The 57,671-nt window shown below is 46.0% G+C and carries 43 protein-coding genes and 2 tRNA genes (1 of these 45 running past the window's edge); 23 read left to right on the forward strand and 22 right to left on the reverse strand.

From position 1 onward, the window contains the following. Positions 1-338 precede the first annotated feature (338 nt). Positions 339-3,029 carry an Ig-like domain-containing protein gene (locus tag BIW15_RS10830; protein ID WP_077280995.1) on the forward strand — a complete coding sequence of 897 codons (2,691 nt, stop codon included), beginning with the start codon at positions 339-341 and terminating at the stop codon, positions 3,027-3,029. Between the two features lie 104 nt (positions 3,030-3,133). Here the strand turns inward: BIW15_RS10830 and BIW15_RS10835 are convergent, their stop codons facing one another. Continuing rightward, the gene (locus BIW15_RS10835; RefSeq protein ID WP_017447501.1) at positions 3,134-5,383 is read right to left on the reverse strand and encodes a hypothetical protein; all 2,250 of its coding nucleotides are present in this window, start codon (positions 5,381-5,383) and stop codon (positions 3,134-3,136) included. A gap of 676 nt (positions 5,384-6,059) precedes the next feature. Between BIW15_RS10835 and BIW15_RS10840 the strand changes: the two genes are divergently transcribed. The 3 genes from BIW15_RS10840 (at position 6,060) to BIW15_RS10850 (ending at position 8,939) form a co-directional block, all read left to right on the forward strand. After that, positions 6,060-6,146 (forward strand) — tRNA-Leu (locus tag BIW15_RS10840). A 73-nt stretch (positions 6,147-6,219) separates the two neighbouring features. Further along, positions 6,220-6,293: transfer RNA gene (locus BIW15_RS10845), tRNA-Cys, on the forward strand. Between the two features lie 843 nt (positions 6,294-7,136). Beyond that, positions 7,137-8,939 (forward strand): Ig-like domain-containing protein, encoded by a 1,803-nt coding sequence (locus BIW15_RS10850; RefSeq protein WP_179115270.1) that lies wholly within the window; start codon positions 7,137-7,139, stop codon positions 8,937-8,939. A 79-nt stretch (positions 8,940-9,018) separates the two neighbouring features. Here BIW15_RS10850 and BIW15_RS10855 read toward each other — a convergent pair whose 3' ends face one another. Further along, positions 9,019-10,653 carry a hypothetical protein gene (locus BIW15_RS10855; protein ID WP_015313276.1) on the reverse strand — a complete coding sequence of 545 codons (1,635 nt, stop codon included), beginning with the start codon at positions 10,651-10,653 and terminating at the stop codon, positions 9,019-9,021. Between the two features lie 434 nt (positions 10,654-11,087). Further along, the gene (rnk, locus tag BIW15_RS10870) at positions 11,088-11,495 is read right to left on the reverse strand and encodes a nucleoside diphosphate kinase regulator (protein WP_005480352.1); all 408 of its coding nucleotides are present in this window, start codon (positions 11,493-11,495) and stop codon (positions 11,088-11,090) included. 439 nt (positions 11,496-11,934) lie between these two features. On the opposite strand from rnk, the gene nirB reads away from it, so the two are divergent. From nirB to cobA, 4 genes are all read left to right on the forward strand, one after another. Continuing rightward, positions 11,935-14,499, forward strand: a complete 2,565-nt coding sequence (gene nirB, locus BIW15_RS10875; protein ID WP_025502003.1) for a nitrite reductase large subunit NirB — start codon at positions 11,935-11,937, stop codon at positions 14,497-14,499. A 13-nt stretch (positions 14,500-14,512) separates the two neighbouring features. Continuing rightward, the gene (nirD, locus tag BIW15_RS10880) at positions 14,513-14,836 is read left to right on the forward strand and encodes a nitrite reductase small subunit NirD (protein WP_005460996.1); all 324 of its coding nucleotides are present in this window, start codon (positions 14,513-14,515) and stop codon (positions 14,834-14,836) included. Between the two features lie 202 nt (positions 14,837-15,038). Beyond that, positions 15,039-15,887 carry a formate/nitrite transporter family protein gene (locus tag BIW15_RS10885; RefSeq protein ID WP_015313275.1) on the forward strand — a complete coding sequence of 283 codons (849 nt, stop codon included), beginning with the start codon at positions 15,039-15,041 and terminating at the stop codon, positions 15,885-15,887. A gap of 173 nt (positions 15,888-16,060) precedes the next feature. Further along, on the forward strand, positions 16,061-16,819 hold the full coding sequence (gene cobA, locus BIW15_RS10890) for a uroporphyrinogen-III C-methyltransferase (protein ID WP_025627285.1): 759 nt from the start codon (positions 16,061-16,063) through the stop codon (positions 16,817-16,819). 44 nt (positions 16,820-16,863) lie between these two features. Here the strand turns inward: cobA and BIW15_RS10895 are convergent, their stop codons facing one another. Beyond that, a complete protein-coding gene (locus BIW15_RS10895; RefSeq protein ID WP_005480278.1) occupies positions 16,864-17,304 on the reverse strand; it encodes a DUF4174 domain-containing protein in 441 nt (146 codons plus the stop codon). 117 nt (positions 17,305-17,421) lie between these two features. Here BIW15_RS10895 and BIW15_RS10900 point away from each other — a divergent pair, with 117 nt between their 5' ends. Beyond that, a complete protein-coding gene (locus BIW15_RS10900; RefSeq protein ID WP_005480252.1) occupies positions 17,422-17,910 on the forward strand; it encodes an NYN domain-containing protein in 489 nt (162 codons plus the stop codon). Positions 17,911-17,998: 88 nt separating this feature from the next. On the opposite strand, the gene BIW15_RS10905 is transcribed toward BIW15_RS10900, so the two are convergent. After that, positions 17,999-19,330, reverse strand: coding sequence for an anaerobic C4-dicarboxylate transporter (locus tag BIW15_RS10905; protein WP_005460955.1), 1,332 nt, complete (start codon positions 19,328-19,330; stop codon positions 17,999-18,001). 418 nt (positions 19,331-19,748) lie between these two features. On the opposite strand from BIW15_RS10905, the gene BIW15_RS10915 reads away from it, so the two are divergent. Beyond that, complete coding sequence (locus BIW15_RS10915; protein WP_077280998.1) at positions 19,749-20,486, forward strand: siderophore ferric iron reductase; 738 nt, start codon at positions 19,749-19,751, stop codon at positions 20,484-20,486. Positions 20,487-20,576: 90 nt separating this feature from the next. Beyond that, positions 20,577-22,754 (forward strand): TonB-dependent receptor, encoded by a 2,178-nt coding sequence (locus BIW15_RS10920; RefSeq protein ID WP_077280999.1) that lies wholly within the window; start codon positions 20,577-20,579, stop codon positions 22,752-22,754. A 52-nt stretch (positions 22,755-22,806) separates the two neighbouring features. Here BIW15_RS10920 and BIW15_RS10925 read toward each other — a convergent pair whose 3' ends face one another. Next, entirely contained in the window at positions 22,807-22,989 is a 183-nt protein-coding gene (locus BIW15_RS10925; protein ID WP_005480281.1) for a DUF2986 domain-containing protein, read from the reverse strand. 72 nt (positions 22,990-23,061) lie between these two features. Here BIW15_RS10925 and BIW15_RS10930 point away from each other — a divergent pair, with 72 nt between their 5' ends. Both BIW15_RS10930 and BIW15_RS10935 read left to right on the forward strand, forming a co-directional pair. After that, positions 23,062-23,571, forward strand: coding sequence for a GNAT family N-acetyltransferase (locus tag BIW15_RS10930; RefSeq protein WP_020842178.1), 510 nt, complete (start codon positions 23,062-23,064; stop codon positions 23,569-23,571). 14 nt (positions 23,572-23,585) lie between these two features. Continuing rightward, positions 23,586-23,981 carry a nitrous oxide-stimulated promoter family protein gene (locus BIW15_RS10935; protein ID WP_065766216.1) on the forward strand — a complete coding sequence of 132 codons (396 nt, stop codon included), beginning with the start codon at positions 23,586-23,588 and terminating at the stop codon, positions 23,979-23,981. On the opposite strand, the gene BIW15_RS10940 is transcribed toward BIW15_RS10935, so the two are convergent. Further along, the gene (locus BIW15_RS10940) at positions 23,968-25,314 is read right to left on the reverse strand and encodes an MATE family efflux transporter (RefSeq protein WP_373270265.1); all 1,347 of its coding nucleotides are present in this window, start codon (positions 25,312-25,314) and stop codon (positions 23,968-23,970) included. The genes BIW15_RS10935 and BIW15_RS10940 overlap by 14 nt on opposite strands. A 90-nt stretch (positions 25,315-25,404) precedes the next feature. Between BIW15_RS10940 and BIW15_RS10945 the strand changes: the two genes are divergently transcribed. Further along, the gene (locus BIW15_RS10945; RefSeq protein WP_077281000.1) at positions 25,405-26,298 is read left to right on the forward strand and encodes a helix-turn-helix transcriptional regulator; all 894 of its coding nucleotides are present in this window, start codon (positions 25,405-25,407) and stop codon (positions 26,296-26,298) included. A gap of 53 nt (positions 26,299-26,351) precedes the next feature. Here BIW15_RS10945 and BIW15_RS10950 read toward each other — a convergent pair whose 3' ends face one another. Both BIW15_RS10950 and trxC read right to left on the reverse strand, forming a co-directional pair. Further along, the gene (locus tag BIW15_RS10950; RefSeq protein WP_005460918.1) at positions 26,352-27,512 is read right to left on the reverse strand and encodes an MFS transporter; all 1,161 of its coding nucleotides are present in this window, start codon (positions 27,510-27,512) and stop codon (positions 26,352-26,354) included. A 176-nt stretch (positions 27,513-27,688) separates the two neighbouring features. Further along, a complete protein-coding gene (gene trxC / locus BIW15_RS10955) occupies positions 27,689-28,123 on the reverse strand; it encodes a thioredoxin TrxC (RefSeq protein WP_005486290.1) in 435 nt (144 codons plus the stop codon). A gap of 166 nt (positions 28,124-28,289) precedes the next feature. Between trxC and BIW15_RS10960 the strand changes: the two genes are divergently transcribed. Continuing rightward, the gene (locus tag BIW15_RS10960; protein WP_025589303.1) at positions 28,290-29,384 is read left to right on the forward strand and encodes a ketoacyl-ACP synthase III; all 1,095 of its coding nucleotides are present in this window, start codon (positions 28,290-28,292) and stop codon (positions 29,382-29,384) included. An 88-nt stretch (positions 29,385-29,472) separates the two neighbouring features. Here the strand turns inward: BIW15_RS10960 and BIW15_RS10965 are convergent, their stop codons facing one another. The 10 genes from BIW15_RS10965 to BIW15_RS11010 all read right to left on the reverse strand — a co-directional run bounded on the left by BIW15_RS10965 (position 29,473) and on the right by BIW15_RS11010 (position 42,960). Then, positions 29,473-30,798 (reverse strand): DUF1501 domain-containing protein, encoded by a 1,326-nt coding sequence (locus BIW15_RS10965; RefSeq protein ID WP_077281001.1) that lies wholly within the window; start codon positions 30,796-30,798, stop codon positions 29,473-29,475. Between the two features lie 9 nt (positions 30,799-30,807). Continuing rightward, a complete protein-coding gene (locus tag BIW15_RS10970; protein ID WP_077281002.1) occupies positions 30,808-32,370 on the reverse strand; it encodes a DUF1800 family protein in 1,563 nt (520 codons plus the stop codon). 446 nt (positions 32,371-32,816) lie between these two features. Next, complete coding sequence (locus BIW15_RS10975) at positions 32,817-34,079, reverse strand: hydroxymethylglutaryl-CoA reductase (protein ID WP_077281003.1); 1,263 nt, start codon at positions 34,077-34,079, stop codon at positions 32,817-32,819. Between the two features lie 354 nt (positions 34,080-34,433). Beyond that, positions 34,434-35,669, reverse strand: a complete 1,236-nt coding sequence (gene manA, locus BIW15_RS10980) for a mannose-6-phosphate isomerase, class I (RefSeq protein ID WP_077281004.1) — start codon at positions 35,667-35,669, stop codon at positions 34,434-34,436. Positions 35,670-35,793: 124 nt separating this feature from the next. Further along, complete coding sequence (locus BIW15_RS10985) at positions 35,794-37,134, reverse strand: MFS transporter (protein ID WP_069538867.1); 1,341 nt, start codon at positions 37,132-37,134, stop codon at positions 35,794-35,796. A 6-nt stretch (positions 37,135-37,140) separates the two neighbouring features. Then, on the reverse strand, positions 37,141-38,643 hold the full coding sequence (gene uhpB / locus BIW15_RS10990) for a signal transduction histidine-protein kinase/phosphatase UhpB (protein WP_021487059.1): 1,503 nt from the start codon (positions 38,641-38,643) through the stop codon (positions 37,141-37,143). Beyond that, a complete protein-coding gene (gene uhpA, locus BIW15_RS10995; RefSeq protein WP_005394558.1) occupies positions 38,643-39,251 on the reverse strand; it encodes a transcriptional regulator UhpA in 609 nt (202 codons plus the stop codon). Before uhpA ends, uhpB begins: the two co-directional genes overlap by 1 nt. Before the next feature lie 139 nt (positions 39,252-39,390). Beyond that, positions 39,391-40,785, reverse strand: coding sequence for a hexose-6-phosphate:phosphate antiporter (gene uhpT / locus BIW15_RS11000; protein WP_077281005.1), 1,395 nt, complete (start codon positions 40,783-40,785; stop codon positions 39,391-39,393). Positions 40,786-41,191: 406 nt separating this feature from the next. Next, positions 41,192-42,022 carry a formate dehydrogenase accessory sulfurtransferase FdhD gene (gene fdhD / locus BIW15_RS11005; RefSeq protein ID WP_005479322.1) on the reverse strand — a complete coding sequence of 277 codons (831 nt, stop codon included), beginning with the start codon at positions 42,020-42,022 and terminating at the stop codon, positions 41,192-41,194. Between the two features lie 53 nt (positions 42,023-42,075). Beyond that, positions 42,076-42,960, reverse strand: a complete 885-nt coding sequence (locus BIW15_RS11010; protein WP_005460961.1) for a LysR family transcriptional regulator — start codon at positions 42,958-42,960, stop codon at positions 42,076-42,078. A 665-nt stretch (positions 42,961-43,625) separates the two neighbouring features. Here BIW15_RS11010 and BIW15_RS11020 point away from each other — a divergent pair. Beyond that, entirely contained in the window at positions 43,626-45,950 is a 2,325-nt protein-coding gene (locus tag BIW15_RS11020; protein WP_015313261.1) for an FdhF/YdeP family oxidoreductase, read from the forward strand. 106 nt (positions 45,951-46,056) lie between these two features. On the opposite strand, the gene BIW15_RS11025 is transcribed toward BIW15_RS11020, so the two are convergent. Next, positions 46,057-47,760 (reverse strand): FAD-dependent oxidoreductase, encoded by a 1,704-nt coding sequence (locus BIW15_RS11025; protein ID WP_077281006.1) that lies wholly within the window; start codon positions 47,758-47,760, stop codon positions 46,057-46,059. Between the two features lie 71 nt (positions 47,761-47,831). Then, positions 47,832-48,017: a DUF2892 domain-containing protein gene (locus BIW15_RS11030; RefSeq protein ID WP_005460908.1), complete on the reverse strand. Its 186-nt coding sequence runs from the start codon at positions 48,015-48,017 to the stop codon at positions 47,832-47,834. A gap of 178 nt (positions 48,018-48,195) precedes the next feature. On the opposite strand from BIW15_RS11030, the gene BIW15_RS11035 reads away from it, so the two are divergent. The 5 genes from BIW15_RS11035 to BIW15_RS11055 are packed head-to-tail and all read left to right on the forward strand — an operon-like array spanning position 48,196 to position 53,810. Further along, positions 48,196-48,504, forward strand: coding sequence for a metalloregulator ArsR/SmtB family transcription factor (locus BIW15_RS11035; RefSeq protein ID WP_005460911.1), 309 nt, complete (start codon positions 48,196-48,198; stop codon positions 48,502-48,504). Positions 48,505-48,532: 28 nt separating this feature from the next. Then, positions 48,533-48,952, forward strand: a complete 420-nt coding sequence (locus BIW15_RS11040; RefSeq protein WP_005479368.1) for a YeeE/YedE family protein — start codon at positions 48,533-48,535, stop codon at positions 48,950-48,952. A 10-nt stretch (positions 48,953-48,962) separates the two neighbouring features. After that, the gene (locus BIW15_RS11045; RefSeq protein WP_005460965.1) at positions 48,963-49,421 is read left to right on the forward strand and encodes a YeeE/YedE family protein; all 459 of its coding nucleotides are present in this window, start codon (positions 48,963-48,965) and stop codon (positions 49,419-49,421) included. Between the two features lie 28 nt (positions 49,422-49,449). Further along, a complete protein-coding gene (locus tag BIW15_RS11050; RefSeq protein ID WP_029839641.1) occupies positions 49,450-52,758 on the forward strand; it encodes an efflux RND transporter permease subunit in 3,309 nt (1,102 codons plus the stop codon). Continuing rightward, positions 52,755-53,810, forward strand: a complete 1,056-nt coding sequence (locus BIW15_RS11055) for an efflux RND transporter periplasmic adaptor subunit (protein ID WP_029804788.1) — start codon at positions 52,755-52,757, stop codon at positions 53,808-53,810. Before BIW15_RS11050 ends, BIW15_RS11055 begins: the two co-directional genes overlap by 4 nt. Positions 53,811-53,898: 88 nt before the next feature. Here the strand turns inward: BIW15_RS11055 and BIW15_RS11060 are convergent, their stop codons facing one another. Further along, positions 53,899-54,765: an endonuclease/exonuclease/phosphatase family protein gene (locus BIW15_RS11060; protein WP_179115271.1), complete on the reverse strand. Its 867-nt coding sequence runs from the start codon at positions 54,763-54,765 to the stop codon at positions 53,899-53,901. 309 nt (positions 54,766-55,074) lie between these two features. Between BIW15_RS11060 and nrdD the strand changes: the two genes are divergently transcribed. Both nrdD and nrdG read left to right on the forward strand, forming a co-directional pair. Continuing rightward, on the forward strand, positions 55,075-57,195 hold the full coding sequence (gene nrdD / locus BIW15_RS11065) for an anaerobic ribonucleoside-triphosphate reductase (RefSeq protein ID WP_020842161.1): 2,121 nt from the start codon (positions 55,075-55,077) through the stop codon (positions 57,193-57,195). Between the two features lie 84 nt (positions 57,196-57,279). Continuing rightward, positions 57,280-57,671, forward strand: partial view of an anaerobic ribonucleoside-triphosphate reductase-activating protein gene (gene nrdG / locus BIW15_RS11070; RefSeq protein WP_005394529.1) — the 5' portion only. It continues 79 nt past the right edge of the window; 392 of the gene's 471 nt are visible here — the first part of the coding sequence; it begins with the start codon at positions 57,280-57,282; its stop codon lies off the right edge, out of view.

Here is a 57,671-nt window from a genome sequence, read left to right on the forward strand (position 1 = left end):
TAGGAAAGAGGGGTAAATTTATTGCATACAAATAAATAATTTGTCTTGTGTTACTAATGCAAGTTTAACCTAAATAATAAATGACTATTTTAGAGTTTTGCTTTTTAATTTTTGTTAAAAGGCACGGCATCTTATTGACTAACTATTAGATGTCTTTGGGGTTCTAATTCTAGCATCTATTGCTTACCTTTAACGTTTATAGCTTTTAGAAATGAATGGAAATTCATACGTTTAGGCTAGTTATTTGCGCTTCCTAATCGTCAAGCGATCGACATGATTGCGGACTTCTGCTGCGCAAAAATTAAGAACCAAAGATAAAAATACATAAGAAATTAAGTATGTTTAATACCCATTTTAATATTGTTACTTCCAATACATTTAAACTATCAACAACGGCTCTTATCGGCCTCTTATCTCTGACATTCAACGCGACCGCGCAGTCGCAAGACATCCCACATGGACATGTGATTCAACAAGAAAAACTGGTTTCACCTACTGCTAAGGGAAAACGCCAACAGGCTCAAGATAATACCAGCGCATTAAAGCAAGCGATGGCTGATTATCGCGGTGCATCGGCGAAAAACAAACATCACTATTTAGAGCAAATGATTTCTCTTGCTCACGGTCGTCAAGCATTGCTTTCCGAGCTGTTTCAGTCAGATCCTAGCGCGGTAGCGCAGGTTGCTCTGACTGCAAAAGCTCGCAAAGGTATGCCTGAAAAAGTACAAGCTTTGCTAGAGCAGGAGCAAACGCTAGAAGGCGAACTGGAAGTCTTCTACGAAGATTATGAAGATCACAGCAAGAGCCGTCTTCGACACGTACTAAACACCTCAGAGGGCTTTATTGAGGTTCACGGTTCTTCTCAATCACCAATCAACGCGATTCAGTCGGGTGTAAAAGTACGTGCGCGTGGTTGGAAGTTTGATAATCAAAGTGCGCTAGTTCTGGAAGAATCACAACAAAGTCTACTTGTTTTGGCTGATGGCAGCACAGGTAGTGCATCGACGAGCACCTCATCTTTCACTTTGTCCAATACTTTAGGTGAACAATCGACTCTCGTGATGCTAGTGAATTTTCAGGACGATGTACAAGAACCATGGACTGTTGAAGAAGTAACCGATCTAGTGTTTGGCTCGGTGAATGATTTTTATAAAGAAAATTCAAATAATCAGACGTGGTTTGCTGGAGATGTTCTAGGTTATTACACGTTGCCTATTAACTCAGTTTGCGATACTGCGCAGATTTACACTGCAAGTAAAGATGTTGCTGCAACTAAAAATGTAGATATCGATAGTTACAGCCGAGTCGTTTTTGTTTTTCCTAAGATTGCAGATTGTGGGTGGACAGGAAAAGGTACAGTGGGGGGGACACCATCGAGAACTTGGGTAAATGGTTCTTTGACACTAAGGACTGTCGCTCACGAACTTGGTCACAACCTCGGATTACATCATGCTAAAAAGCTTGAATGTGGTGTCGATGTGATTAGTGGGGATTGTTACACGATTGAATACGGCGACAGCCTAGAGATCATGGGAGCGCCTGGTTTTACCGGACATTTCAATGCTTTCAATAAAGACAGTCTTGGGTGGTTTTCTACGGAGTCATCGTCAGTCGCAGGCAAAATTATTGAAGTCAGTTCCGATGGTAGCTACATATTAGAGCCTTATGAATTAGCTCCCGAAAGCGAAGCAAAGGCAATAAAAGTTCAGCGTGGCGTTGATTCGACTGGAAAAAAGCTATGGTACTACTTGGAGTATCGTCAGCCGACAGGTTTTGACAGCTACCTTGAGAGCTATCCATCTCTAACATCGGGTGTAACGATGCGCTTGGGTACTGAGTCTGATATGAATAGCAGCCAAATCATCGATTTAACACCAGCAAGCCAAGTTATGGACTGGAACGATTCTACATTGGCTGTCGGTTCAACCTATACAGATGCCGATGCTGGAATCACGATGACTACAGAATGGGCAGATAATACTGGAGCAAGTGTTCATATCAGCTTTACTCAGCCAGTATGCAACAAGAGTGATCCTGTTGTTACCGTTTCTCCTAGTCAAAATGTTGAAGCGGAATCGGGTAGCACACTTGGCTATAACGTTACGGTCACTAACAATGATGCGGCAGGTTGTGATGCGTCAGAATTTGAAGTTGACGCTTTGGTACCAAGTGGGTGGACTGCAACCTCGTCTACGCTAAATTTAGATCCTGGTGCTAGTGAAAGTGTGTTAATTGATGTGACTTCTGATGTTGCTGCGACGGATGGTAATTATTCAATACTATTTAATGTAACAAACAGCGCTGATACGAACTACTTCACGAAGGCGACAGAAAATTATGTCATCGAAACGCCAGTGGAAGCCTGCTTACGTGGAACGCCATTGTTGGTGTTATCGGCAAGTCAAACTGATGAGCTTGAAGCAGGCAGCACAGCGAGTTACACAGCGACACTGACTAACCAAGACAGTGCTACTTGTGACGCGAGTACATTTACCCTAGCGGCGAGTGTACCAAGTGGGTGGAGCGCCAATAGTGGGGCTATTACTTTGAACCCAAGTGAAACTCAATCGCTCACAATGAACATAACGTCAAGCACTGAAGCAACAGAGGGTACATATGATATTGCTATTACGGCTCAGCACTTGTCGGATTCAAGTCTAAGTGTTAGCAAAAGAGTGAGTTTCAGCATCTCAGCTCCAGTTCCAGTTCCGGTGAACACTGCGCCAACTGCTCAAACTGATCGAGTGGAAGTGACCTCAAAAGATTCAGTGAGCATTAATGTACTTGCAAATGATAGCGATCCTGAAGGAGATAGATTGACGATAACATCTGTGACTCAAGGTTCGAAAGGTTCAGTACAAATTACGTCAAATGGCCAGTTAATATATACGCCAGCGAAAAGCTTTAAAGGTAGCGATAGCTTTAGTTACACCATCAGCGATGGCTACCTTACTTCGACAGCATCTGTGTATATTAGTATGGCGAGCTCTTCTGGCAACGATTCAAGTAAAGGAAAGGGCCGAAAATAGTTCTGTTGTAAGTAAAGTCCAATCAAATGAAAAGGGGCAGTGGGTGATACCATTGCCCCTTTTATACAAAGATAATTCAAGATCTTCGTGTGGCTACCTAAAGGTTAAGGTGCCAATATCGCTTGTGCGTTGACTGAAATCACTGGCTCTACAGCAGGTCCGCCATCTTCATCGGCTACTGAGATTAGCAATAAACCACCTGAACCAGCAGATCTAAACAAATTATCTACCGAAGCATCAGGTGTTAATAAATCAACACTAAATGTACAGTTCATGTTGCCATTCGCTGCAATAGAGAATGGGAACGCAACCGGACAGTCACTTGCGGTAATCATGTAATGTGTATTACCTTGACCAGCCGCAATCGGTGTACCCGCAACACTAAGCGCATTTAAGTTGACCGCCTCATAACTAGAAGCATTGGCAATGTTGAGGTTCAATGTTAGTGACAGAGCGAAGCTCAAGTTAATGTCAGCAGGTTCATTGATAAATGCTACTTTACCGTTATCGGTGTCTGTGACTATTTCAGGAACCGCGTCATCTGTCTCACCAGTTACTTGAGCGGTGTTCATATGCGGTGCATCTGGCTCACCCGATAGGAAGGAACTAACAGTACAGAATCGAGTATCTCCAGGAGCTAAGACATCACCATAGAAGTCACAATCGCCTTGATAGCTTACTGAGTCGAACAATACACCAAGTTTGTCATCCGTCATTTCTGTAAGAGTGATACTGTCCACTGGGGATGTATTGGTAATAGTAAACGTGAAGTTTACATTGTCACCAGACTCTGTTACCGAATATGGTGGCTCGTCTAAAGCATTAGGAGTTTTTACCAAATCAATAGCACCAGGGCTGTTACTAAAGGACACACTCGCTTGACCAGAGTCTTCATCGGAGTCGTTTTCGTTGTCATAAGCCTTTGCAGTTACCGTGTTTACAAATGCAGGATCACCCACATTACCAGTAACATTTCGTGTGTAGCTGAATTGACATGATCCACCAGTTCCGAGTACTGCTCCCAGACATGTCGCCGCTTCAGCAGCAATATTGTACTGATCATCCGTTATAGAAGTGATCTCTACCGCGTCAACAGAAGAATTGTTGGTAATTACCACAGTGTATTCGACAGGTTCACCAGCAAGACTCTCTACAACAGTTGTTGGGTTAGCGGATTTAGTAACGGAAATTACCGGCGGTACATTTGTGAGTGTCACGACGACCTCATTACTACAGTTAGGATTTGGCGTACCAGCGGTACTCGCGACGGTACAAGTGTTATCCCCAACAGGTTCACCATATTCATCGACGATAGTAGAACGAACATAGTTTTCAAACGATTCCGCAGTAGGAATGTTTGGTAAGTCGTCATCACTAATCGCTATTTTGAATGTACATTCTAAACCAACGGCTTCTGGTGGGATCTCATAAGGTAGTACGAGATTTTCACAAGCATTCGCTAAGCCACTAGACATGAGAGTGTAGTGACCTTTTGTTATGCCAATTTCATTACCGCCACCTACACTATTTAGCAAGAAGGTTTGTGAATCAGAATCAGTACTAGAAGACACTTCATCTTCAATTTTTGTTACGAAGACACTATTGCCTGTACTGTCAGCTGGAACGATTTTAATCGTATAGATAAACTCGTCACCAGGTTCTGAGCCGGTTGTTTTATTAACAGACTTAGTTGATACAGGTGGATCTGGCTGAATAAAGATTGGGATGTTGTAATCATCATCACAATTACATTTTGATGGAGCGCCAGGGTAGGCATCATTACCATCCTCACAAACTTCATTTTTACCAGGTTGTCGCCAGCTTACACAGTTTGGCAGGTTGAGTTGCCCGTCACCGTCAGAGTCCTGACAAAGTGTGGTGATAGTTGTTGAGTGAACAACTACTGCAGCTTGTTCTACGTCCCAACAAGAGTCGCCATCTGTGTTCGATGCGTTGGTTGAGTGCTCATCGCTTAACGTGTAGATATTACAACTTCCGTTAAGCGCGTCTGGAGCCCCATTTCTTTGGAAATATAAACCGATGTCGTAACGATCACTTGCGGTTGAGACGACATTAAAATCAGCTTCAAAGGTAACATCCTTACCTGCGACACAGACTGTGGTGTCTGGATCAACTGGCTGACCATCGATTTCAATTATTTTGATGTTTGAAGCTTCAGCAATGTTTATGTCATTTGCTGTACAGTTCAAACTCTTTCCATATTGATCCTCCATACAAACGCTTTGTATGCCTGGATCTTGAGCTAAGGCTGTTGGCCCATAAAGCGCTGCTGCACCTAGTAACATGGCGCTGAACAGCGTTTTATGTGGGTGAAATATTAAATGTTCCATCATCTACCTTCTTTTCTCATTGAAAGTTGATAAAAGGGCGATGTAAGTATCCAATGATGCCAACACTGGACTCCGGCATCATTGAACACACGAACTGCTGTGCCCCCTGTCCCATGACAATTGCTCCACAAAGTGTGTTCTGAAACTTGTATGGTGGAGCACTTGTCGGTGCCCACTAGAGAGCAAAAAACAAACCAACACCTATTGCATTGATTTTTAAATATTTTGTGTTTTCTAAAACTGTTTCAAAAACACTTTGTGTGAACAGAGTGTTAACTTGTTGGGAAACGGTCTAGGAGGCCATTCCTAGGAATTAAACGGGATATCAGTTGGTTATGGAGGGAAAGAAAAACGTGCCACTTGGGTAGTGTTCGAGTTAACAGGTGGACACTTTGTTGACAGCGAGTGAGAAAGTCATGTGTCTTGCTGTGGTTTTTTGTGCCTAACAAAGTCAATGTAGAGACTGGGGGAAGGGGATTCGAACAAGATTGTGAGGAATCGATTTGAATGATAGTTGCACTAATTGCGTGTGATTTATGCTGTTGGGATTGCTTTTTAAGCATCTGAATCAAAAAGATAAAATTTATTGTTGACCAGATAAATTAATCCGTTAAAGTACGCCTCGTTCTCACGGCACAGGCCGATGAGAGATGGTGTTACCATCGCAAAGATTTGCGTTGCCCTGGTGGTGGAATTGGTAGACACAAGGGATTTAAAATCCCTCGGCGTTCGCGCTGTGCCGGTTCAAGTCCGGCCCGGGGCACCATCAAAACGATGTATGGATTTCAGATTCAGTTTTAAAGCATCGTTCTCATGTCAATGAGAAAACAATCAGGTAAGGCGCGTTGGCAGAGTGGCTATGCAGCGGATTGCAAATCCGTGGACCTCGGTTCGACTCCGGGACGCGCCTCCATTATTTCGAAAGCCAGTCTCTTATGACTGGCTTTTCTCGTTTCTAGTGCCCGCAAATCATTTTCCCCTCTTGTTCTGGCTACAATTAATTATCACCATTCTGTTTGCCACATCATTATCATATTCAAAGTGTATTTCCATTTTTTCTACAGAATAAAACTATTTATCTTGTTCAATTTTTTATTCACAGGTAGGAATTGAATAGTAGAGTGAAGCTGCTATATTTTTTCGAGTGATTTTATTATTATAATCATTTTATATCTATTATGTTCATATAAATGCAATCTTAAATATAAAGTTTACACTTGGTGTGTAATGTAATTAATGTTTTTATTTTGTTTGTTAATTGTTGTTCTTTGTTGTTTTCTAAAGGTAAGGCTTTGAAATGTGGTCAGTAAAAAAACTAATAGCAGTTGAGTGAGAACAGTTTTGCGCTCATTTTCTATTTTCGACATGTATTTAATTGATTCATAGAAGTTTTTCTTTTTATGGGTGCAATCGGTTCATTATTGATACGATTGAATATTCTCAATTTTTGAGCGAAAAATGATCGATGTTTAACTGTTTGATGTGATTGAAACTCTTTGGCTCTTACAAAGAATTAACGTAATTTGGTGATGTGGTTGGTTGAATTTTAACCTTTTGCTTTGTTATGATGCTGCCTCATTTATTGATGTTGGTGATGTTTTAGAAGAATAAATACATTATGTATAGAAAATTGAGATTATTCATGGAATAAGCTCTGGCTCTATTTTTTCTAAATTTTAACCTCTATCTAATCCTATATATTCTTATCGTTAACTCGGTGGGAAGGATAATTATTATAATTATTTCAGGTGAAGCAGTGATTGATAAACTCCGCATGAATAAGCACGCCCTAAATAAAGGGATCTTTTTCTTACTCGTCTTATTTCTATTTCTACAAAATATCCAGTACGCCAAAGCCGCAGGCAGTTCAATAGGCCAGCAAGATACGTTGGTGATGCTATTAAATTTCAAAGAGAATCCTAACGATCGACCGATCACGTCAGAAGAGGCGCACGCGTTAGTATTTGGTGAAGTTAACGATTTTTACCAAGAAAACTCCTACGGCAAGACATGGCTAAGTGGTCAAGTTGCAGGTTGGTACACATTGTCTGTATCGAATCAGGTGTGTGATTATCCTTCGGTTCAAGCGGAAGCGGATAAAATGGCGCGTGCTGATGGCGTAGTGCTTGAGGATTATCAGCGCATCATTTACATCATGACGCAATCAGGTTGTGCTGGTGGTGGTTCTGCAACAACAGGGAAAACGTTCCCGAGTCGTGCATACATAGATGGCACGCTGTCAGCAAGAGTGATTGCACATGAATTCGGGCACAACCTTGGTTTGAGCCACGCTAAGGCGTTGGATTGTGGCGATGCGTCGGTATCGAACAACTGTAGCGTAATTGAATACGGCGACTCGTACGATGTTATGGGTACTCCTGATATGGGTTACATCAATACGTACTACAAAGAACGTATGGGATGGTTGAATGATGCGGAATCACCAAACATTCTTACGGCAACTCAAGATGGTTTGTATGAAATCGCAGAGTACGAAACCCAAGACATAACACAAAACATCGCGTTAAAAATACCTCGCGGTGTGAACCCTAATAGTGGCTTGAAGGAGTGGTTCTATGTCGAATATCGTCAAGCGATGGGTTATGACCAGTTTTTAGATGACCGCTCTTATATGCTGTTTCGTGGTGATGTGACGGACGGTGTGATTGTTCGTTTAGTCGAAGAAGGCGCGGAAGAAAGTTACATTCTGCACATGAAGCCAAACTCGGATTACAGCCAAGTTTATGGCCGAAAGGATTGGAAAGACACCGCGTTACCAGTGGGTGACAGTTTCACCGATCCAGTTTCTGGTCTCACGATTAATCTTGCGAATGCAGCCAATGGTTTTGCTGGTGTGAACGTATCGTTTGGTGGTTCGGTAACTCCAAGCGTTTGCGAGATGTCTGCGCCAAGTGTGTCTGTGAAAGCGACGTCTGATACACAAGTTAACGCTGGTGACACGGTTGAATATCAACTGACGGTAACAAACACGGCGAATGACGTTTGTGGCACGATTCGTTTTGATGTGTCTGCTCAACTAGAGAGTGGTTGGCAAGCGAGCTCTCAATCTATTTCCCTTGTGTCTGGCGAGTCTAGTGTAGCTACCATCGCGGTGACTTCTGCTCTAAGTGCAACCTCTGGTGACTACCCTGTGACGTTTAATGTGGTAAACACGAAAGATGAGGCTTACAACGTGGCGACACAAGCAACGTATGCCGTTGCTGAGCAGCAAACGGGCAGTGGTGATGTAGTGGCGGTTGACGATAACGTTCAGATGAGCAAAGTTTCAACGGTAAGCATTAATGTGTTGGGTAATGACATCATTGCTGATGGTGTGTCTGTCGAGATCTCAGCAATGAGCGCACCGAGTAAAGGAACGGTGAAGCTACTTTCTGATGGGAGTATCCAATACACGCCAGCGAAGCGATTCAAGAATCAAGACAGCTTTAGCTATACGATCACCAGCGGTAATGTTACGTCGACGGCAATGGTGACTGTGGCGCTGCAATCATCTCCTGATTCTGGCGGGTCTTCACCTGGCAAAGGTAAGAACAAATAACAAAGCAAAGCCACCTTATGTTTAAGGTGGCTTTTTCGTTATTGTTTACTGTGGATTGCTGCTATCGGGTTTGTCTTGCTTACGGTGCAGGACATAGTGGACAGCTTGCCTCTACAGGCATGCCTGTATCGACAGTGACACCTGTAATGGCGTTAACACCTTCTGCAACGACGGTGTCTTTGAAGGTTCTTACATCATGTGCAACAACCGGACCACCAGAAACATCACTACCCGGAGCAGGGATGTAGGTGCCATCGTAATTCATACAACTTTCAGGATTTAAAGTACCGACATCTTTAACGACTGTCATACCGTCATGCATTTCAGTAATTTTCACATCGTTAAGTTTCACTTTACTGTCGTTACATACTTTACCTTCGTAGTTCACTCTTAATCCGTACGCGCCAGATGCGTTTTCTTCAACGTAGGTTGTACAGTCTTTAGTGATACTCAATGCGCCCACTGGAGTAAGTGGAGGACAGCTATCTGTGTCAGACTTAGTAAGCACAGGTTCGCCACCATCTTTGATGGCTGCGCTCGCCGTAGCCTCATTTTCTACACCGTTGATGAGCGAAACAAAGGAACCAGTAAATGTTGCAGTTTCGCCAGCGGCAAGAACGTCAGCAGTGAATGAATCGCCAGCGGTAATATCTTCAACATAAAGGTCGTAAAGTGCACCAAAGCCAGTATTGGTTACTTTGATCTCGTAGTTGTAGATGATTGAGTCACCACTTGGTGATAACGCACCAGTTGGACATGTTTTCACAAGTTCCATACCACATAACTGGAATTGACCTAAAACGAAGTCTTTCAAAGATGCGGTGAATGAAGCAGACGAACGGGTTTCAGCCATGAAGCTGCTGAAACAAGACGCTGTGCCGTCGATTCCGCCAAGCAGTTGAGTGAGGTTTACACCACCTTCATAGAAGCTTTCGTATGGGAAAGCGTTCATTGTGCCGTTTTTTGCAGTGTATGGCCAAGGTGATGGGATTGGTGTTTCACCTTTGTTGGTGGTTGCACAACCAAAGTCACCATCATTGACAGCAGAACAGTCAGCAGGGTTTGCACCACTGGTTTCCGCTTGTAGGCGTAAGTTTTTGGCTGCACAATCGCCAGGGGCAGGGTCATTACTGTCCGCTTTTGAACAGGTTGGATCCCAAGTTACCAATGCGGCGTAAGGTTCATCATTCGCACCTTGCGGATAATCAATCAATACCAAAACGTCGCCCACAACGTGTTGACCAGAGAACGAACCGTCATCAAGGGCTTGGACATCATCTTGGAAGAACCAGAAACCCATAAAGGCATCACCTACGTTCGCAAAACGGTCGGCACCAAAATAAATGACCAAATCCGAACCGCCACCGCCGTTATCGACGCCGTAGGCAGCAGCGTAAGCATTGGTTAAGTCATCTTTATCTGGTACAGAACCATCTTTGTGAGACCATTCTGATATGTCTTGAATATCTTTTCGACCACCAGTAAATATGGAGATAGGTGACGGATCGGGAAGAATTCCAGTATCGACATTGGCACTGTCGCTACCATCGTAAATATTTTCCCAATCATCCCCCGCAACGGCGTCGTCTGTTGCATTACCTTCCAGTTCGAAGGTGCCCAGATCATGAACCGCCCAAGTCGGCGAGGCGAACACACTCAATATCAGCCCCAAGCAAAATGCTCGAGCCAATATCACCAGTTTATTAAAGTCCATCTTACTTTCTCCTTTTCCAAACAGAAGATACGAGCCGATTGACGCTCATAACGGCAAGGAGCGTCTCCAATTAACACGTCATCACCATTGACGCTGGGCTCGTTACGTACGGGAGGGGTTAAGCAAGAAGTAATCCGTTAGTTAACTGGCTGAAAAATTTGGGAAAAATAATTTCAAACTATCGAGGTGAACAGTTTAGATTGCGGTGTTTAGGTGATACGGAACGATAAGCGTATGAATTCGATTGAAAAGACCGAAATCTGTATCAGATGGACAATGTGTAACACACGTGAACAGGTTGGAGAGGCTGGCGAAGAGACTAGCAAGGCAGCGTGAGGGAAGCCGAAAGTGAAAAGCGACGATGTAAGAGAAAGTTCGAGAAGCTCTCCTGGTGCAAAGTCTTGCGATGTCCTTTGCACCGGGACTCCTGAGGATTAGCGGTTTAGTGCACCACAACGCTCAGGTTGGTATGTGATATCGACAATTTCAATCGTCTTCACTTGTTTGTTTGGCATTGGCCAATCGAGCTTTTGGCCCACAGACAAACCGATTAGTGCGCTACCAACAGGAGCAAAAATCGAAATGTCATCGCTGCTTTTTAGCTCCGATGGGTAGACCAATGTTTTGGTCATGGTTCTTTCTTCGCCCGCAAATTTAAACTCAACGGTTGAGTTCATGGTGACCACATTCGACGGCATCTCTTCTGGTTCTAAAACTGTTGCGCGGTCAAGCTCTGCTTCTAGCTCAACAAGCTCTGCAGCGATGTTTGGCATCTTATCCAGCAGGGCGGTAATTCTGTTCATATCTAAGCTTGAGATATAGATAGAGTTGTTTTCTGACATTTTATGACTCCCAAATAAAATGCCGCCTCATAAACATGGGACGGCGCTCTATATGTCAATTACGGTATAAATCACATGGTTTTCATTCCATATGAACTACTTTTGATTCTAGTCTTTATGCAATCCGTTAGCTAGTAAAAGATTTTTATTGTGGGGCTTGATTTTTTCTAAAACTATCAAACACTTCGAACGCTGTTCGGTACAAAATTCTTCTTTATAACCATAACTTATCATGGGCAGCTGATTGCTTATAAGAGTTCTTTGTAAAAACTACCAATATTCGTTAATAAATTACCTTATTTTATAGGTAAACAGAGCAAATAGAGCCGACTACCCCTTTAGGGTAGTTTGAATTTGTAATTGATTTACATCATGTATTAATTTTCTTTCACAATTAACAATGCGCTCAGTGATAAGAACCTAACCCTTAGGAAGTACAATGAGCAAGTTGAAGCTAGTAGTTATCGGTAACGGTATGGTAGGGCACCGTTACATCGAAGACTTAGTCGAGAAAACGGATGTCTCGCAAATGGATATCACCGTTTTCTGTGAAGAACCTCGTGTCGCATACGACCGTGTGCACCTTTCCTCTTACTTTTCTCACCACACAGCAGACGAACTGTCTCTAGTTAAAGAAGGCTTTTACGAGAAACACGGCATCAATATGTTGATCGGTGAGCGCGCGATTAACATCAACCGTGAAAACCGAATCGTTTACTCAAGCACTGGTCGTGAAGTTCAATACGACAAGCTGATTCTTGCTACTGGCTCATTCCCATTTGTTCCGCCTATCAAAGGTCATGAAAGCAAAGACTGTTTTGTTTACCGCACAATCGAAGATCTTAAAGCGATCGAAGCGTGTGCGAAGAAGAGCAAATCAGGCGTGGTTATCGGTGGCGGTCTGCTAGGTCTTGAAGCTGCAGGCGCACTAAAGGCTCTCGGTGTAGAAACACACGTCGTTGAGTTCGCGCCAAAGCTAATGGCTGAGCAACTTGACCTTGCTGGTGGTAATCAACTTCGTCAAAAAATCGAGCGTATGGGCGTGAACGTTCATACCAGCAAAAACACGCTAGAGATTGCAGCAGAAGGTAAAAATGCTCGTAACGTCATGCGTTTCGCTGACGGCACTGAGTTAGAGACAGACTTCATCGTATTTTCTGCGGGTATTCGTCCACAAGACAAACTGGCTCGCCAAATGGAGCTAGAACTTGGCCCTCGTGGCGGTGTTGCTATCAACGACCACTGCCAGACTTCTGATGAGAACATCTACGCGATTGGTGAGTGTGCGTCTTGGAATGAAATGTTCTACGGCCTTGTTGCTCCTGGTTACAAGATGGCGACAGTTGCGGTTGATCACCTACTAGGTAACACAGAAAGCAAATTCGAAGGCGCTGATATGTCTGCGAAGCTAAAACTGCTTGGTGTGAAAGTGGGCTCTATCGGTGATGCGAATGGTCGCACTGAAGGTTGTAAGAGCTACGTTTATCAAAACGAAGAGCAAGAAGTTTACAAACGTCTTATCGTTTCTGAAGACAACAAGAAACTGCTCGGTGCAGTATTGGTGGGTGATACGTCTGACTACGGCGATCTGCTTCAACTGATGTTGAACGAAATCGACCTACCAGAACACCCAGATGCGTTGATCCTTCCTGCACACGCAGGCGCTGAGAAACCAGCACTCGGTGCGGATGCCCTACCAGAAAGCGCAGTGATCTGTTCATGTTTCGACGTAACCAAAGGCAAGATCGCACAAGCGGTTGCTGATGGTCACCACACATTGGGTGACATCAAAGCAGTGACTGGTGCAGGTACAGGCTGTGGTGGTTGTATTCCTCTAGTGACCTCTGTCCTAAACGCAGAGCTTGCTAAATCTGGTATCGAAGTGAAGAATGACGTATGTGAGCACTTTGCATACTCACGCCAAGAGTTGTTCCATCTAATCCGTATTGAAGAGATCAAAACGTTTGATGAGCTTCTAGAGAAATACGGTAAAGGTTACGGCTGTGAAGTTTGTAAACCACTGGCAGGCTCTATCTTAGCTTCTTGCTGGGGTGAGCACATCCTTAAGCCACAACTGGTTAAGCTGCACGACACAAACGATAACTTCCTAGGTAACATCCAAAAAGACGGTACTTACTCTGTTATCCCACGTATGGCGGGTGGTGAAGTAACGCCTCAAGCACTGGGTGCGCTAGCGAACGTTGCTGCTGAATACAACCTGTACACCAAAGTCACCGGCGCTCAGCGTATTGGTCTGTTTGGTGCTCAAAAAGACGATCTTCCAGAGATCTGGCGCAAGCTTATCGACGCTGGTTTCGAAACAGGTCAAGCGTACGCAAAAGCACTTCGTATGGCGAAGACATGTGTTGGCTCAACTTGGTGTCGTTACGGCGTTCAAGATTCTGTTGGCCTAGGTTCTTACATCGAGAACCGTTACAAAGGCATTCGTACGCCTCATAAGATGAAGTTCGGTGTTTCTGGCTGTACTCGTGAGTGTGCGGAAGCACAAGGTAAAGACCTTGGCATCATCGCGACTGACGCAGGTTGGAATATGTACGTTTGTGGTAACGGCGGCATGAAACCTCGTCACGCAGACCTACTAGCCAGCGACCTAGATAAAGAAACGCTAATCAAGTACATCGACCGCTTCATGATGTTCTACATCCGTACTGCTGCGCCACTGCAACGCACATCAGTTTGGATGGAAAACATGGAAGGTGGTGTTGACTACCTACGCGCAGTGATTGTTGAAGACAAACTTGGCATCAACGCTCAATTAGAAGCAGACGTAGCGAAGCTTGTAGACGAGTACGAGTGTGAGTGGACGGCAACCATCAATGACGAATCACAATTGACTCGTTTCGCACACTTCATCAACTCTGACAAGCGCGATGACAACGTTGTGTTTGTTCAAGAGCGTGAACAGCACCGCCCAGCGACCTTCACGGAGAAACATCCTGAAGCGAAAGGCGACATCCTACACGTAGCGATCACTGAAGCATAAGGGAAGGTTGAACATGTCATTTGAAAAGATTTGCCAAATCAGCGACATCGTACCGGGCACAGGCGTTTGTGCTTTGGTTAATGGTCAGCAAGTTGCGGTATTTCGCCCAACAGAAGCGGAAGAAGTGTTAGCTATCAGCAACACCGACCCGTTCTTCCAATCGAACGTGCTTTCTCGCGGTTTGATTTGTGAGCATCAAGGAGAGCTTTGGGTGGCGAGCCCGCTTAAAAAGCAACGCTTTAACCTGACAACAGGTGCTTGTATGGAAGACGAGCGTTTTAACGTGAAAGCGTACAAAGCGCGCGTGACAAACGGCGAAGTCGAGATTCAAGCGTAAGCTTAAGCCCTCCTCCACGGAGGAGGGATGTTTCTTCGCCTTTTAGTATCCGTTTCATAGATTCAATAGACAAAGGCTTTCCAAGCATCATTTTCGGGGGACAGGGAAGCGAGATGATGTCGACAGCAGTGGATGTCAGCGGGAAGCCTTTCTCTATTCAATCTTCAACTTTTAACTTTCAATTTTGAATAAGGACACATTCATGTCTACAGACTTTAAACCTGCTGAATTCGTGCAAACCATGATCAACGTTGGTGAAGCAAAAACCAATACAAGCACGCGCGACCTTCTGCTTCGTGGCACGATGGCGGGCATTATTTTGTCGTTAGCGGTAGTGGTCGCGATTACGGCGATGGTGCAAACGGGAATTGGCCTTGTGGGCGCACTTGTTTTCCCTGTTGGTTTTGTGATTCTTAGTGTGATGGGGTACGACCTAGTTACAGGTGTATTTGGTCTTGCGCCTTTGGCGAAGTTTGCAAACCGTCCGGGCATCACTTGGGGGCGCATTTTCCGTTGCTGGGGGCTGGTAGGTTTGGGTAACCTGATTGGTTCTCTGATTGTGGCTTACCTTGTGGCGATCTCTCTAACCGGTAACTTTTCTCTAGAACTCAACGCGGTAGCGAAGAAGTTTGTCGCTGTTTCTACCGCGCGTAGCCTTGGTTTTGAAAACATGGGTATGGACGGATGGATCACGTGTTTCGTACGCGGCATCTTCTGTAACCTAATGGTGTGTCTAGGCGTGATTGGCAACATGACTGCGCGTTCAGTATCCGGTCGCGTTGCAATGATGTGGTTCCCAATCTTCATCTTCTTCGCACTCGTATTTGAGCACACTGTGGTAAACATGTTCCTGTTCCCACTAGGTATGATTCTAGGTGCGGACTTTGGTATCGCGACTTGGTTGAACTTCAACTTAATCCCAACCATTCTAGGTAACATCATCGGTGGTCTTGTCATGACTTGTCTGCCACTGTACCTAACTCATGCGAAAACAGCGCCTTCTCTAAGTGTTGAAGAGGACGTTATTGCGGAACCTGCAATCGCAAAATAAACCGCTTTATTTGGCCCTATCTTTGGTGGGTAGGGCTATTCAACTCATTTAACTTTCGATAGGTATTGTATTGATTTGGCTATAAAAAGTAATAACTCCTTGGGGTAGTTTGAACCCTAAGCCAATTAAGTGAGTGTTACTCTTTATATCCAAATTTTCCGATAGGCGTTGATATGACTACTGCGAACTCATCTTTAAACAGCGGCTTTGTTTCTCTTGTTGGTGCTGGGCCTGGCGATCCGGATTTACTGACGGTCAAAGGTTTGAAAGCGATTCAAGCGGCTGAAGTTGTAGTGTATGACCGTTTGGTATCGAAAGAGATTCTAGAGTTAGCACAGGCATCCGCAGAGATGATTTATGTCGGGAAAAAGCTCGATTTTCACTGCGTACCGCAAGATCAGATCAACCAAATTTTGGTGGAAAAAGCGCAAGAAGGGAAACGCGTTGTGCGCCTAAAAGGTGGAGATTCATTTATCTTTGGACGCGGCGGTGAAGAGTTGGAAGAGCTTGCAGAATACGGTATTCAATACGAAGTGGTGCCAGGGATCACCGCTGCGGCTGGCGCGACGGCTTACGCAGGTATTCCATTAACGCACCGTGATCATGCGCAAAGCGTTCAATTCATCACGGGTCACGTGCAAAAAGACGGTCGCGAAATTGAATGGCACTCGTTAGCGCAATCAAACAACACGCTTGTGTTCTACATGGGGTTGAAGCAAAGCAGTCACATTATGGACAAGCTCATCACGCACGGCTTAGACCCAGAAATGTCATGCGCAATCATCGAAAATGGGACGCGACCAGAGCAACGTGTGTTCCAAGGTAAACTAAATGAACTATCTAACATGGCAGAGCAAGCAGTAAGCCCTGCATTGATAGTGGTGGGGAGCGTTACGCAGCTGCATAATAAGTTGGCGTGGTTCGGAAAGTAACGAAGAATCCTGTTTCTTCACGAGTCTTCATTTCCTCAAGTGCTTCAGATTTCGCAGGGGCTACGTTGCCTCTGCATCTCTTGTTTTCGCATCGGCATTTGGTCAATCAAATCGTTAATGTATTGCCAGTCGGTTTCTGCCCCCCAGCGGTACTTTTCTAAGCCATCTTTACCGAGTAAAATTGCAGTGTGTTCGCCTTTTTTCACGCTGTAGATCTCTGCGAGTATCTTTAAATCAAACTCTTCTTTAAGCCAGCTTGGCACGGTGTAGCCATCTTCTGTGATCACCAGTGTGACGACATCTCTATCAACTAACTCGCACTCGTGCATCAATGCTTCAAGCAAGAACTGTTTTACGTAATCATCATTTTCAGGCGCGAAATACAGAACACTGCGATGCGGCCAGTATTGAGTGTGCGCAGGATAGCCGAGTGCCGTCGAGGCAAAGACGCACAAAAGCAGTATCACCAATAACTTTCCACCCATGACTCACTCCTAAAAACGCGATTTTCCGTTTATACGTTAAGTTTAGTGGAATTGGCTCATTGTGCTTTTGAGCGATCTGGCTTAGGGTAGGCGGCAAATTATCGGTATGAGATCACCATGCAATCAGACCACAAAGAAAAAATCGCCATTCTCGTTGACGTTCAAAACGTTTATTACACTTGTCGCGAAGCGTATCGCAGTAACTTTGACTACAACCAGTTTTGGTATGTCGCGACACAAGAAAAGGAAGTAGTAAGCGCAAAAGCTTATGCCATTGCCAGTAACGATCCGAAGCAACGCCAGTTTCATCACATTCTAAGAGGTGTGGGATTTGAGGTGATGTTGAAGCCTTACATTCAGCGTCGAGATGGCAGCGCCAAAGGGGATTGGGATGTCGGTATCACGCTCGATGCGATTGAGATTGCGCCTGATGTTGACCGCGTGATTTTGGTTTCTGGTGATGGCGACTTCAGTTTGCTGGTGGAACGTATTCAGCAGCGCTACAACAAGAAGGTCACCGTCTATGGTGTACCAAGGTTAACCTCGCAAACCTTGATTGATTGTGCTGATAATTTCGTCGCGATTGATGATGATTTCTTGCTGTAAGCATCAGACTAGACAAAGAAAAGGCGAGCCATTCAGGCTGTACTTATGCGTACAATGACTCGCCTTCCAATCTTACTTTACAGGTTGTTTATGAAGGAATGATGATTTGTCCTAGTACGTAACCTAAGCAACACGCGCCGATCACACCAATCAAACCTACCGACATAAATGAATGGTTGAAGTACCACTTACCAATCTTAGTTGTACCTGATGTATCGAAGTTCACTGTCGCGATATCAGAAGGGTAGTTAGGAATAAAGAAGTAACCGTACACCGCTGGCATTAGGCCGATAAGCAGTGCGGGATCTAGACCCAAGCCAAGACCAACAGGCAGCATCATACGAGCTGTTGCTGCTTGAGAGTTCACCACAACCGATACAATGAACAACGCAAGCGCGAACGTCCAAGGGTAGTTCGTTACCATCTCTACAATGCCAGATTTGAATTGAGGCATTGCGTATTGGAAGTAAGTATCAGACATCCATGCGATACCGAAGATAGCAATTGCCGCCACCATACCCGATTTGAAGACCACACCGTTTGGCACGTCACGCGGGTCAGTTTTGGTTGCAAGAAGAATGATACCGCCGAAGCAGAGCATCATCATTTGAATGACAACGGCCATGCTAATTGGCTTCGCGCCATCCACAATGGTACGAATGTCTGGCCACATCGCGATAACGACGATAACCAAGATAGAAGCGATGAACAGCAACACAGAGTTGCGAGCACTTGTTGGTAGCACTTCGTCAAGAGACGTTGCAGTTGTGTTGAGGATCTTTTCACGCCACACAGGATCTTTCAAACGCTCTTGGTATTCTTCGTCGTCTTCCAGTTCTTTACCGCGTTTGATGCTGTAAAGTGACATTAGCAACGTACCGAATAGTGTTGCTGGAACCGTAACGAGCAAAATAGAAAGCAGAGTGATCTCGTGCTGAATATCAGAGAGTTGCGCTAAGTAGTAAACCACGGCCGCTGAAATTGGTGAGGCTGTGATTGCGATTTGAGAAGCGACAGAAGCCGCCGCCATTGGACGCTCAGGACGAATGCCGTTTTTCAATGCAACGTCGCCAATGATTGGCATAATGGAGTAAACCGCGTGACCTGTACCGAGCAAGAAAGTCATAAAGTAAGTCACAAAAGGAGCGATCAGGGTGACGCGTTTTGGGTTTTTACGAAGCACACGTTCGGCAACTTGAAGCATGTATTTCAAACCGCCTGCGGCTTCAAGAATCGATGCACATGTTACAACCGCTAGGATGATCAACATAACGGTGACAGGAGGGGAGGTTGGCGGCATCTTAAAGATAAAGACTTCAATCACCAAACCAATACCAGATACGACCCCGAGGCCGATACCACCATAGCGTGAGCCGATATACAGCATCACGAGCAAAAATAGAAACTCAAGATACAACATGTGGATTTCCTTATTCAAAACAGAGGGCTATATAGCCAAATTACCTAGTTATATTGTCCCGATATTCAGATGGAAAATACTTCATGTTGTTCACATTCCGCTGGATAAGAAACAGCAATATTCAATTATTGGCAATAACTCACGCTATCAGAGCGAACTGTTACAGACCTTTTACCAACGTGTTTTTATGCTGTGGCATTTTTAAATCGAAATACCTCAAAACCTGCTGACGATTTAATCATTTGTTGAATTTTATAGTGTGTCGTTTTACTCAAGTGGTTGAGCAACGAAATGGATACTGACTTGGAGCGCTGGTCAACGGTATATAAAATGCACAAATACAAAAGATAATAGTTTGCATTGCGATTCATGGTTAAGTATAAAGGGGGCAGATCTCAAACCGTAACCGCACGCAATCATGTCCGAGCCATTCTTCCCGCAACTCTTTCAAACATCGCAAACCATCACTCCTTATTTACATGGCGATATTGGTCGCATTGAGTCGAATGCCATTCATATCGATAATGATATCAATCCCATCGTTCAAGAGTTGTATCGTCAACTTTCTGAAACGTACCCAGAGGCCGGAAGGGCGTATTGGCTCACAAGAACATGGGATTTGCTCTGTTGGCAGCCAATCTACGTTGCGCTTGTCTCTATCTACGGTTTTCAATCGCTCCCGAATTTACGCAATATGGCGCAGTACTTACAGCCCTGCTTTGTAAGAGGATTTCGCTTTGCGGATCAGGAACATATTCAAGGTAGTCACACAATATTGATTGCGCAGGCAGGGCGTCAAATTCGAGCTTTGTTCGATTTTTATCAAGAACAGATGAACGAGTGGATTCGCATTCGTCCGGGGTTTACTCATCAGTTGATGTCAGACGGTATTTTGGCGTGCTTGTTAAGGTTACAGCAACATTTCCCTCAACTGACCGATGCCATCATTAAAGAGCACGCTAGCTTGTGGCTTAGTGCTCTGGGGCTGGATGAGCGTCATATCGATGCTTTGCATGGTGTGCCTCACGAGCAACCGCTCAAATTGGTCAGAAAAAGCTGCTGCTTGGTGTACAAGTGTGAAGGAAGAAAGCTCTGCGAGGACTGCCCGAGAGCTGCAAAAAACCGTCAGTTAATCATGCAAAAGAGCAATAGTTAACAATTCGTTAACCTATGTAACAGTGCTCGATTTGTTATTGATAATAAGTATCATTGTCGATTCTTTGGCTACAACAAAAAGATAAATACAATGACAAATAGGAAGTTCTCTTTAAACCTCATCGTATTAGCGATGAGCAGTGGATATGCAGCGCAAGCATTGGCTGCAGAACAAGCTCAGCAACTGGCGTCTCAAAACGCAGCAGATGAACAATTAGTCGTGGTTGGCAGCGTCATGCCAAAATCCATCTCTGATATTCCCGGTACGGTTTGGTTTGTAGGGCAAGAAGAAATTGCTCAACAATACCGAGCAGGTAAAACTCTGGGTGATATTCTTTCTGCCACGATCCCTTCTTTAGATGTTGGCACTGGCGGCCGGACAAACTACGGCCAAAATCTGCGTGGCAGAGCCATGCTGGTCATGATTGATGGCGTTTCTCTGCAATCTTCTCGTCCTATCAGTCGTCAATTGGATGCGATTGACCCGTTCAACATCGAACGAATTGAAGTGCTGTCAGGCGCGACCTCCATTTATGGGGCTGGTGCGACGGGTGGTGTCATTAACATCATCACTAAAAAAGCGTACTCAGATGAATTGGCGTTTGAATCTTTTGTCGGCGGTACGTCAGGCTTCAACAGCAGCGATGATTTTGACTACAAAGTCGCACAATCCGTTGCTGGTGGAAATGACATCGTAAAAGCACGTGGCTCAGTGGTGTATTCCGAGACACAAGGTGCATTTGACGGAAATGGTGACATTGTCACGCCAGACATTTCTCAAGGTTCTCTGCAATACAACTCAACGCTTGATGTTATGGGGTCGGCAGAGATCCAAATCTCCGATGCCAGCAAGTTAAACCTTGTCGCGCAATACTATGACAGCCAGCAAGATTCGCCATACGGCTTGTACATTGTTAATAGCAAATTTGTTGATGTGCGAAAAGGGTTCGATTCCGATCGTGAGCATGGTACAGAGCGTGTACTTTTAAGTGCAAACTACGCACACGACAACGTATTCGGTCATCAATTGATTGGTGAATTGTCTTACCGCAGCGAAGATCAAACCTTTACACCGTATTACCAAAGCTCTTCACAACAAGAAACCGAAGTGTTTGCGGGGCGTTTAGCGCTGGCGAAAAGTTGGGGTGCATTCAGTGCCGTTTACGGTGTGGATGCATACCTGGATCGATTCGATAGCAACCAAGCTTTGTTCGACAAAACCATCGCTGACAACTCAGGTAACCTAATTAACCGAACGTATGCGGAAGTGGGGCGTTATCCTGGTGTAGACGTAACCTCTTACGCGATGTTTGTGCAGGGTGATTACCAAATCAATCAAGATTGGTCTGTGCAGGCGGGATACCGTTATCAATATATGGACAACAAGATTGATGATTTTGTCGCATACAGCGTGCAGAAGAACATTGCTTTGGGCAAAGGTGTGTCTGCCGATGCAGTGCCGGGTGGCAGTACTGATTACTCGGTGAGTTTGTTTAATGTTGGGACAATTTATCAGTTGAATGATGAATCTCAATTGTGGGCGAACTTCTCACAAGGTTTTGAATTAGCAGACCCAGCGAAATACTACGGTCAAGGCAGCTACGAGGCCGTTGATGCCAACGGGCACTACGCACTCAAAGACAGCATTAACGTAGCCGATTCAAAAATGTCGGGCATTAAAACGGACAGCTACGAAATTGGTTATCGCTTAGATACCGATACCGTCGCACTGCAAGCGGCGGGTTACTACTCGGTGTCGGACAACTCCATCAAGTACGATAAAAAGACGCTTCTAATCACCAACGTCGATGATGAGCAACGTGTGTACGGCGCAGAAGCAAACATCAATTATTGGGTAAGCAGCGACATCCTATTGGGTGCTTCTGGTCATTATGTCGTGTCTGAGCTGAAAACCAACGGGAAGTGGGAAGACTTAAGCGCAGGTAAAGCAAGCACATCAAAAGCGAACGCGTGGGCGGCTTACTATCAGGATGATTATTCAGTGCGTCTACAAAGCCAAACCATGTTTGATTACGAAGATGATGCTAACAACAAGCTTGATGGTTACACCACGTTTGATCTACTGGGCAATGTGAATTTGCCAGTCGGTCAGCTTGGCTTTGGTATTCAAAACCTGTTTGATGAAGATTACACCACGGCTTGGGGTCAACGTGCACAGATTTTGTACGCCGCTCACTACGATGCGGCGGCGTATGATTACAAAGGTCGAGGCCGCACGTTTACACTGAACTACAGCCTTGAATACTAAGTTCAATATTCTTTTCTAAAAGTAAAAAAGCCGCATTATGCGGCTTTTCTTTTTAAGCTTGGTCAGCAGTTGCTGTCTCTACAACGTTTTCAGAAGATTGCTGTTGTTCTTCGGCTTCCATTTTCGCGCGCTCAGCTTTAGAGATGTAGCGCGGTTTGTTGCTTTTATGCAGCTTCGCGTTGTGCTTCTTCTGCTTCGCTTTTAAGATCTGATTGATTTTCTTCTTGCGGTTCATGGTGTTGGTCCTTTAATTTAGCGGGGCAGGATAGTGATTTTTCATCCAAGTTACAACCATAATGGAGTTCGTATGAAAACTTTGACCACCGAACGATTGATACTGCGTCTAGTGAGTGTAGATGATGCGCCATTTATATTGGAGCTCTACAACCACCCTGACTTTTATCGCTTTGTTGGGGATAAGCAAATGCGAACCGATTACGAAGCGGTTCGTTACATCAAAGAGAACATGCTGCGTATGGAAGAAAAGAAAGGTGTGAGCTTGCTGGTGGTTGAAGATAAGCAGACAAAACAGCCGCTAGGCATTTGTGGGTTAGTGAAGCGTGATACCTTGAACGCTTACGACATCGGCTATGGTTTTCTTCCTTCAGCTTACGGCCAAGGTTTTGCTATAGAAGCAGCAAAGGCAGTGATCGAGTACGCGAAACAAGCGATGCAACTTAGTCAACTGGTCGCGATTACGAATAATGATAATATTCGTAGTATAAGTTTGCTGAAAAAACTCGGTTTCGAATTTGAACGTGTTGAGCAGCAATATGATAATGGCCGAACTTTAGAACTCTACACTCTCCAACTGTGATTTTGGGCAATACCATGAGCGATATTTTACTTGGCAAACTCGCCATCGAATTTAAAACCGTCAAAGCGATGGTGGAGGTGTATTGCCATGATCATCATGGAACCAGAGATGCGCTGTGTAGCGAATGCCGTGAACTGCTTGATTACGCGGAAGTGCGATTGGACCGATGCCCATACGGAGAAGAAAAACCGACGTGTAACAAGTGCCCAATCCACTGCTATAAACCCGAACCTAAAGAACAGATGCGTTTAGTGATGCGCTATTCAGGCCCGAGAATGTTACTAAAACATCCGATTCTGGCAGTTCGGCACCTGCTGCACGAGAAACGCGAGGTTCCTGAAAAACCAGCTGCCAATGCATCGAACCGCCACAAAAGAATCAATGAAGAACGCGATACTAAGAAGTCGTAACGACGGTTAGATTCTTTATCCAATACTTTTGCGTATATCGACGATAACACAACGCCAACTTAACGACTTCCTCTGCAATCATCAGTGCATACACGTACTTAAACTCCCAACCAAGAACAAACGCAGCGATTGCACAAAGTGGCAAGCCTGTCATCCACATGGCGATAAAGTCCATGCGTAAGCAGAATACGTTGTCGCCACCAGCTCGAATAATCCCGTTAATGATGATCATGTTCAACATACGCAACCAAATCGCGCAGCACAAAATCATCACCGCAGGGGCTGCGAGTGGGTAAAGCTCAGGGTTGTCTAAATTCAATGCTGCAATGATCAACTCACGATTAAGAAGCAACAGTACGCCGATGGAAATACCAAACACAAAGACTGCTTTGATAAAGAATTTTGCCATGTGTTCAGCTTGCTCAAAGGCATCACGCCCCAAGGATTGACCAATCATCACAGAGCACGCCACAGAAATCCCAAAGAAAATTGAGTAACAGAGTGATTCAAATGGGCCGAGCATGCTAAATACCGCCAATTCGGTTGTCCCCATGTGGCCAAAAATCATCTGATAAACCATGGTGCCGATTGCCCAAAGTAGTGCACCCAGCGTCATTGGTAGCGCAAGACGACGATAAGACAGCCACAGCGAAGGGCGTTCAGAGCCTTCTTTTACTTCCAGCAACCAGTGCTTCCGCCAACGCATGTAGGCAATCATGGCGAGTACTTGGAACAAGCGAGAAATGGTCGTAGCGAATGCAGCACCAGCGACCCCCATTGCTGGGATGCCAAAGCCGCCTTTGATTAACCAGAAATTCAAACCAATATTAAGGACGATGGTCATTGCACCCATTAATAGCGGAGTGACGGTGTCTCCCGAGGAGCGCATGCTGGCTTCGAGCACGATGACGATATGCGTAAGTAACAGCACCGGAAACGCATACCACAAGTAAGTCGCACCCAACTCAATCACTCGTGTATCGCTGGTTTGTAAACGCATGATGAGTTCGCTACCAAGCGTGATGATCAACGTCACTGGGATAAGCACTTTTAAGCCAAATCGGATGGCGATTCCAGTGACGGTTTTGGCACTGACGGCATCATTTCGCCCCCAATATTGAGCAACGAGCGTGCCGTTGGCAGAGGCTAGACCGGCCATGATCATGATCGCCACGAAATGCCATTTTGACGCAATTCCCACAGCTGCTGTCGCTTCTTTACCAAAGTCACTAACCATGAGAACATCAGCCAATGCCAATATCGCGACAAGCGCGCTTTGGATTGCGACGGGAAAACCTAAGCGAATAATCTGACGTAACAAGTCGCCAGACATAGGATTTGTTTGGTTTTTGATGTCAGTGTTGTTCGTCATAGTCACTCCTCAGTTTGTGGGGGAATATAAAACCAACCGAGGCATAAATACATGTTCGAAAATCGACAAAACCTGTGCGAATCCGTCATCGGTCAATTCTCTCCTCAACATGAGTGGCACGATGACGTCTACCTTGCACCTGCGTGCAAAGAACGTTTTCTTACGCTAACGGAAATTCCAGAATGGCAACGTGCCGATATTTTTATGGCGGGATTGGCTGAGCTGCACGACGGTTATCACGTTGAGCGTGACAAGGTGGGCGTGCATACGTTGTTATTCACGTTAGAAGGCGGCGGTGTGTTGATTACGCCGAACTGCGTTAAGGAGATCGAACCATATACGCTGACCATCTTGCCCGTAGACACTTGCTTTCGTTTCGAGATCAACCCGCGTTTGGGAAGTTGGAAAATGGTCTGGTTGCTGCCGCAAAATGCACCTACATGGCATCATCTCAATGATCTTGGCCAGTGCGTGATTCCATTTTGTGGCTCAGAACAGATTTGGTCGTTGATGACCTTGCTCTACAACGAAATCGGCGGACGCTCTGGTTTTCGTCAGTTATTGATCAGTGAAGTTCAACGGTTGGTGCAAAGTGTGGAAACACCAATCAGTACGTCGCTTTCGCGTGTTCAGACCTTGTTTAATGAGATAGAAGGGCAACTGCATTTGCCTTGGACTGTCAGTGAAATGGCGAAGCGATGTTTTATTAGTGAAGAACAGCTAAACCGTTTGTCGAAACAGCTCTTCAATATGAGTCCGAGGAGCAAGTTGATCGAGCTGCGAATGCACAAAGCAGCTGACTTGTTGCAATACCGGGCGTGGTCAATTGCGATGATTGCTAATCGATTGGGATACCGAGACCCGTACAACTTTACGCATCGATTTAAGAAGTTTTACGGCATTTCGCCAACACGTTATCGAAAGCAGTTAATGAAAAACGCATAAAAAAACGAGGGCAGATAGCCCTCGTTTTCAATGGTCATTTGGTTGTTTTAGCTTTATAGGCCCGCAGCCATTTGCTGTTTGGTTTTGCTCGCTGCAAGCAACATGTAAACGCATGTCGCTACCAAAGCCGCAAACAAGTAACCCAACAAGCCGTGTACTTGGCCCATAAATTTGTCTGCAACCACTGGGCCTGCTACTGAGCCTACGCTGTAGCTAAACAGCATGACTTGAGTTGCAGAGACAATAAAGCGTTCATCAAGTCCTTCACAGCCGAGGTTGATTGCCACTGGGTATAGAGCAAACGTGGCCATGCCCAATAGGAAAAGCGACGCCGCCAACACTGCGGTAGACGTAGAGATGAACGTCAAACCGATAGAGAAAATACCCAAAATACAGAAGAACGCCATTAAGACTGTTCGGCTCATGTATTTGTTTAATGTGGTCACCATAGGTTGAACCAACATGCCGCCAAGGATCACCAACGCCATAAGCGTACCAATGTCTTGGTGGGTAATTTTACGGTTCGCCAATTCAACAGGCATAAGGCCGTAAATCGCACCCAAGGTTAAACCAGATACGACGCAACCGATGATCGCTGCATGATTGAGTTTTGCAATCTGTTTGAATGACAATGAAGTCGATTCATGGCTATTCGGTTGTTCGCAATCAATAAACATCAGTACCAGCATCGCCATTAGGATCAATGTTGTAATCGCAACAAAGGGTACGCCGCCACTTACGCCAAGAACGCCAATACCAAATTGACCTAGAGCCGAGCCGCCGTACAGAGAAAGCATGTATAGGCTTAGGCGTTTTGCGCGTGATGCTTCGTCGCCTGACATCAACCAGGATTCAACGATCACGAACACACCTGCAACTGCTACACCAGCAATAAAGCGCGCAACGAGCCAAACTAGGCCATTCGGGAATGCTGGTAGGGCAACGATGGTGAGCGAAAAGGCAGCCAAACAGCCAATAAATGCTTTGCGGTGGCCAACATTGCGAACAATGCGTTCGATAAACATGGCACCAATCAACAAGCCGCCATAAAACACGCTCGCCAACCAACTCGCGTAATCAGCAGAGATGTTGTATTCGCCGAGCATGAGTGGGATCAAGCTCATCAAATAGCCTGAAGCAACCGCGTAAAGAGACAGTGCGACGACTGGAACTGTAACTCGTGGTGATGCTGCAGAAACGACTGTGTTTTCCAATGTTTTGCGCCTATAAATTAAGAGAAATCTGGGGGTTATTCGGCGCGAATATGAGGCTAATTAGTAGGCATGTAAAATGATAAATTTGTGTCGTATCGACAAATAAAATTTGTCGAAATTATATGGCAATTTGCTGCATAAAAAAGCCTGCCAGACTGGCAGGCTCAAGGTTGGGATTATTTTGTAAGTGCTTGATTTAACCATTGATCAAACTGCGATTTAGGCAGCGCACCATTCAGCATATCAACGCGCTGACCGTTCTTAAATACCATGATGGTTGGAATGCTGCGAATACCAAACTGTGCCGCAAGCTGTTGTTGGGCTTCAGTATCAATCTTTACAAAACGAGCCGTTCCTGCTTGTTCTTGCGCGACATCCGAGAAAACAGGAGCAAAGCCGACGCACGGATTGCACCATGGAGCCCAAAAATCGACAACAACTGGCGTTGAGCTTTCTAATAGTGCAGAAAAGTTATCGAGTGTACCTTCAATAGGCGCGCCATCTAAAAGCGGGCTCTTACATTTACCGCACGTTGCAGATTCTGCAACACGCTCATTAGGGACACGATTTAAACCGCCACAAGATGGGCAACGAGTTTTAAACGATGACATGACTTCTTCCTTTATAACAACTTGATGAAAACATGACTTACCAGTCAGCTTCATAATGCGTATACTTTCTTTTTACTTGCAAATTTTATGGAATAGCAAGTTTTATAATAGAACCGGATCAGGTTCTTAGATATTTCATTAAAATACAACAATAAATAGGTCTGCGATGACAAATTACTACGCTGAAATTACAGGTTGGGGGAAATGTGTACCGCCAACCGTGCTCTCTAACGATGATCTTAGCACTTTCCTTGATACTTCAGATGAGTGGATTCGCACCCGAACAGGTATCGAAAATCGCCGTATTAGCCATGTAAATACTTCAGATATGGCGACAGTAGCCGCTCAGCATGCGTTGGCAAGAGCAGGCGTTGAAGCAAGCGAAATCGACCTAATCATTGTTGCAACGTGCTCTCCTGATTCACTTATTCCAAACATTGCGTCTAAAGTGCAGCAAAATCTGGGCATTCGCTCAGCGGCGGCTTTCGACTTAAACGCAGCATGTACCGGTTTTGTATACGGCCTAGAAACGGGCACGCGTTTGATTCAGTCCGGGAACTATCGACACGCCATCATCATCGGTGCGGAACGTTTGTCTTTCTACATTGACTGGGCGATGCGTGATACCGCGGTTCTATTTGGTGACGGCGCGGGTGCGGTGGTTCTATCTCGCACAGAGAAAGAAACGGGCTTGCTGCAATCGCAAATTGGTTGTGATGCCAAAGGTCGCGATATTCTTTCTGTGCCGAAGTTTGGTACTTGTATGGACCGCTTTGCGGAAGATAACGGTTACTGGGATTTCAACTTTGTGGGTCAAGAGATCTTCAAACGCGCAGTGAAAGGCATGGGCCTAGCGGCGAAAACCGTACTAAAAGCATCTCAGTTGACGACGGAACAAATTGATGTGGTGATTCCGCATCAAGCGAACATCCGTATTATTCAAACGTTGTGCGACCTTTCCGGTATTCCTCAAGACAAAGCGTTTGTGAACATTCAAAACTACGGCAATACCTCTGCGGCAACGGTGCCAATTGCATTGTGTGAAGCGGTAGAGCAAGGCCGAGTAAATCCTGGCGATAACATGCTTCTGGCTGCGTTTGGTGCAGGTTTGACGTGGGGTGCAGCAGTGCTGAAGTGGGGTGACCGCGTAACGCCAATTGGTGAAAGTGATGCGGCTCTGCCTAAGTGTGAACAATCCGCGCTAGAATTACTTGAGCGCGCTATCAAGCTTTGTAACGAACGTCGTCGTGACGAAGTTTAATGAACCTTCGTTAACATAGATGATATTGCAAAGGGAGCATTGTGCTCCCTTTTTTGACAATTAAATAAACGAAACTAAGCTACTTAGCTTAAGCCATAAAGCCAAGGTTAGATGTGGTGAAATTACGGATGTTCGGGAATACGTATTCCAGTGCAGCATTGTCACTCACTCCCATCCACTGTGCGAGAGTTGAGCCAACTTGGTCTGCGGCAATAACCGGAATCAACCGACCTTTTGAGTAATCATCTTGCCCTCCAAGTGTTAATTCTGGCCACGTACCGATCGGCGCACTGCCATTTACCGCACCACCTATCAATAACTGATGACCGCCCCAGCCGTGATCGGTACCGTTACCATTATTGGTCATTCGTCGACCAAAGTCAGACATCGTAAACGTGGTCACGTTTTTACTCATACCGAGCTTATCAACTGCGCGATACATGGCATTTAGGTTGGTGGCGAGATCTTCGAGTAACAATGGGTGTCGCGCGAGTTGCGAGTCATGTAAGTCGTATCCTGTATGTTTTACAAAGAACACTTGTCGCTGCTGACTAAGCGCACTCTGGCTGGCGATCAATTTGTACACGGTCTGCATTTGTTTGCCGAGTGTAGAAGAGGAGAATAAAGGCGCGTCGTCGATCAGTTTCAGTTGCTCCGCGAGGATGTTGCTCATCATCATGGATTCGTCGACCATCAAATTAAAATGCCCACTGAACGGGTTATCTGCGCTTTGTGAGAGCAGTTTTTGATAAATCTCTTCGTAAACTGGATTTCCAACCGCCGTCAATTGAACCGCTTTGTCTTTTTTGAGTACGGTCTGACGGTGCTCCATGGCCTTCAACCACAACGTATCGCCATGCACACTATACAGCGGTGTGATTTGAGCGTCTGACGTTAGCACATCGAGCATGCGTCCAGCCCAACCTAAATTCGTAGAAGCATCCATCCCACCGCGCAACCAAGATGCGGTCTGTGAGTTGTGAGAAAACAGCTGCTCTGGCAGTGGAACATCACCTTGTTCGATGGCTTGCTTTGTCACAGGTTGGTTGAGAATGCCACTATTGAGCACCAAATTAGCATCGCTTTGTTGGAATAGTGGAGCAAGTGCCGACAACTTAGGATGCAGCCCAAGCGGAACGGCGTTGTTGTTTGCGTCGTTCGCATTCAATCCAATGGGAATAATGGTATTTTTGGCAACAGAAAGAGATCCTCTCACATTGGCGTACTGGTTGTAGTGAAAATCAGATAGCGGCAATATGGTATTAATCGCGTCGTTTCCGCCAGCTAAGTACACACAGATTAGCGCTCGGAAATCATTTGAAGGCGCGGCAAGTGAATAACCCGGCAATCCGAGTGAAGCGATCGCCCCAAACGATGCGGTGCTTTTTAGAAAGTTACGTCTCGAAATGTCCATAATTCACCCCTAATCCTGAATGTAAAACTCATCGCCAGAAATCGCAGTAAAGATAACGAGTGCGAGTTTTGTTGTTGGTACGTAATCGGTTCGATACTCATCCGACACTTCTAGCAAAAGCGCTTTGAGTTCAGGCGAAGCCGTACCCGCAAAGAATCGTTCATCGACACGCTCAACGAGAGCTTCGTGATCATCGAGTAGGGAATACAGTTCGCTAAAGTCCAGCGTATAAGTATCGCCACCACCCGAGCGAGTGCTACTGAGCATGAAATTGACCAGATCGGTATACACTGACCAATCGAGCAATTCGTATTCGGGTGACACCATGCCTGACTGCACAAACTCATTCGAAGGTTGATAGTCTGGCGAGTAGAAATTAAATACTGAAGGAGAACGCAGTGCGCCTTGTTCTGCGGTGTTCATCACTGTTGTTGCTCCGTCATAGCGCACAGCGGTAAGTGTAAAGCCTGCGGCTCGGTGGAAGTTGGTGAGCACCAAAATGGGCTCTTTCACTTTTATTGGCGGCGTGTTGGTTAACCCCATGGCTTCGTTATCAAGTAAAACCGCGCGGATCACTGCGCTTAAATCACCTTTAACCCCTTTTCCGTTGTTGTTGAATACGCGAGCAACTCGCGCAACGTACTCCGGGCTTGGGTTAGAAGAGACGAATCGTTGAATCAGAAACTTCGACACAAATGGCGCAATGTTAGGATGAGACATCAATATATCCAGCACTTGTGAGAGCTCTTCTTGGGCGGTCAAACCCGCAGGAATGGTTGTTCCCAACACGGTTTTTTCGTTGGTGTCATGTCGGCTGTTTATCACGCGCATGGGTTCAACAAATGCCGTGTCTGAATTTTTCCAACCAGTTAGCGCACGGGCCAGTTCTTGGATATCAGTTTGAGAGTAGGTCGGCAGCGGTTTTCCGGTTTTAGGATCACGTTTTACACTGCCATCAAGGTTTAGCTCGTAAAGTCCTAACGTAAAAAGCTGCATCAGTTCTCTGGCAAAGTTTTCATCCGGTAGCGCGCCTGTTGAAGTATTTTCCTTAGTGCTGCCCATCATTGATAGGTAGTTGCCCATCGCCGGGTGGATAGCCACTTCGTGTAGAAGATCACGATAGTTACCAAAGGCATACTTCACCAACACATCGTAGTAGTCCACTAGGCCTGTTGGCTTGCTCGATAGTGCTCCGCCATAGCGCGAGACCACGAGTATTTGGCTTAACGCAAATGCCATTCGCTGACGAAGCTGGTCTTCTGATGTGAGAACAATTTGATACCAAGCATTTTCTCGATTTGCTTGTGCTCCTTTGCTAAAAGGAGTGTCGTAGAGAGGACGATGATAGGTCGCCGGAAGAAGAAGTTGTTGTTTGATCCAACTTTCAATGCCAACTTCTTCGACTTGATCAATCAAGGCTGGCGTTGGTCCAAACGTACTTTGATAAAGAAAGCGCGCATTGACGAAGTTAGCGGAATCCTCTTCTGAGGAAACGGGCCCTGCATAGCAGAGCAACATGGCTAAGAATCCTAGCACCCAACAAGAAATTCCATTTTGTTTCTGACGTCTCATAGTTAACTCGCTTACCCAAAGGAACGACTTAAATCCATTTAACGGGAGTAGTGACGCTCGTGTGAGCTTTAAAATAAATTTAGAAAAATCAAGCAGCTGCAGAGGTGAGTATAGTCGCTATAAGTGACTAATAAAAAACACAATTACTGAAAATAGTACGATTTTGTAACGACAGGAATTGGTAATTTGAGATAACTTACTGAATTTTATGTATAGACAAAAAGAAAGAAAAACCGCGTAAGAAAGAGAATAATTGTGAACAGATACGGAACTGACGGTCAATTTTGCCCAATGTAAAGAGGCGGCTTTATCGATGAGAGCGAACTCGGTGTTTAAAACGAATGAGCCATGAAAGAAAATTATCGAAGAGAAGGATCTGAATAAGTGCCCCGCAGAAGTTCAGCGCTCAGAGAAAAACAAAAGGTCTTCTCTGAGCGGCGAGTCAGTTATTTACGCGCTAATTTATGATGAGCTCGGGAGAAGTGATCGGCACAAAATGCGCCCACAATCGAGAGTTCGCCAGCCAGACAAAGCGCAGCTGCGACTTCGGCTAAGGCTTTCGCATTGCCGTTGCCGTGCAAACCTAAAATATCCAAACATGCTTTTTGCGTAGGAAGGCCTGTGCCCCCGCCAACCGTTCCCACCATGATGTTCGGCAAGGTCACGCACGCGTACAAGTTGCCTTGAGTGTCCACATCCATACGAGTGATACCAATGGCAGACTCTGCAACACAAGCGGCATCTTGACCGCAAGCAATGTACAGCGCGGCAAGAGCGTTTGCGTAATGCGCGTTGACGCCAATTGTCCCGCTGAGTAAACCGCCCACCGTGGTCATTTTGCCAAATTGAACCATAGACTCCGGCGTTGTATGCAAGTATTTTTCAACCAACTCAGCCGGAATGGTCACTTCGGCGGATACTTTCTTACCGCGTACCGAGCGCAGCGTGTGCGCGTTTGGTTTTTTGTCGCCTGATAAGTTGCCATCCAAGAATGCTTGAGTTGGTTTGATTGGGCTGGTCGCCAAAATATGATGGAACACTTCGTTTGTTGCGATGGTCACCATGTTTTGTCCGGAAGCGTCACCAGTCACGTATTCAAAGACCAAATAAACGTGGTTTCCTTCGATATTTACATTGATGTCTTTGAGTTTGCCATGTGAGGTGGTGGATTCTGCTATTTGACGAAATACTTCAAACTGGGTCACAACCCAACTGACGAACTGGCCAGCGTTGGCAAGGTTATTAAAGGCGAACACTGGTGTTCGGCTCACCCCTTCACTCAGTAACAATGCGCTTGCGCCACCAGCGGCGGTAATAAGATTTGCGCCACGGTTGTAGGAAGCGACTAACGCGGCTTCTGTCGTTGCGAGTGGAACCAAAAAGTCGTCGTTCGCATACAAACCGTTGACGCGTAAAGGACCTGCGATGCCGACCGGCACATTGACAGTACCAATGAAGTGCTCGATGTTGTTGGAGTAAGCGTCGCAATGTGACTGCGTGAAAGGATCAAGAAGATGATCTTTATTGGTCACTTGTTCCAATACTTGCCAACGGCGCGCCAAATGCTTATCTGATAGGCCAGGGCTTAAGCAGAGACGTTTCTCTGGCTTGTGAAACTTCGGTTCTAATGCCGATTGAATCTTACTGCTGGTTTCGATATCGGAAAGGGCGGAGCTTTGAACAGGGTTATCTTGGTTTAACTTCGGCATACAAACGTTAACTGAAAAATCGAACCAGAGATTGTAGTGATTGAGGCTTTGATTACAACGTTGATTATACGTTTTGCAACAAATACCACTGTGCAAGCGCCTTTATTATCCAAGTGATTTGATATTGGGGCGGCGAATTTACCGGAAATAAATGGGTATCGACAATGTATGTTGTAGTGAATAGAGGAATCTATGGTTCTCAGAGAACTTAGATGGTTTAGACCGCAGCGGCTTTGAGTCGATAAGGTGTAAGAATGAGAGTCTTAAAACCGGACAGGCTCAATCTATGAAAGCAATAAATTGTCTAACCCAGTCCCTTGGGTCAGACGCTAGCTTGAATCCGTTATTCAGAAGTTAGTTAAAGGCGCGAGCCACACGTCCCGCACTTTGAATACGGTAATGGCCAACGTAAGCAGGAACAAATACCGATTGTCCTTTCGCTGCGGTTAACGTCTCACCGTTATCACTGATGAGTGTCAGGTCGGCATCAATCGCCATCAAAATCTCTGCGCTGTTTGCCTCAACCACTTCATTGTTCGGTTGGTTAATAATGCTGAAACTAAAGTCTGCCACGGGAACGGGGTAAAGGTTTTGGCAACCATCGGCATTGGGTTCTAGAACAAGGCTGTTAAACGGCTTAGGCACAAAGTCTGTGCATTTAACCAGTTCTTCAACATCCATATGTTTCGGCGTGAGTCCTGCACGCAAAACGTTATCTGAGTTTGCCATGATCTCTAATCCCGTTCCTTTAATGTAAGCGTGTGGCGTTCTTGCGCTCAGGAACATCGCTTCGCCAGGTTGCAGCGTGATGACATTCAACAGTAGTGGCGCAAACAAGCCGACATCGCCGGGGTATTGAGTGGATAGTTCCAAGATGAGCTGGAAAACATCGCTGTCAGTGCCTTGCTCCGAGTCAGTGCATTGTTCCGATTGACGTGAAGCGTGGGCAAGAAGCTGTTTCAGTGCTCGCTCTTTTGTTTCTCCTTCCATGGTCAGAATGTGCACAAAGAAATCGCGTAAACCTTGTGAGTTGGCTTCGTGTTTGAATGCATCTAGTGGCGCGCGTAGCTCATCGATATCGCAAAGGCTAAATGCCTCAATAATCTCGGCATACGAGCGAAAACCGTTCATGGCTTGGTAACTTGTCAGCGCGTACACCAACTCAGGTTTGTGGTTTGGATCCTTGTAGTTACGATGGCTCGCGTTTAGTGGGATGCCAGCACTTTGCTCTTTTTCGAAACCTACCTCGGCATCTTGTTTGCTTGGGTGAACTTGAATCGACAGTGCGTGTTCGGCCGCTAAGATCTTAAACAGAAAGGGCAGGTCGCCAAATTTCGCTGCGGTTTCTGCTGATAAGTAAGCGGGTTGGTTTTGTTTGATCAGTTCAGACAAAGGCAGCGTGTTTTGCTCAATCTGAACTTCAGAGCAGCCGTTTGGGTGAGTACCCATCCATACTTCTGCTTGAGGCTCATTCGTTTCGTTAGAAAAGCCAAACAAATCGTGAATAGAAGAGGTGCTTCCCCAAGCGTAGTTTTGGATTTTGTTGTTCATTTGAAAGAAGCTATGCGATGAAATAGTGTTCAAATTCATGAATTTTTCCCATAGTTAACCCTCCGAACTGAATCGGAAGAAAAATTGAGCAGAGATACGTTAAATAAGGATGGCGAGCGCGGTTAGGTCACTCGCCAATTTGCCCGAAGGGCGATAAGTTGATTTACAACCGAGGTTTTGGTTCGAGTGGTTTTCGTGATGGTTGCGCTTGCAAAAATGGCAGCAACAAAAGGCCAATGACGGCTGCACAAACTGAAATGGTGATGAAGAAACCCGTCCAATGATATTCTTCAAGAATTAACGCCAGTGGATAGCCAGACAATGCTGCGCCCATGTAGGCGAACAAGCCCACGAACCCTGTTGCCGCGCCGGCAGAATCTTTGTGAGAGCACTCAGCCGCCGCCATACCGATCAGCATTTGTGGCCCAAAGACAAAGAAGCCGATGGAGAATAATCCCGCCGCTTGGAATGCAAAGTTGGTCAGAGGCATCAGCCAAAGCGCAGAGACAGATAAGAAAATCCCAATCGCGAACAGCAAGTTCATTGGCCCACGGTTACCACCAAAGAGTTTGTCTGAGCCCCAACCCGCAACCAATGAACCAACAAAACCACCGATTTCAAACATCGATAGAGCAGCGTTGGCGTTAATCAGGCTGTAGTGATGCTGCTCGGTTAAATACAGGTTTCCCCAGTCATTGATTGCGGTTCGGACGATGTAAACCAACACATAACTGAACGCGAGTAGCCAGATGTATTTGTTGTTAAATACGTACGATTTCATAATTTCGCGGTAGGTGAGGCCACGTCCGTAATTTTCTTGCGCAAGTTCTAGTGCGTCGTTGCGCCATTGTCCGACACTTGGTAAGCCCATTGTTGTGGGTTTGTCGCGCAATCGCCAACAAACGAATAGGCCGAGTAATACCCCGATGATGCCGGGTAGAATAAAGCCTTCACGCCAGCTGTAGTGCAACGTTAAATAGCCCACCCAAATAGGGATCAGCGCGCCCCCAACGTTGTGTGCGGTGTTCCAAATCGCCCATAAGAAGCCACGCTCGGAGCGTGAATACCAAGTGGTTAACAGCTTGGAGCATGAAGGCCAGCCCCAGCCTTGGAACCAGGCGTTTAAGATCCACAGAGTAATGAAAGCCGCGAGTGAGCTAGAAAAACCGAACGCGATATTGACCAGACCTGTCGCAATCAATCCTAATCCCATGAAATAACGAGGGTTAGAGCGATCTGAAATCGTACCGGAAATAAACTTCGAGCAGCCGTAAGTAATGTAGAAAAGCGTACCGATAAGACCCAAATCGCCTTTATCTAAGCCAAGATCGGTAATCATCGCTGGTGCGGCGTAGTTAAATGTCTTACGGGTAAAGTAGAAACCTGCGTAGCCGATGTACATCCCCAACATAATGTGCAAACGCCAATGGCGGTAACGCTGGTCGATTTGCTCGTTGCTCAGACTCGGTTGAGTAAATTTAGGTGAACGTAAAAATCCAAACATCTTGAGTTACACCTTAGGTAAAGTAATGCTGATTTGTGTGCCGATCACTTGATCGCTGGTGGAGTAGATAACCATTTTTCCACCTAACGCGTGCACACGCTCTTGCATGCCGCGAACGCCCATGCCTTTCATGCTGTCCTGAACTTTGAAGCCGACACCATCATCGTGAATCATCAGTGACACCGCAGCTTCTCCAATTGTCAGTTCAATATTGATCAACTGCGCTTCTGCGTACTTGGCTGCGTTATTTAATGACTCTTGGCATAAACGGAATAGGGTGACTTTGAGTGTGTCACTCAGGCTGGTGTAATCGCCCTGCCAATTCAGTTGAACAGTCGTTCCGTGATTGGCGAATTCCATCTCTCGCGTCAGTTGCTCGACGGATTCTTTTAAGTCCAAATCATCCAGCATTTTGGGTCTTAGCTTGCTTAACAGACGCTTAGTGGTGTCGTACACGTTGAGAGAAAGCCCCTCAATGGTATCTGCGCAATGTGCGCTCATTTCTGCGTTATCGATGCGCTTGATGATGTTGGCTTGAGTACGGATAGCGGTAATGTTCTGGCCGATTTCGTCATGCAGCTCGCGGGCAATGTCGCGTCTTACCGATTCTTCCGCTTCGATAAGTTGACGAGACAGATTTTGATTGCGGGATAGCTCGCCACGCAGTTTGTGGTTGAGATCTTTTTGCTTTTGAACCGCCAAACCCAGCATGATGCCAGTGATGGTTTGAGCTGAAAGAGACAACAACAAATCGGTGATTTCTAGATTTGATACGCCGCTGCGAGCCGCAATCAGCGCAATGCTGTTGAGCATGGTGGCGAGTAGGGCTCCTTGCCAGCCGTAACGAAGTGCCAGCACGATGATTGGGATGGCCATACAAAATGGCGCAAATCGTTTTAACTCTTCAGGCAAACTCGTTTGCACCAGAATGCTGCCGATAAGAAGTACGGCGTAAAACACTATGTGTCGAATGCTGAACACCACAGTGTTGTTCAAAAGATGCGACGTCAGAGGCGACCATCGGCTTTGAAATAGGTAGTTCCACAGCAGGTAGCACATAGGAACCAGCATCAGCCCACCAGAAATACTGGCTAACCACACCATGTAAACAGAAGGCACGTGAAAGCCGACCGCCATTACGTTGATGAAGGCGGTAATGATGATCACAACGCCCATGACGGCTAAGTGGCGGTTTTGGTCACCGTAGTAGTATTTTTTCGCAATCAGTGTGACAGGGATGCTGGCAACGCTGGCGATCAGCACGGTGAGCCATTGAGGTTGTTCTAATAAGGTCGCCAGTGCAATCGTCAGCGCCCATTCTGATACGTAGATTGTTGGCCAGTAAGCGGTGCGAGTGTGCAGCGCAATCCCCAATCGTAAGGCGAATGGGAAAAGCAGAATGGCGAGCTCTGGATCGTTGACAAAGTAGTAGGCGATCACCCACAAACAGAACCAAGCACAGGCCATAACAAACAGGCCACAAATCGTTGTGACAGAATAGGCTCGCATTAAAAGGACTCTTGAGAGAATAGTTTGGCGAGCTCAACGTTGTTTTTCACGCCGAGTTTGTCGATGGCATTCGCTCGATGAACGTGTACGGTCTTGTGGCTCAAGCCAAGCTCTGCCGCGACGGATTTTACATCCAGCCCTTTGGCTAAAAGCTGGCAAACTTCATTTTCGCGTCTTGTTAGTTGGCAAAGCGATGCAGCTTTGTCACTTGGTGTTGCCAGTTTGATGGCAATGTCGGAGGTAAGATAGCAGCCGCCAGACGCACTGGTTCTCACGGCTTGAATAAGTTCGTCTGGGCTACAGCGTTTGCTTAGATAGCCTTTTGCACCAAGTTTTAGTGATTTTTCCACCATTGCAGGGGAGTCGTGCACGCTTAGCATGACACAGGCAATGCCAGTTGGAATTTCGCTCAGTAAGTTTAATCCGCTCTCATCGGGCATGGAAATATCTAGGATGACGACGTGTGGGTGTACCGCAGGCAAGCCTGTGCGTGCTTCGGCGACAGAACCAAATTCACCAACAACGGTAATATCACTTTCTAAATTTAATAATTGTGCGAAACCAGAACGCACGATGACGTGATCATCAACTAGAGCAACATGAATCATCATTACAACCAAATAGAGCAGACAACAAACAACAATAAGCCCCAAAACGGAGCTAATAGAAAAACCTTTAATGATACTGAATTGATCAACTCATTTTAATGATCTTGCGCGCTTTACCGAAGTAAAGCGCGCAGAGAAGTTAGGCTTGGTTTTGTGCAAGTTTAAGCTTCTTCGCGTGTCGAATCTTCTTCTCTTCCGCGATAGCAACGAAAGCAAGCAAAACAATACAAATCATGGCGGAGGTATCTAGGGCTGCGAAGGTACCTTTCCAGCCTGTTAGACCGAAGATTGGTGTACCGTCTGCAATCATACCGAGACCAAGTTTCGCGAAGCTGTCACCGATTAGGTAAGCGAATGTACCTTTCACACCGTCAGCCACACTGATTGCTTTTTTAGGAACAAAACCAACCGCTGCAACACCGATAAGAAGTTGCGGACCAAACACCAAGAAACCAAGTACGAATAGAGATGACAAGTACATGAATTCATTTGTTGCGTGTTGGTAGAACTCAAGCGATACGATGATCAAACCAAGAGACACACAAGCAACCAATGCGCGGCGACCGTTTGCTAGGTCAGATAAGTAACCCCACATCAAAGTACCCACAAGCGCACCGACTTCGAACAGAGTAAAGCCAGAGATTGCCGTTTCTTTTGACAGACCAAGCTCTTGGTACGCATATACCGTTGACCATTGGTCGATACCGATACGCACGATGTAAAGGAAGATGTTGGCAAAGCAAAGTAGCCAGATAACTTTGTTTTTAAGAACGTATTCAACAAAGATTTCTTTTTTGGTCATCTGGTTTTCTTCAGCAGCGGTGTCTTCTTCACTCACTGCTTCATCGAAAAGTTCTTCTACTTTACCTAGACCGTAAGCTTCTGGAGAGTCGCTACCAAAGCGCATACCGATAAAGCCAACGATGATCGCGATGATAGAAGGGAACACGAACATGCCGATTACGTGGCCGTCGAATAGGTAGTTAGCACCGAAAAGAGCAACACCCGCTGCGCCCGCACCACCAACGTTGTGTGACATGTTCCACAAGCCTAGGTAAGAGCCGCGTTTGTTACGAGGTGTCCATTTTGTAATGGTTGAGTAACTAGAAGGGCCACCAGTACTTTGGAAGAAACCACTCAGAGCGTAGAAAGCCACCATCAAGAACAGGCTTGCACTACCGCCGCCCATGCTGAAGCTGAAACCAAGCATTGCAAGACCAGAAAGGATCAGCATAAAAGGGAGGAATTGCTTGGTGTTCTTACCGTCAGCGTAGTAAGACACAACGGTTTTACCGATGCCGTATGTGATGGAGAAGCCAAGGCCAATAAGACCTAGGTCTGTCATGCTCAAACCGTAAGTTGAGATCATGTCGTTTTGCGCGACATTGAAGTTCTTACGAATCAAGTACATGGTTAGGTAGCCGATGAATACGACCAAGTAAGATTGGATGAACGGTTTAAACCACATCTTTCTTCTAACTTCGACAGGAAGATCGAGGGTCGGCTTCCGCACCTGTTCGAGGAATTTTAACATGATGAACTCTCTTGTAATTGTTTTAGAAACACAACGGAGACCGTTATGTGCTCTTGTTACCTTTGACTGAGCGGAATTTTAAAGAGTGGTTTTGTGAGGCACATGAGATGGTTGCCTAGATCGGCTAGGAAAAATTCCTAGAAATGCCTAGGGAGGCGGAAAAGCGTGAAAAGAGTCACACAAAATCCTTACTAATTTATGGGTTTTTGACAGGGTTCTTATCGGATTGGAAAGCGTTCAAATGCAAGCAGGTTAATATACGCAAGCTTAGTGCTGACAAGGGGTGAGCACGTTTGGTTGGAGAGAATAGTGTCTTGTCGCTAAGTATCAATTGGGAATGAGAAGCAAACAACAGAGACCCAGAGGTCTCTGTTAGAAATATTAGGAATTCGGCTAGGTTGACGTGTTAAGGCGCAGGGCTGTATAGACGCGGCGAGCCGTGTTTTGGTAAGTGAATTAGGTTCAAATGGTTTCTTCTTGCCCATTCGACGGTTAACGCTGTAGGTGCAGATAAGCAAACCAGAGTGGGGATGCGCGCGCGAACGGCTTTGTGGATCAACTCCAAGCTGCAACGGCTTGTCATGATAGCGAAGCCACTTTGAGGCTCGATGTGATTGTTGGCCAATGCGCCAATCAACTTATCTAGCGCGTTGTGGCGGCCGATGTCCTCTCGGCACAACTTGATGTTGCCTTGTAAATCTGCAAATAAAGCGGCGTGTAACGCGCCAGATTCACGTGCGGCTTCTTGATGCAGTGCGACTTTGTCTCGCAGCCCTTCAAATACATCGGAGCGCGGAGGAAGAGACGGTGTTAGCGGTGCTAAATCAGGCAAAGCTTGTTCCAGAGCCTCGACGCCACAAATGCCGCATCCGGTTGTGCCGGCAAGATTTCGGCGCTGTGTTTTTAACGCCCAGAAAGCGCGGTTGCTGATTTCCACTTCCGCATAGTGAGATTCGTGATCGCCGCCAATTTCAAGGTCTTTGATCTCTTTGAAGTCGTGGACGATGCCTGTGCTTAGGCTAAACCCTTTCACGAAGTCTTCCAGATGGCCTGGCGTCACCATCATGACCGCTTGGCTAATGCCGTTGTAGCTGATAGCTAAGGCGGATTCACTCGCCAGCGACATTTGTTGTACTGGGCGGCCATCAATCAATTCTCGGTAATTGAACGCACTTGGTTGAGGTGGTGCTTGATTGAAATCGGACAGTTCAAAATAAGATTGAGTAGTACATCTCATGAAATCACCTCATAAGCCGTTGTGTATGCCAAAAGTTGACGTGTGGATTCTTGCTATCGATTGAATATGTTTTTTGCTTCTGCGAAGCACTGATCGGTTAGCGCGGAGAAGGGTTCTTGTTTTCGCTTTAACAAACCTAGCGGTGCGTGAACGGCGGCTTCTTCGATAGGGATAATGCGAAGCGTATCGTTCAACTCTTCCAATCCACAATTCAGCGGCATAATGGCGCAACAAAGGCCACTGGTTACTGCTTGGATCAAGTGAAAGGTGGAGTTACTTTCAATGACGGTTTGCGGAACCAGCCCTTTACTCACAAAGCTAAGATCAATTGAGTGGCGATAGTGCATGCCCTTCGAAAGCAGCCCTAGCGGAATGTTATTGAGTGACTCCCACAACACTTCAGATTCGGCAAAATCAAAATGACGCTCATCGAATAAAACGCCAAGTTTGGTCGAATCTAGCTCGATAACATCGAAGTAAGCGGTGTTGACTTGATCGACATAACACATCCCCAAATCAAGCTGATTGCGATTGAGTTGGTCTATGATCTGTTCGGTCGTCATGGAGAGTATTTGAAAGCGTAACTCAGGGAACTGTTGAGCTAATGGTTTGAGCAATTGCATAGGGTTTTGGCTGGCGAGTGGCACCATTCCAAGCCGAAGAGAGCCGACCAACTGACCACGGCAGTTGGCGGCTTCGGCTTGCAATCCATCATGAGCTGCTAAGACGGTTTTTGCCCAAGCTAAAATGCGTTCTCCGGCTTCAGTAAATCCTTCAAATCGTTGACTTCTTTGGATTAATTCGAGATCGAGTTCTTCCTCTAAGCTTCGGATTCTCATGGACAAGGTAGGCTGCGTAATGTGGCACAATGCGGCGGCTTGACCAAAGTGTTTGGTCTGTTCAAGTGCGATGAGATATTTAAGTTGTTTGATATCCATAATGGCTTGTTAACCTTGCGTTGTGAGTCACATGTACGGGGGAACTCCCTAAAAAGGGCACAGCACTACCGTACTTTTTAAGCGCTGGAGCGTTTTAACTGGGGAATGAAAAACCAAAACCAAGTCAAGAATAAAACCACACTCAAAATTGATCTGAATCAAGGCTATTCCTGATATTAATTAGGGTCAAATTTAAAGTATCTATAGTGTGATAGATACTATCTATTATCAAGAGGGCCGATTTTATTGAGTTCGTTAATCGAACTAGGTGGAATCGAATGGGAAAACGATTAACCTCATAAATTGTATTGATTAAAAATGTGATGACCGTCAGTGGAAAAATTCGTCATAGATTTTGTTTATCACTCGGTCAGGATTATCAATTGGACGCATATTGAATATCGACTTAATCTTTGATTTAGATCAAGATGCAGCAATGCGAATTGAATCTACCAGTCTTAGAAACAGTAGGCGGTATCCGATATCAAGAATCTAGATAAGTAAACGCTCGGACAAGCGAGAGCGTGTTGAGTGGTTACTTATTTGGATTAAAAAATACATGGATTAGAAACTAAGCCCTTCAATACTTCCGCATTATCTCAATAAATAACGCGCTTGTTTTCACGGGCACCCTGCTTGCTGGTATATCTGCGAGGAGTAAAGTCGTGAGCCAAAAAGAACAAATAAAAGCATACAAAGGTCCAGCTGGTGGTTGGGGTGCACTGAAAGCCGTAACCAGAAGTTGGTGGGGCAGTGAAAATGCAGTTAAAAACATTCGCACTATGCTCAAAACCAACCAAAATGGCGGTTTCGACTGCCCGGGATGTGCATGGGGCGAGTCGCCAGATAGTGGTAAAGTCAATTTTTGTGAGAATGGCGCGAAAGCGGTAAACTGGGAGGCGACCAATCGTCTGGTTGATCCTGAGTTTTTTGCCAATCACAGCGTTTCATCTCTCTCAACGCAAACCGATTACTGGTTGGAATACCAAGGCCGTATCACGCACCCAATGCGATACGATGCCGAGTCCGACCACTATGTACCTGTCTCTTGGGATGAGGCTTTTTCTCTTGTGGCTAAACATCTCAATCAATTGGATTCACCGCACCAAGCGGAGTTTTATACCTCTGGTCGTGCAAGCAACGAAGCGGCGTTTTTATATCAGCTATTTGTGCGCGCATTCGGTACCAACAACTTCCCAGATTGTTCCAACATGTGTCACGAAGCCAGTGCAATCGGGATGAAAGACACCATTGGCGTTGGTAAAGGCACAGTGATCTTTGATGATTTTGAAGAAGCCGACGCGATTTTTGTGATTGGTCAAAACCCGGGCACGAACCACCCACGAATGCTTGAACCTCTGCGCGAAGCGGTAAAACGTGGTGCGCAGGTTATCTGTCTAAACCCGCTGAAAGAGCGCGGATTAGAGCGTTTCCAAAACCCACAAATGCCGATTGAGATGTTGAGTAACGGCTCAGAGCCTACAAACACGGCGTACCTGCGTCCTGCTTTAGGCGGAGACATGGCAGTGTTTCGTGGCATCGCGAAATTCTTGTTGCAATGGGAACGCGAGGCATTGCAAAACGGTGGCAAAGCGGTATTTGATCGTGAATTCATCAAACAACACACGATAGGTATTGATGAGTATTTGGCTGAAGTGGACGCAACCTCTTGGGAACACATCGCGGAACAATCGGGTCTTGATTTAAGTGAAATCGAGATGGTGGCGAGCATGTATCGACGTGCAGAACGTGTGATCATGTGTTGGGCGATGGGGTTGACTCAGCATCGTCACTCTGTGCCAACCATTAAAGAAGTCGCAAACGTGCAAATGTTACGAGGTAACGTTGGTAAGCCGGGCGCGGGTCTTTCACCAGTGCGTGGTCATAGTAACGTTCAGGGCGACCGTACGATGGGCATTGATGAAAAACCTTCAGATCTGTTGTTGGATCGCATTGAAAGTCGATTTAACTTTGCCGTCCCGCGTGGTGAAGGCCACAACACTGTGCAAGCCATTAAAGCAATGGAAGAAGGGCAAGCGAAAGTATTTATCGGTTTGGGCGGTAACTTTGCACAAGCAACGCCAGACACAGAACGTACGCACAACGCGATGCGAAACTGTAATTTAACCGTACACATTTCGACGAAGTTAAATCGTTCTCACCTTGTCACAGGTAAAGATGCGCTTATTCTTCCATGCTTAGGCCGTACTGAAATTGATCAGCAAGCGACGGGCCCACAAGGTGTGACGGTTGAAGATACTTTCAGCATGGTGCACATCTCATTTGGTCAGCTAAAACCGCGTTCGGAGCATTTGCGTTCAGAACCAGCGATTATTGCCGGTATTGCCAATGCGACACTCGGGGCAAAACCAATTGATTGGTTGTGGGCGATTGAAGATTACGACCGTATTCGCGATTTGATTGCCGACACCATTCCGGGCTTTACCGACTTTAACCATAAGCTTAAACACCCGGGTGGATTCCACTTGGTAAACCCAGCTGCCGAGCGTCGATGGAATACACCAAGCGGCAAAGCACAGTTCAGCTCTAGTGAGTTGCCGAAACAGTTGATCAGCGAAGCGATACTCGAAAAAGGCCAAAAGCCAGATTTGATCTTGCAAACCATGCGCTCACACGACCAATACAATACGACACTTTACGGCTTGAATGACCGTTATCGTGGTGTATTTGGCATGCGCGAAGTGCTGTTTATCAATGAAGCGGATATTCGTAAACTCGGTTTTGAACCGGGCGACAAAGTGGACATGGTGTCATTGTGGGAAGATGGCGTTGAGCGCCGTGTGAGCGGATTTACGCTTGTTGCCTATGATGTACCAGCCGGTCAGGCGGCGGCTTACTATCCAGAAACGAACCCATTAGTTCCTTTAGATAGTTATGGGGATAGAACATTTACGCCAACCTCCAAGTTTATTGCGATCAAATTGGAAAAATCGACATCCGATAAGATCGCTTTGGTGGAAACGGAATAGTTACCAAACCAGCACTACAATATTCGGGATAAGAAAAACGGCTGATATATGTATCAGCCGTTTCTATTTCTCAAATCAAACAGATTTAATGTTTGCGAAGATTACATTACGCTTTTGCAAACTTGTAAGTACGGTAACCACCAATCAAGTTACGAGCTTTGTAACCGTTGTTGACGAGTTGACGGTATGCCACGTTACCGCGCAAGCCTACTTGACAGTAAATCACAATCTCTTTGTCTTTTGGTAGTTCACCCATACGATGGCGCAGCTGATCAACCGGAATGTTGATTGCCCCTTCAAGATAACCAACAGACTCCAATTCACCCGGGTTACGGACGTCGAGGAGAATTTGATCTTCAGTCAGGTTGTCGATTTCATCGTAATGAATCGCCGTTGCGTCACCTTTGATGATGTTATTTGCCACAAATGCCGCTTGGTTGATCACATCTTTCGCACTGCCGTAAGGTGGCGCGTAAGTCAGTTCAAGATGCTGCAGTTGTTCAACCGTCATGCCAGCACGTTGTGCAACAGCCATAACGTCGATGCGTTTATCGATGCCATCTTTACCAACTGCTTGAGCACCTAAAATCTTGCCTGATTGTGGGTCGAACAACATTTTGAATGACACCACTTCAGCGCCAGGGTAGTAACTCGCGTGGCTTGCTGTATGCACGTACACTTTGTCGTATTCGATACCAGCGCGTTTTAGTTGCTTCTCGTTTTTGCCGGTAGAAGCCACTGCAAGGTCAAAGATCTTACAAATCGCTGTCCCTTGTGTGCCTTGGTAGGTTTCTTTGCGGCCGAGCATATTGTCCGCTGCCATACGGCCTTGACGGTTTGCCGGGCCTGCAAGTGGTACTAGAGTTTGCTCGCCAGTCACGAAGTCTTTCTCTTCTATCGCGTCGCCGACAGCGTAGATCGAAGGATCGCTGGTTTGCATGTATTCGTTCGTGTAAATACCGCCTAGCGCGCCAATTTGAAGGCCAGCTTCTTGCGCCAGTTTTGTCTCAGGACGCACACCGATTGCCATGATCAGAATATCGGTAGTGAGTTTTTCACCGTTGTTCAGTGTTAACTCCAATTCACCTTCTAGGTGTTGGTGTTTCTCACTCTCACCAGAGTCGAAACTTGCAACGTGCTCGTTAGGTAGGAATTTCACAGATTCAAGCGCGACGCCAAGTTTGAGGTCGACACCTTTGTCACGAATTTCTGCATGAGCAAAACCTGCCATTTCACGGTCTACTGGCGTCATGACTTGGTCTGCCATTTCGATCAGAGAGGTTTTAATGCCAAGTTGGTGGAAGGCTTCCATCATTTCTAAACCGATGAAACCGCCGCCAACAACTGTCGCATGCTCTGGCTTGTTCATTTGGATCGTTTCGATGATGCGATCCATATCTGGAATGTTACGTAGCGAGTGGGTGAGCGGGTTATCGAGGCCTGGGATTGGCGGAACAATAGGGCCAGCACCTGGGCTAAGCAGTAGGAAATCGTATGATTCTACGTATTCAGACTCATCCAACAGGTTTTTGATCGTAACGGTTTTGTCCTGTCGGTTAATAGAAACTACTTCATTCATCACGCGAACATCAACGTTAAAGCGTGCTAAAAAGCTTTCTGGCGTTTGCAGTAGTAACTTACTGCGTTCTTGGATATCGCCGCCGATGTGATAAGGCAAGCCACAGTTGGCAAATGAAACGAATGGGCCACGTTCAAACATGATGATTTCGGCATCTTCGCTTAGACGACGAGCACGCGCCGCCGCAGATGCACCACCTGCAACACCACCGACGATTAAGATCTTAGTCATTTTTAACTCCAAGTTTTAGGGCGAGCTGACCTTTCACGAATAGCCTGTGTGAAAGGTCACTACGCTCTAGATTATCTAAAACCAAATTTCTTTAAAAAATAAGCAGCAGGGCAGATTCCCGTGTAAGCACTTTGAATAAGATTAACGCCAATAAACACGGTGAACCAAATGAAGTTACTGTGAACGAACACGGTTAGTATGACCGAGACCAATACCATCGTGCCTGCAAAAACTCGTACTGCATTTTCTAACGTCATAACTCTTCTCCTTCGTACTCTCAAACTGAGAACGCCATCCTTTGATGTTCATCACTATAATTAACTAAATTAGAAATGTCTAATGTTAATTTATCTAAATTCACAATTACTAATTTAGTGTTGACTAAAGATATTGTTTTAGTAATATCTAATTTAGTTTTTAATGTAGAGGTGAGTCATGAGCTATACAGATATGGATGTAGCAGCAATGAAAGGCAATGCAAATGAAGCTGCTGATCTCCTAAAAGTAATGGCACATCCGGAAAGGCTAATGGTGTTGTGCCAACTGACCCAAGGTGAAGTTGGTGTTGGGGAACTGCAAAAGAACTCGTTCCTTAGCCAATCCGCCTTTTCACAGCATTTAACGGTGCTTCGCAAACACAAATTGATCACGGCTCGTAAGGCATCACAGCAAGTGTTTTATTCGTTGTCAGAACCGAGAGTTGAGTCATTAATTAAAGCGCTTCATGGCGTTTTCTGTAACTAATTCGTAGCTAAGATTTTAGAGGTAAATAATGTTAAACGTTATTCCATGGGAATCGTTGTTTGGTGGCATTTTGTTAGGGATCTCCGCCACTATATTGTTGTTGGTTAACGGTAAAATTGCCGGAATCAGTGGAATTATGAATGGCATTATGTCACCGAAAAAAGGTGATTATTCGTGGCGATTGCTTTTTGCGGTTGGAATGATAGCTGGTGGCTTGATTAGCGTTCTGATGTTGGGCGTTGCGGCTCCTAGTACCGCGAACCTTTCTTTAGGGATGGTGATTGCCGCTGGTTTATTGGTCGGAATCGGGACCAGACTGGGTAACGGATGTACTAGCGGACACGGCATTTGTGGCATGGGCCGTTTGTCTAAGCGCTCTATTGTGGCGACCTGTGTATTTATGGCCGTCGCTGGCCTAACGGTATTCGTTCGACTTCACCTAGTTTAAGAGAGATTCCATGAACAAGACTATTTTTCGTTTTTCTGCTCTTTTGAGCGGTGTGTTATTCGGTATGGGCATGGCGGTGTCCGGCATGATCGACCCAGCTAAAGTCATTGGATTTTTAGATATTTCTGGCAGTTGGGATCCAAGTTTGGCTTTTGTGATGGGCGGCGCACTCGCGGTATTCATGCCAAGCTATTTTTTAATCATCAAGCCGAGAAAACAATCAGTTAGCGGTGAAGCGTTTTGCACACCAACCAATAAGAACATCGACGGACGTTTGTTATCTGGTGCGGCGATCTTTGGTTTAGGTTGGGGTTTGGCAGGTATTTGTCCTGGCCCTGCGGTTGCGAGTCTGGCATTAGGCAACGTGAGCATTGTAGTGTTCTTCCTTGCGATGTTAGTTGGATCTCTGTTCGCGAAAGCGATCATTACTAACCGTAACGCGAAGAAGATGAAAACCGCGAACGCGTAAACAATCAATCTGATATGGAGGGGAAAGGATGCCCGACAAACTAAAGCGAAGTTTTGTTCAGTCTGTGATGAACAGCTTTTTCCCTCCGATCATGATCTTACTCGCGCTTGTGGTCGGTGCCGCGGCCTTGTGGTTGACCCCGAAAGAGGAAGACCCGCAAATCGTTGTGCCGATGGCAGATGTATTGGTTTCGGCTCCCGGACTCAGCGCTTCTCAAGTCGAGAATCAAATCACTGAACCATTAGAAAAGCTTGTTAGCCAAATTGACGGTGTGGAATATGTTTATTCTTCGTCAATGGAAGGTGCTGCGCAAGTCATCGTTCGTTTCTATGTCGGCGAAAACCGCGAAGATGCTCTGGTTAAGCTTTACAACAAACTCTATTCCAATCAAGACAAAGTTCCTCCTTCTGTCACTAACTGGCTTGTAAAGCCTGTTGAAATCGATGATGTACCCATTGTTGTTGCCGCAATTTATTCCACCGATCCAGACATTCTCGATCGCCATCAGTTGAGACGTATTGCAGACCAAGCCACGTTAGGCATTAAATCATTGGATGCCACCAACAAGGTGGAAGTGATTGGCGGTGAGCCGAGAAAAATCCAGATAGAGCTTGATTCCGTTGCGATGGCAAACTTCAAAGTAACCATCGATGACCTCGAACAGGCCATTCAGCTCAGTAATAGCAAAACCCAAGGCAAGAACGTTCGCGTAAACGGGCAAAATTACACATTGGAGTCGGGACGGTTTCTGACCAACGCCGAAGAAGTTGGCGATCTTGTTATCGCGGTGCTCAATGGCAAACCCGTTTATTTGAAAGATGTCGCGCGTATTTACGATGGTGAAGGTGAGGCAACATCCGATACTTGGTATCGCGATAAAAACCACGATGAAGCATACCCAGCGGTATTCATTTCTGTCGCTAAACAAAAAGGCTCGAACGCGGTTAACGTCGCTCAGTCTGTTCGGGATAAACTGGCGGCGCTTCAATCCGAGCAGTTTCCTCCACAAGTTCAAGTTGCAGTCATTCGTGACTATGGCGAAACGGCGAATGCGAAAGTAAACAACTTGGTATCAAGCCTTGGCATCTCTATTCTAACGGTCGTGGTGTTTGTCGGTTTGTTCTTGAACTGGCGAAGCGCATTGGTGGTTGGTATCGCGATTCCGATTAGCTATGGCGCCGCGCTCGGGATGGACTTGGCATTTGGCTATTCCATCAACCGAGTCACACTCTTTGCGTTGATTTTGGCGCTAGGTTTGATCGTGGACGATCCGATCGCGAGCATCGACAACATTGAACGCTACCTCAAACGCAAAAATCTAACACGAACCAATGCGATTGTTCTCGCCATGGCAGAAATTCGTAGCGCCTTGTTAATGTCGACGGTCGCAATCGTGATCGTGTTTACGCCGATGTTTTTTATCACTGGGATGATGGGGCCTTACATGGCGCCACTGGCGTTCAACGTTCCGATCAGCGTTATCTTTAGTACCGTTGTCGCGTTTATGATCACGCCTTGGCTTGCCAAGAAGCTACTCAAAGGTGCTGAGGAAAACGGCCACTATGACATCCAATCTTCGCCGATGTATCGTTTGTATCGTGGTGTGTTGATTCCGCTACTTGAAAGTCGCAAGAAAGCATGGCTTTTCCTTGGTTTGGTTGCCTTGTTGTTCGTCTTGGCAGCATTGTTGCCAGCACTTCGCTTAGTTCCACTCAAGTTGCTGCCTTATGACAATAAAAATGAGTTCCAATTGGTATTAAACATGCCAGAGTCTTCAAGCTTTGTGGATACCTCCAACGCGCTGTCTAGCTTTACGGACTATTTAATGACGGTGCCGGAAGTGACAAGTGTGTCGGGCTTTGCAGGCACCGCTTCCCCAATGGATTTCAACGGCATGGTGCGCCACTACTTTATGCGTAGCGAACCATACCAAGGCGAGCTTCGAGTCGTTCTTGCAGAGAAGAATCGCCGCGCAATGCAATCACACGAACTGGTGACACGACTTAGGGCGGATTTAGAGCAGATTGCAGATAAGTTTGACGCTGACGTGCAGCTAGTCGAAGTGCCGCCAGGCCCGCCTGTTATCGCCACCATTACGGCAGAAGTTTACGGTGATGAAGCGACATCTTATGAAGATCTGATGATCCAAGCAGAGAAAGTCGCGGATAGGCTTCGCAAAGAACAGTTGGTTTCTGAGGTGGATACCAGCATCCAAGGTGATTTAGAAACGTGGCAATTCATCGTTGATCAAGAAAAAGCGGCGCTGTCTGGTGTTTCTGTTGCTGATATCAATAACACGCTTATTACCGCCGCGAACGCCAAAGTGCTCGGTTATATCGCCGATCCAAGAGAAGTGGACCCACTGCCTATCGAAGTGCAGCTCCGACGCGAAGACAGAGATAACCTGAATCAACTAGAGCAGCTTTATGTGCGAGGCCGTCCGGGCATTGCAAAAGTAGAATCCAATGGGGCGGTTGTGGATGCTCCTCAGCCTATCGTGCAGTTGTCTGAAGTCGGTCATTTTGTGAAACGTGCAGCGGACAAACCGATTTTCCATAAAAACCTCAAGCCTGTTGTGTATGTCTACGCCGAGGTAGTTGGGCGTGTTCCGGGTGAAGTGATTGCCGATGTGATGGCTGACCAAGACACAACTCACGCGGAAGATGTGCATCGTCACTGGCAAGATCGCACGTACTTGAGCAATGGCGCTGGTGTCACTTGGAGCGTGCCAGACAACATCGAAGTGGTTTGGAGTGGTGAGGGGGAATGGAAAATCACAGTGGACGTATTCCGCGATTTAGGCATTGCTTATGGCGCTGCGCTGCTTGGCGTATTTGTGGTGATGTTGATTCAAACTGGTTTACCTGCGGTATCGGGCATCATCATGCTGGCGATACCTCTGACCGTGATTGGGATTATGCCGGGGTTCTGGATTTTGAATGTGTTAAGCAGTGACATCGGTAATTACCCCAACCCAGCTCTGTTCACGGCGACCGCGATGATCGGCATGATTGCGCTAGCAGGGATTGTGGTGCGTAACTCACTCGTTTTGATTGAATTTGTTCAGCAATCGCTAGCTGAAGGTCGTAGCCTACATGATGCGTTGATTGAATCTGGTGTTGTTCGTATGCGACCAATATTACTGACCGCGGGTACAACGTTACTGGGTAACGTCGTGATTACGTTAGACCCAATTTTTAATGGTTTGGCTTGGGCAATCATATTCGGTATTACCGCCTCGACCATCTTTACGCTGCTTGTGGTTCCGGTGGTTTATAACCTTGCATACCAAAACACCAAAGGACATGGATTACCTCAGATGGAGGAAGAGCAATGAAATTAGATACCAAATGGCTAGGCGTGATTCTGTTTGCCATACTCGCGCTTCTTTTTCTCTATATGGCTGGTTTTTTTACAGAAAAATTGCCGACAGAACATGACGCGAAAACCAACCAGATTGATGTAAATAACGCAGAGACACATCAACTGATGTTAACCAGCGAACCGGTTGTTCGAGAGTTTCCGGGCGTCGTCGTTGCAGAGCAGCACGCCGATATCGCTGCACGGTTAACGGCATCGGTGATGGAGGTATTGGTGAAGGTTGGCGATAGAGTGAAGCAAGGAGACGTGTTGGCGCGGCTAGAAAGCGATGATCTCGACGCACGAGTTCGTCAAAGTGAGCAGGCTTTATCCTCTGCACAAGCGCAGCTCAATGCGGCGAGAAAGGAGTTTTCTCGTGTCAGAGCGCTTTTAAACAAAAAACTGATCCCTCAATCGCAATTTGACCAAGCGGAAAGTGCGTTGCAAACCGCGCAAGCCAACTTCAATAAAGCTCAGGCGGCGGTCTCTGAGGCGGAAACGACCTTTGGCTACAGCATTATTACTGCGCCGTTTGATGGCTTGATCACGCAAAAGCCCATCAACAAAGGTGATACCGCGACGCCGGGGGCTTTGCTTTTATCAATGTACAATCCAAACTCGTTGGAAATAGAGGTGAACTTTGCTGAGTCTGTCATGCCTTATGTGACTTATGATAAAGAAGTGGACGTTGTTTTTCCGTCTTACAACCTCAACGCGCAAGCGGCAGTAAAAGAAGTGACGCCGTCGGCAGATGCCAACTCGCGCAGTTATACCGTAAAGCTTCAATTTGAGCCGCCAACGGCTATCTATCCGGGTACATACGCCAAAGTCGCGTTGACCTTGACCGACGATGTCGTACTTCGCGTGCCAAAAGAGGCGGTTTACCAAGTTGGCCAATTGGACTACGTAAAAGTGGTGCAAGACAGCGGTGAGGTAGAAACTCGGCTTATTCAGCTTGGAGAGTTGGGGAGAGTGCGAACGGGGTTAAAGCAGGGTGACGTAGTGCTGCTGAATCCAAGATCGCTTTGATAGAACGGTTTCTCTCGTCTAATCAAACGTCTATCTAACAAACTACAACATAAAATAGCCCAGCATCATGCTGGGCTATTTTGTTCGTTCAGTTAAGCGTTACCGTTGCGTTTACAGGGCAATGGTCACTCAGTTTGTAATCCAAAACATCTTGTGAGCTGAACAGCGCTTGATGCGCGTTTTTCGCTTTTATTTGCGGGCTCACAATAATGTGATCAATCAAAGAGCGGAATTGGTGTGTTTTGCTTGGGTTCTTATTTGAGCGAACCTTGCAATCGGCTTGGGTATCTCGCGTTACCAATTGTGCATCGTTACCGAGCGTCATGATCGCCCACAACCAATCACGTTGATACGACAAGTTGTGATTGAAGTCGCCCATTACGGCATACTGCTCTTTTTTCTTTTCTCTCTCGCTCATCCATTTCGCAAGTGCTTCTCCTTGTTGACTCAGTGTTTGGCAATCACGACTGTTTTTGTACGCTCCGCTGCATCCTGCTTTTAGATGCACAGAGAGCAGGTGAAGCTCGTCCTTTTGGCTTGGGTTAACGACGATGTAGCTGGCAAAGCGCAACTTGCTATTACCACGCGTGATTGAGAAGTCTGCTGGGTCAGACACTTCAATGTCTTTGCGCACAGCAAAACCGGTGTACTGATTGGTATCAGAAAACTGAAGGTGCTTATTGTTTGATTGAGCTCGATCAGAGAGATAAATCGCGTAGCCATCACCTACGGCTTTTTGAACCGCGGCTTTGGAGTCGACTTCCTGAAAGGCGATGATGTCGGCTTGAGTTTTATCCACATATTGGTTGAGTTTGACGAAATCGTCACTGGTTCTCGAAACCTTACCTCCATTTATAGACAGCCATTCTATATTCCAACTGGTTAAGTTGATGGAGTTTTGAGCAAGTGACGTTGAACTAAAAATTAATAAGGCAGTAACAAATAGTGATCGCATATTGGCTTGTTTCACTCCTGGTTTTTAGCGTATTCCTTTCCAACCTTTATTCTATAAGACATCCAAAAAAAGCAAGTAGATTTAGTTCCAATTTTGCAATTTTCACGGTTTTCTTCGCAACTGAGATCAGTACCAATAAGATCGATTTGTTCTTGTCCGCTAGCCGATCTTTATTGATCAAAATCAATGTTTTCAAGTGGTGCTTTTCGTTAAATACGCCACAATATATTGTGTTAGCAGAATAAAAAATAACCCCATATAGTGTGTTTGTGGATAACTCTGTGAGTATGCTGGGGTAAGGAGAAGAAAGTGAAACCAATCGTAATCAAGCGTGACGGCTCAAGAGCTCCGTTCAACAGGGATCGTATCCAAGCAGCAGTTGAAGCGGCAGCGGAAAACAAAGATAAAGATGTCGCCATTTATGCTCTTAATGTCGCTCTTGCTGTCGAGTTACAGCTAAAAGATCACGATGAAGTTCACATCCATGAGATTCAAGACTTGGTCGAGAATGAACTCATGCAAGGTCCTTACAAAGCCCTAGCACGTTCTTACATTGAATATCGCCATGACCGCGACATCGCACGTGAAAAGCAAAGTGCACTAACTCGTGAAATCGAAGGCTTGATTGAAGAAAGTAACCTTGATTTGATCAACGAAAACGCGAATAAAGACGGCAAAGTTATCCCAACTCAGCGTGACCTTTTAGCGGGTATCGTGGCGAAGCACTACGCGAAAACGCACATCCTGCCTCGTGATGTGGTTCAAGCACACGAAGTGGGTGACATTCACTACCACGATTTGGATTACGCGCCATTCTTCCCGATGTTTAACTGTATGCTTATCGATTTGAAAGGCATGCTAACGCACGGCTTCAAAATGGGTAATGCAGAAATCGACACGCCTAAATCGATTTCAACTGCGACTGCCGTAACGGCGCAAATTATTGCTCAAGTAGCTAGCCATATTTATGGCGGTACGACAATCAACCGTATCGACGAAGTGCTTGCTCCGTACGTTATGACAAGCTACGAGAAACATCTAGAGATCGCGAAAGAGTGGAACATTGCCGAGCCAGAAGAGTTTGCTAAAGCGCGCACCGAGAAAGAGTGTTACGACGCATTCCAATCGCTAGAGTACGAAGTAAACACACTGCACACGGCAAATGGTCAAACGCCATTCGTTACGTTTGGTTTTGGTCTTGGTACAAGCTGGGCGTCTCGTCTTATTCAGCAATCGATTTTGAAAAACCGTATCGCTGGTCTTGGCAAAAACCGTAAAACCGCCGTATTCCCTAAACTGGTGTTCGGTATTAAAGACGGTCTAAACCACAAGGCAGAAGATCCAAACTACGACATTAAGAAGCTTGCACTTGAGTGTGCTTCAAAACGTATGTACCCAGACATTCTTAACTACGACAAAGTCGTGGAAGTAACGGGTTCATTCAAAACACCTATGGGTTGTCGTAGCTTCCTAGGCACCTACGAAGAGGATGGCGAACTTATCCATGAAGGTCGTAACAACCTTGGTGTAGTCAGCTTGAACTTGCCACGTATCGCGCTTCGAGCAAAAGGCAGCGAAGCGAAGTTCTATGAACTGCTTGATGATCGTCTACGTCTTGCTCGTAAAGCACTAGAAACACGTATTTCTCGTCTAGAGAACGTAAAAGCGCGCGTTGCCCCAATTCTATATATGGAAGGTGCATGTGGTGTGCGCTTGAAAGCGGACGATTCGATTGCCGAAATCTTCAAAAACGGCCGTGCGTCAATTTCTCTAGGCTACATTGGCGTGCATGAAACTATCAACGCGTTGTTTGGTACTGAAGCGCACGTTTACGATGATGCCGTATTGCGTGAAAAAGCGGTCGCGATCATCAAACATCTAAAAGATGCGGTGAACCAATGGGCTGACGAAACTGGCTATGGCTTTAGCTTGTACGCAACACCAAGTGAAAACCTATGTAGTCGTTTCTGCCGCATCGACACCAAAGAGTTTGGTTTGATTGAAGGCGTAACAGACAAAGGTTACTACACCAACAGCTTCCACTTGGACGTTGAGAAGAAGGTTAACCCTTACGACAAGATCGACTTCGAGATGCCTTACCCTGAAATTTCAAGCGGTGGCTTCATCTGTTACGGTGAGTTCCCGAACATGCAACGTAACGTAGAAGCGCTAGAAAACGTGTGGGACTACAGTTACACCCGCGTTCCTTACTACGGAACCAACACTCCGATTGATGAGTGTTATGAATGTGGTTACACCGGTGAGTTTGAATGTACAAGCAAAGGCTTTACTTGCCCAAGTTGTGGCAACCACGATTCAACCAAAGTATCGGTGACACGTCGCGTATGTGGCTACTTGGGCAGCCCAGATGCACGTCCGTTTAACTTCGGCAAACAAGAAGAAGTTAAACGTCGAGTGAAACACCTATAAGGTTAATTACCACTCGATTCAACACTTTGAAAATCAACCTGCTTTAGGTTGATTTTCTTTTTCGCGATAACAAAGAGACGCATTATGAACTACCACCAATATTATCCAATTGACGTTGTTAACGGACCGGGTACGCGCTGCACATTGTTTGTGTCGGGCTGTGTGCATCAGTGTCGAGGCTGTTACAACCAGTCGACGCAACGCTTGGATTCGGGTGTGTTGTTCACGCAAGAAGCGGAAGACAAGATCATCAATGATTTGAATGACACGCGCATTAAACGTCGCGGTTTGTCGTTGTCGGGCGGAGATCCGCTTCATCCTGCTAATGTGCCTCATATTTTAAAGATCGTGAAAAGGGTGAGAGAAGAGTGTCCCGGTAAAGACATCTGGGTTTGGACAGGCTACACGCTGGCTGAACTGGATGACGCGCAAAGAGAAGTGGTGCAATACATCGATGTTTTGATTGATGGTAAGTT

The sequence above is a fragment of the Vibrio sp. SALL6 genome (assembly GCF_002002385.1).
Taxonomy (GTDB): Bacteria; Pseudomonadota; Gammaproteobacteria; order Enterobacterales; family Vibrionaceae; genus Vibrio; species Vibrio parahaemolyticus.

What these genes read in the sequence shown, in the direction of transcription:
- BIW15_RS10830 (WP_077280995.1), top strand. Translation starts at nt 339, where the DNA reads ATGTTTAATACCCATTTTAATATTGTTACTTCCAATACATTTAAACTA.
- BIW15_RS10835 (WP_017447501.1), bottom strand. Translation starts at nt 5,383, where the DNA reads ATGATGGAACATTTAATATTTCACCCACATAAAACGCTGTTCAGCGCC.
- BIW15_RS10855 (WP_015313276.1), bottom strand. Translation starts at nt 10,653, where the DNA reads ATGGACTTTAATAAACTGGTGATATTGGCTCGAGCATTTTGCTTGGGG.
- rnk (WP_005480352.1), bottom strand. Translation starts at nt 11,495, where the DNA reads ATGTCAGAAAACAACTCTATCTATATCTCAAGCTTAGATATGAACAGA.
- nirB (WP_025502003.1), top strand. Translation starts at nt 11,935, where the DNA reads ATGAGCAAGTTGAAGCTAGTAGTTATCGGTAACGGTATGGTAGGGCAC.
- nirD (WP_005460996.1), top strand. Translation starts at nt 14,513, where the DNA reads ATGTCATTTGAAAAGATTTGCCAAATCAGCGACATCGTACCGGGCACA.
- BIW15_RS10885 (WP_015313275.1), top strand. Translation starts at nt 15,039, where the DNA reads ATGTCTACAGACTTTAAACCTGCTGAATTCGTGCAAACCATGATCAAC.
- cobA (WP_025627285.1), top strand. Translation starts at nt 16,061, where the DNA reads ATGACTACTGCGAACTCATCTTTAAACAGCGGCTTTGTTTCTCTTGTT.
- BIW15_RS10895 (WP_005480278.1), bottom strand. Translation starts at nt 17,304, where the DNA reads ATGGGTGGAAAGTTATTGGTGATACTGCTTTTGTGCGTCTTTGCCTCG.
- BIW15_RS10900 (WP_005480252.1), top strand. Translation starts at nt 17,422, where the DNA reads ATGCAATCAGACCACAAAGAAAAAATCGCCATTCTCGTTGACGTTCAA.
- BIW15_RS10905 (WP_005460955.1), bottom strand. Translation starts at nt 19,330, where the DNA reads ATGTTGTATCTTGAGTTTCTATTTTTGCTCGTGATGCTGTATATCGGC.
- BIW15_RS10915 (WP_077280998.1), top strand. Translation starts at nt 19,749, where the DNA reads ATGTCCGAGCCATTCTTCCCGCAACTCTTTCAAACATCGCAAACCATC.
- BIW15_RS10920 (WP_077280999.1), top strand. Translation starts at nt 20,577, where the DNA reads ATGACAAATAGGAAGTTCTCTTTAAACCTCATCGTATTAGCGATGAGC.
- BIW15_RS10925 (WP_005480281.1), bottom strand. Translation starts at nt 22,989, where the DNA reads ATGAACCGCAAGAAGAAAATCAATCAGATCTTAAAAGCGAAGCAGAAG.
- BIW15_RS10930 (WP_020842178.1), top strand. Translation starts at nt 23,062, where the DNA reads ATGAAAACTTTGACCACCGAACGATTGATACTGCGTCTAGTGAGTGTA.
- BIW15_RS10935 (WP_065766216.1), top strand. Translation starts at nt 23,586, where the DNA reads ATGAGCGATATTTTACTTGGCAAACTCGCCATCGAATTTAAAACCGTC.
- BIW15_RS10940 (WP_373270265.1), bottom strand. Translation starts at nt 25,314, where the DNA reads ATGTCTGGCGACTTGTTACGTCAGATTATTCGCTTAGGTTTTCCCGTC.
- BIW15_RS10945 (WP_077281000.1), top strand. Translation starts at nt 25,405, where the DNA reads ATGTTCGAAAATCGACAAAACCTGTGCGAATCCGTCATCGGTCAATTC.
- trxC (WP_005486290.1), bottom strand. Translation starts at nt 28,123, where the DNA reads ATGTCATCGTTTAAAACTCGTTGCCCATCTTGTGGCGGTTTAAATCGT.
- BIW15_RS10960 (WP_025589303.1), top strand. Translation starts at nt 28,290, where the DNA reads ATGACAAATTACTACGCTGAAATTACAGGTTGGGGGAAATGTGTACCG.
- BIW15_RS10965 (WP_077281001.1), bottom strand. Translation starts at nt 30,798, where the DNA reads ATGGACATTTCGAGACGTAACTTTCTAAAAAGCACCGCATCGTTTGGG.
- BIW15_RS10970 (WP_077281002.1), bottom strand. Translation starts at nt 32,370, where the DNA reads ATGAGACGTCAGAAACAAAATGGAATTTCTTGTTGGGTGCTAGGATTC.
- BIW15_RS10975 (WP_077281003.1), bottom strand. Translation starts at nt 34,079, where the DNA reads ATGCCGAAGTTAAACCAAGATAACCCTGTTCAAAGCTCCGCCCTTTCC.
- manA (WP_077281004.1), bottom strand. Translation starts at nt 35,669, where the DNA reads ATGAATTTGAACACTATTTCATCGCATAGCTTCTTTCAAATGAACAAC.
- BIW15_RS10985 (WP_069538867.1), bottom strand. Translation starts at nt 37,134, where the DNA reads ATGTTTGGATTTTTACGTTCACCTAAATTTACTCAACCGAGTCTGAGC.
- uhpB (WP_021487059.1), bottom strand. Translation starts at nt 38,643, where the DNA reads ATGCGAGCCTATTCTGTCACAACGATTTGTGGCCTGTTTGTTATGGCC.
- uhpA (WP_005394558.1), bottom strand. Translation starts at nt 39,251, where the DNA reads ATGATTCATGTTGCTCTAGTTGATGATCACGTCATCGTGCGTTCTGGT.
- uhpT (WP_077281005.1), bottom strand. Translation starts at nt 40,785, where the DNA reads ATGTTAAAATTCCTCGAACAGGTGCGGAAGCCGACCCTCGATCTTCCT.
- fdhD (WP_005479322.1), bottom strand. Translation starts at nt 42,022, where the DNA reads ATGAGATGTACTACTCAATCTTATTTTGAACTGTCCGATTTCAATCAA.
- BIW15_RS11010 (WP_005460961.1), bottom strand. Translation starts at nt 42,960, where the DNA reads ATGGATATCAAACAACTTAAATATCTCATCGCACTTGAACAGACCAAA.
- BIW15_RS11025 (WP_077281006.1), bottom strand. Translation starts at nt 47,760, where the DNA reads ATGACTAAGATCTTAATCGTCGGTGGTGTTGCAGGTGGTGCATCTGCG.
- BIW15_RS11030 (WP_005460908.1), bottom strand. Translation starts at nt 48,017, where the DNA reads ATGACGTTAGAAAATGCAGTACGAGTTTTTGCAGGCACGATGGTATTG.
- BIW15_RS11035 (WP_005460911.1), top strand. Translation starts at nt 48,196, where the DNA reads ATGAGCTATACAGATATGGATGTAGCAGCAATGAAAGGCAATGCAAAT.
- BIW15_RS11040 (WP_005479368.1), top strand. Translation starts at nt 48,533, where the DNA reads ATGTTAAACGTTATTCCATGGGAATCGTTGTTTGGTGGCATTTTGTTA.
- BIW15_RS11045 (WP_005460965.1), top strand. Translation starts at nt 48,963, where the DNA reads ATGAACAAGACTATTTTTCGTTTTTCTGCTCTTTTGAGCGGTGTGTTA.
- BIW15_RS11050 (WP_029839641.1), top strand. Translation starts at nt 49,450, where the DNA reads ATGCCCGACAAACTAAAGCGAAGTTTTGTTCAGTCTGTGATGAACAGC.
- BIW15_RS11055 (WP_029804788.1), top strand. Translation starts at nt 52,755, where the DNA reads ATGAAATTAGATACCAAATGGCTAGGCGTGATTCTGTTTGCCATACTC.
- BIW15_RS11060 (WP_179115271.1), bottom strand. Translation starts at nt 54,765, where the DNA reads ATGCGATCACTATTTGTTACTGCCTTATTAATTTTTAGTTCAACGTCA.